The organism is Puniceicoccus vermicola, assembly GCF_014230055.1.
In the GTDB taxonomy this organism is placed as follows: Bacteria; Verrucomicrobiota; Verrucomicrobiia; order Opitutales; family Puniceicoccaceae; genus Puniceicoccus; species Puniceicoccus vermicola.
The window spans coordinates 1-49207 of sequence record NZ_JACHVA010000045.1 but is presented as its reverse complement, the minus strand read 5'-3'; the positions used below and the strand labels follow the sequence as shown (position 1 = coordinate 49207).

Below are 49207 nucleotides of genomic sequence, written 5' to 3'. Positions count from 1 at the left end.
CTTTTTTTAAGATGTCGCGCTGACGACGCAGTTGCTCGTTCTCCCGGCGCAAACGCTTTAGCTCCGAGGCTTCATCAGGATCGGAGGCTCCGGAAGGCATCTCCCCCGGCTCACGCCGGTCTCGATCCCTTCCTTCTCCTCCGATCCCAGCTGCACGATTACGCCATAATCTCAGCGTGTTCGGGGAAACTCCCAGTTCTTCAGCTACGTGCTTGAGAGGGCGAGCACTACTGATCAGAAGATCAACAGCTCCCTCGCGGAACTCACGGGAATAGGCAGGTTTGGTTGGTGGCATATCGGTTATCCTTTTCATTTGCACCGAGCTGTCCAACATATCAGGGGAAGCTCAAACGGAAGAGCCTTTCGCGACCGCTGGACCGCGCAGCTGAAGCTGAGCGGCTACTTGCTCCGAGAGAGAATGGCTACGAATTGGCATCCTCCTTGCGAACGATTGGGTTTACCGGGGCTTTCCTTTGACACCTTGATAAAAGCCCCCCTAGCCTTCTGAAGAACCAACTGGCACTCGATAGAAGAACAACAATATGTGTGGAATTTGCGGAGAAATGGTATTCGGCGACCGAATGGTCGAAACCTCGGCCTTGGACCGGATGTGCACGGAAATGTGCCTACGCGGGCCCGATGGCAGCGGCGTATGGGCCGCCAACCGAATTGCGTTCGGACATCGACGCCTGAAAATCATCGACCTTTCGGAAGCTTCCCGGCAGCCGATGGTCGATTCGGAGCTCGGTCTCTCGATCGTCTATAACGGGGCCATTTATAACTACAAGGAGCTCCGCTCGGAGCTCGAGGGCAAGGGATACCGGTTTTTCAGTCATGGCGACACCGAGGTCATCCTCAAAGCCTACCACGCTTTCGGCGAAAGTTTTGTCGAAAAGCTCAACGGGATGTTCGCCTTTGCCATCACCGAGCGCGAAACGGGTCGATTGATCCTCGGACGCGACCGCCTCGGAATTAAGCCTTTCTATTACTCCCTCACCGGTGAGCGTCTTCGCTTTTCCTCCAGCCTCCCTGGAATCATTGCGGCGGGTGGAATCGACACCTCCATTGATCCGGTCGCTCTTCAATATTATCTGACCTATCACTCGGTCGTCCCGGCCCCGCACACGATCGTCAACGGCATCCACAAACTGCCGCCGGCCACTATCGCGTTCGTCGAGCCCGACGGCAAGATGACCACCAAGCAGTATTGGGCGGTCAATTACGGCACCGACGACAGCCGCAAGGACTATTCCAAGGAGGACTGGATCGACGAGACGCTCGAAGTCATGCGCACCGCGGTCAAGCGTCGCCTCGTGGCCGACGTCCCGGTGGGGGTCCTCCTCTCGGGCGGACTCGACAGTAGCCTCATCGTCGGCCTTCTCTGCGAGCACGATCCCTCGGCTGTGGAGACGTTCTCGATCGGCTTCGAATCGGTGAACGATGAAGAAGGGGACGAGTTCAAATATTCGGACATCATCGTCGACCGCTTTAAGACGAGCCACCACAAGCTTTTCATCGACTCCTCGAAAACCATTCCGGCCCTGCGCGACTGCATCCGCCAGATGAGCGAGCCGATGGTCAGCCACGACAATGTCGGATTCTACCTCCTCTCGAAGGAAGTCAGCAAATTTGTGAAAGTCGTCCAGAGCGGGCAAGGCGCTGACGAAGTTTTCGCCGGATACTTCTGGTACAAGAAGATGATGGAGAGCACCAACGGCGTCGCCGACTACGCTTCGGTCTTCTTCGACCGGGACTACGCCGAATACAGCCAAGTGGTCACCGACCGCTACCGCTGCGCCGAGGACAACCCGCTGAACTTCGTGCAGAACCACTTCGACTCCCCGGGCGCTACCCGTCCTGTGGACCAAGCCCTGCGGATCGATTCGAACATCATGCTCGTTGACGATCCGGTGAAGCGGGTCGACAACAACACGATGGCCGCCAGCCTCGAAGCCCGCGTGCCCTTCCTCGACCACGAGGTGGTCGAATTTGCCGCGAAGATGCCGGCAGAGATGAAGGTCCCCGGCGACGGCAAGTATGCCCTCAAAGAAGCCGCTCGCAAAGTAATCCCGGCCGGCGTGATCGATCGCCCGAAAGGCTATTTCCCGGTACCCGCCCTCAAATACCTGAAGGGGGAATTCCTCGAAATGACCCGCGATGCGTTGATCAACGACACCGCGCGCGAGCGTGGCCTCTTCAACTCGAACTATGTGGAGAAACTCCTCAAAGCTCCCGAAGACCACATCACCTCCCTCGGCGGTTCGAAACTCTACCAACTGGCTCTCCTGGAGATGTGGCTCCAGACTCACGGAATTCGATAACCGAACCCAAATCCCATGCCCGAAGAATCAACCTTCGAAGGCGTCACCCTCCAATGCGGTTGGGGGCGACTAATATTTGCGCACACCTTCCCCTCGCCGGAGGAGGTGGCCCGCACCGTCCTTGAGGAGAGAGAGGGGCAGCGAGACATTGCCTTCTACCTAAACGATCCGCACCTCGTCCTGAACCAGGCACCGCAGGAGCTTTTCCTCGATCCATCGATCACCTTCCGCCTCCGATTCGCCGACTATCAACGCTCGGATCGCGAATTCGCCGGTTTCGAGGTGACGCCCATTCAGTCGAAGAAGGAGATCCGCGAGATCAACCGAATCTACATCTCCCACAAGATGGTGCCGGTCGATGAGGATTTTGTCTGGCACGAACGCCACAATCCACGGTTTCAATACTTGGTCGCCCGCCGTTTAGAGGATGGCCACATCCTCGGCGTCGTTCTCGGTGTCGATCACGCTGAGAATTTTGACGACATCCAGAACGGTTCGAGCCTCTGGGCCTTGGCTGTCGACAAACAGGGAGACCTCCCCGGCGTCGGCGAAGCCCTCCTTCGCGCAACCATCGAGACCATGCTGGAGCGAGGACGTTCCGAGCTCGACCTCTCGGTCATGCACGACAACGAGGGCGCGATCGGCCTCTACAACAAGATCGGTTTCCACAAGGTGGCTGTCTTTGCCGTCAAATGCCGCAACTCGATCAACGAGCGACTGTTTGTCGGGGATCCACCCGACCCCAAGTTCAATCCCTATGCGGAGATCATCATCAACGAAGCTCTTCGGCGCGGGATTCGCATGAGCGATCCGGATCCGACGCGCGGATTTTTCACTCTGAGCCTCGGCGGACGCTCGGTGACCTGCCGCGAATCGCTGACCGAGATGACCTCAGCCGTGGCGGTCATGCGGTGCGATGACAAATCGCTGACCCGCGAACTTCTCGACCGCAAGGGACTGAAAGTTCCGGCCCAGCAATCGGCGGGCGAGTCCGCCCAGAACTCGGAGTTTCTCGCCGAGCACAAGCGGATCGTGGTCAAACCCGCGAGCGGCGAGCAAGGATTCGGCGTCGCCGTCGACATCACCGACGATGCCGACATGGAGGCCGCCATCCAAGAAGCGCGCAAGTTCTGCGACAACGTCATCCTCGAGTCCTACGCCGTCGGGCAGGATCTTCGCATCATCGTGATTAACGGAGAAGTCGTAGCCGCAGCCATCCGGCGACCCGCCGAAATCATGGGCACCGGCAAACACTCCGCCGAGGACCTCATCGACCGCCTCTCCCGCCGCCGCTCGGCAGCGACCGGAGGCGAGAGCAAAATTCCCAAGGATGAGGAGACCGAACGTTGCCTGCGGGAGTCGGGCCTCACCTTTCAATCCGTCCTCGAGAAAGGACAGATCGTGACCGTCCGCAAGGCGGCCAACCTCCACACTGGCGGAACCATTCATGACGTCACCGACACCCTGAACCCGGTCTTGGGCGAAGCGGCCACCCGAGCCGCGGCCGCCCTTTCGATTCCCGTCGTTGGGCTGGACTTCATTGTCCCCGACGAGCAATCTGAGGACTACGTGATCATCGAAGCGAACGAACGGCCCGGCCTCGCCAACCACGAGCCCCAGCCGACCGCGCAAAAGTTGATCGACTTCCTCTTTCCACATTCCATCAAACCCACCGAAAACCGGTAATTCATGGATTCTTCCGTTGATATCGACCAAGACTACCTGAAGGAGATGCTCCTTCATCTCCTTCGCATCCACAGCCCGACCGGATACACCGATCCGATCGTGCGTGAAGTTTGCTCGGAGCTGACCGATCTCGGCATCGACTTCGAATTGACCCGTCGCGGAGCCATCCGCTCCACCCTACCGGGAAAGAAAGGCAGCCCGGACCGGGCCATCATCGCCCACCTCGACACCTTGGGAGCCATGGTCGCCGGATTGAAGGAAAACGGGAGACTGCGGATCGTACCCGTGGGCACTTGGTCCGCCCGTTTTGCGGAAGGCGCCCGCGTCTCCATCTTCACCGACAATACGATCATCCGCGGCACGGTTCTCCCGCTCAAAGCTTCGGGCCACATTTTTAACACCGAGGTCGATACCCAGCCCTGCTCTTGGGACAATCTCGAGATCCGCGTCGACGCCCACATCGAGGGTATCGAGGATCTTCGCAAAATGGGAATCAACGTCGGTGATTTCGTCGGAGTCGACTCCATGGCCGAGTGCATGCCAAACGGCTACATCAACGCCCGTCACCTCGACGACAAAGCCGGGGTGGCCGCCCTGCTCGCCGCGGTTCGCTACCTGAAGCAGAATGACATCGAGCTGCCCGTCGACCTACACATCCTCTTTACGATCTCGGAAGAAGTTGGTTCCGGAGCCTCGGCAGTGCTTCACGGCGATGTCGCCGAAATGGTTTCGATCGACAACGGCACCTGCGGACCGGGGCAGAACTCCAGCGAATTCGGCGTCACCGTCGCCGTCGGTGATTCGACCGGCCCGTTCGACTACCATCTCACGCACCACCTCCTCCATCTTTGCCAAAACGGAAAGATCCCGCACCAACGCGACATTTTCCGCTACTACCGCTGCGACAGCGCCTCGGCCCTCGACGCCGGCAACGACATCCGCACGGCCCTGATCACCTTTGGCGTCGATGCCTCCCACGGCTACGAACGGACGAACCTCCACTCCCTCGAGTGCATCGCCCGCCTCATCGTCAGCTACGCCCGCAGCGAAATGATCTTCGAGCGGCAAAAGGACTCTCTCGGCGGCCTCCAAGCCTTCCCCGAAACCCGCCGCGTCGGGGTCGATTCGGTGGTTCAGGAAGAGAGCGAACGCATCGTTCAGGAAACGCCGGAAGCCGTCATCCCCGAAGAAGACGAGGAGTAAGGGCGGAAGACGGCCGGTTGGGCTCTGGGGAGATGGGGACGCGCCGATCAGACGAGTCGGCAGCTGAAGCAGCCGGTCCTTGGTGAGTAGTCGGAAAAAGTAGCCGCTCAGCTTCAGCTGCGCGGTCTTGCGGTTGCGGAAGGTTTTTCTGAGGTGCCGTCCGGAACAGACGCGATGGGGGCAGCTGAAGCTACGGCCCTACTTGGATCCCCGCTCAGCTTTAGCTGCGCGGTCTTGCGGTTGCGGAAGGTTTTTCTGAGGTGCCGTCCGGAACAGACGCGATGGGGGCAGCTGAAGCTACGGCCCTACTGAAATACCCGCTCAGACGAGGCGGCAGTTGAAACAGCCGGTCCTTGGATAAGTCGCCGAAAAAAGTAGCCGCTCAGCTTTAGCTGCGCGGTCCTGCGGTTGCGGAAGGTCTTTCCCGAGGTGCCGTCCGGAACAAACGCGATGGGGGCAGCTGAAGCTGCGCCCCTACTGAAATACCCGCTCAGAAGATGCGGCAGCATAAACCGCCGGTCCTTGGCTGAGTCGTCGAAAAAAGTAGCCGCTCAGCTTCAGCTGCGCGGTCTTGCGGTTGCGGAAGGTCTTTCCCGAGGTGCCGCCCGGAACGGACGCAATAGGGGCAGCTGAAGCTGCGCCCCTACTAGGATCCCGACTCAAACGCGGCGGCAGCTTAAGCAGCCGGTCCTTGGGTGATTAGCCAAAAAAGTAGCCGCTCAGCTTTAGCTGCGCGGTCTTGCGGTTGCGGAAGGTTTTTCCCGAGGTGCCGCCCGGAACGGACGCAATGGGGGCAGCTGAAACTGCGCCCCTACTAGGATCCCCACTAAAACGCGGCGGCAGCATAAACAGCCGGTCCTTGGGGTGAGTCGTCGAAAAAAGTAGCCGCTCAGCTTTAGCTGCGCGGTCCTGTGGTTGCGGAAGGTTTTTCTGAGGTGCCGTCCGGAACAGACGCAATCGGGGCAGCTGAAGCTACTCCCCTACTGAAATACCCGCTCAGACGAGGCGGCAGTTGAAACAGCCGGTCCTTGGCTGAGTCGCCGAAAAAAGTAGCCGCTCAGCTTTAGCTGCGCGGTCCTGTGGTTGCGGAAGGTCTTTCTGAGGTGCCGTCCGGAACAGACGCAATCGGGGCAGCTGAAGCTGCTCCCCTACTGAAATACCCGCTCAGACGAGGCGGCAGCTGAAGCAGCCGGTCCTTGGCTGAGTCGCCGAAAAAAGTAGCCGCTCAGCTTTAGCTGCGCGGTCCTGTGGTTGCGGAAGGTCTTTCGAGGTGCCGTCCGGAACAGACGCGATGGGGGCAGCTGAAGCTGCGCCCCTACTAGGATCCCCGCTCAGACGAGGCGGCAGTTGAAACAGCCGGTCCTTGAGTGAGTCGCTGAAAAAAGTAGCCGCTCAGCTTCAGCTGCGCGGTCTTGCGGTTTCGGAAGGTTTTCCCCGAGGTGCCGCCCGGAACAGACGCAATGGGGGCAGCTGAAGCTGCGCCCCTACTGGAAGCCGGTCCTTCGGCCCGGTATGCGGTTTCGACTCCCTCTTGCCATCCTCATCGAATCCCTATGGAATTCGGGGCGCGCCATGAAAGATAACGAAACTCGCCTCCTCGAAATTAAAGAACGTGTTCTGGCCTTCGCCCGGGAGCGCGACTGGGAACAATTTCATTCGCCCAAGAACCTTTCCATGGCGATCGCGGCCGAATCGGGGGAGTTGCTTGAGCACTTTCTCTGGATGGAATCGGCGGATTCCCGGAAGATCGCCAACGACCCTGAGAAGATTGCCAAGATCCGCGAGGAGCTCGCCGACATCGTCATCTATGCCATCGAGTTCGCCAATATGACCGACACCGATCTGGCGGAGACGATTGAAAAGAAAATGTCACACAACGCTGCCAAATATCCGGTGGACAAGGCGCGCGGGAGATCGGACAAATATACCGAACTCTGAAAGACATGATTCCCTCGAAGATTCTTATTCTTTGCACCGGCAACTCCTGCCGCAGTCATATGGCCGAAGGCTTTCTCCGCGAAGCGGCGGGAGACTCCATGGAAGTCTACAGCGCGGGCGCCAATCCCTCTGGATACGTACACCCGAAGGCCATCGCTGCCATGAAGGAAATCGGAATCGATATCTCCGGGCACACCTCCAAGCATCTCGAAGAGTTTCTCGATACCGGTATCAACATCGTCATTACGGTGTGCGACAATGCCGCCGAGGCCTGCCCCGTCTTTCCCGGCAAGGTCACCCGTCACCACTGGTCTTTTCCCGACCCGGCAGAGGCCACAGGGAGCGAAGAGGAGATTCTCGCTGCATTCCGGGAGATCCGCGACCGCATTCAGATGGTCTTTACGGCCTACGCTGACGGATTCAAAGACGGCCAATCAGCCTAATCGTTCAGGCCACGTTTTCTCTCCAACTGGCCGCGACCGACAGCCTTCTCAGGAGCGGGAGCCGCGGAGGCCTCGCTTGATGGCTTCCGTGAAGGTCGAAAGCCCAATCGGCTTTGGCACGAAGTCGTCCATTCCCTCGAAGAGCGGGCGATCCCGATCCTTGTTTGCGACACCAGCGGTCTGCGCAATGATGTAGACTTTTTCTCCGTCCGCCTTTTCGCGAATTTTTCTGGCCGCCTCATCGCCATTGTAACCGGGGAGATAAATATCCATGAGGACAACTCGGTGAACGCCCGGGCAGAACTTCTCGACGGCCTCTTCCCCGCTCTCGCAAGAATCGAAGGGAAGACCGATGGAACGCACCACGGCCTCAATGAATGCACGATTGGGCTCGTTGTCTTCCACCACCAAGATCCGGGCATTCTTATCATAGGCACCCGGCGACGGACTGTAGGGAACGAATTTCCGCGGGGGCTGCGACTCGCTTTCTTTGGAGAGTTTCCCAACTGGCATTCGGAAGATGAAGGTGCTCCCATGCCCCTCCACGCTTTCCACTTCCAGAGACCCGCCGACCAGATCCGCCAATCGGCGGCATATCGCCAGACCGAGGCCAGTGCCTTCGACGCGGCCATCGTCGCCATCCTGGACACGATGGAACTGATGGAAAATCTTCTTTTTTTCGACCTCGCTGATTCCCGGCCCCTGGTCCTTAACCGCAAGGACAAGCTCCTCCTCATCCGAACGGACAGAAACACTCACCCGGCCTCCGCCACAATACTTGATCGCATTGCCGACAAGGTTGTAGAGGACCTGGCGAACCACCACTGGATCGATCACGATTTCGTCTTCACAGTTGAACTCAAGCGCCAGCGAAATCCCTTTGCGCATGGCACTGCTCGACAGTGGCTTTAGAAAATCTCTCAGGAACGGGCGAATGGAAACACGGCGATCCTCCCGCTCCAGTTCGTTCGATTCGATGCGGGCCAGATCGAGGACCCGGTTGATCAAATCCAAAAGGTGGCGTCCCGACTCCATCGACAATTCCAGGAATCTTCGGATTTCCGGATCTTCAGCAATCTGCAGCGCGAGCTCGCAGGGGCCGATAATCGTGCTCAGCGGCGTACGCAGTTCGTGATTCATCATCGCGAGGAACTCCGACTTCGCACGATTCGCCCGATCGGCTCTTTCCTTGGCCTGAACCAAATCCTCCTTCGCTTTTTGGCGCTCGGTGATATCGATGGCCATCCCGACTAAGCGCCAAACTCCGCCGGGAGACTCCACGATTTCGGCCCGAACAAAGACCCATCGGACCACACCATCGATTCCGATGATCCGATGCTCCATAGTGAACTGATCCCCTACGTTCTTCAGCGAGCCGATCGCCTCCTCGAATCGCTCAAGATCGTCTTCGTGGACTTTCGATCGAATCTTCTGGATCGGGAGACGCATCTCATCCGCATCGATCCCATTGATCAGGCAACAACCCCGATCCCAATGAACTTCATCGGTCCGGAGATTCCACTCAAAAATTCCAGTCTGGGCGAAGGATAAGGCGCGTTTCAAGCGGTCATCTTTTTCCTTGGCCTTCTGCTCCGCGACCTTCTCCTTGGTCACGTCCTGGCAGACGCCCCGCATACCGACACAGATGCCTTTCTCCACAATCGGCTTCCCGATCGAACGCAGCCACCGAATCTTCCCGTCCTTCGTCTGAATTCGGGCGACGAAATCATAGCTTTGAAGTTTCTTCCTGGCGTCCGAAACGAGATCGAAGAATTGCGCCCGATCCTCTTCAATCATGAACTCAGTCGCTTCGAGATACGTCGGGGAAAAGTCAATCGGAACCCCATGAATCTTCTTCACCTGTTCAGACCAAAATACCCGATTGGTGGTAAAGTCGTTTTCCCACCAGCCAACTCGGGCGATCTCCCCGATTTCCGTAATAATTTCCGTGCAATCCAAGGTCCCGACCTTGGGATCTCCATCGCAAAGATCCGTCGGGTCAAACGCGGACAAAGTTCCCGCCATCTCCACCGCTTTGCCATCGGCGTCGCGCACAGCCTCCCCTTGCGAAATCGCCTTGATGTAATTGCCGGAACCCGTGAGCAGCCGCATATGAATCTGGTAAGGGCGCCCCTCTTCGAAGTGAGCTCGGAGGTTTTCCCGATAGCGATCAATATCCTCCTCATGGATCAATTTCTCAGCCTCAGCCATCGACTGAACCGCTCTCTCCGGTCCGTAGCCAAAAATCTTCAGACAGGTCGGAGAACATCGGATATGGTCATTGACCAGATCCCATGACCAATAGCCCTTCAACCGAGAGGGAGTCTTACTGGTTTCCGCTCTATCTGTTGTCATGAGTCACTTCAAATAAGAGGATGCTTTTGTCACGGAGCAAGTCAACGAATTCCCCGAAGGCCCCGAATACTAACATTTTAAAAACTATTAGCATGTCTTTTTGACATCAATCGTTATCGTTATAGTGGGAGGCGGAGCAAATCATCTTCGAGACCGGATTCCCGCCCCTCTCAGCCAATCCTGATGATGATCTTCTTGAGATAAAAGTGCCCAATCGCGCCCAAAACCGCACTCTAGAGATCTGCTCCGAGTGCATGAGCCATCGCGAGGAGCTTGAACTCGGTCTCTTTCAACTCTTGATCCGGATCCGACCCTTCGACAATTCCTCCTCCTGCATAAAGTCGGGCGGTTTTGCCTTCCATTCTCGCGGTTCTGAGGGCGACCACTGCCTCCCCCTCGCCTCCCGGCTTTTGCCAGCCGAGGAATCCGGTATAGAGGCCACGACTAAAGGGTTCGAGTTCTTGGATCAGTTCCACGGCCGCATTCCGCGGGACTCCGCCGACAGCGGGAGTGGGATGGAGGCGCTCCGTGAAATCCAGAAGCGCCCGTTCCGGCTGAAGAACTCCCGAGATGGGTGTGCGAAGGTGCTGCACGTTGGAAAGCCGCAAGAGATGAGGATGCTGCCCAACCTCCGGCGAGAGCCCCAGCTCCTCCAAACCTTTGCGGATGGTCTGGACCACATAGGCGTGCTCTCGAAGATCCTTATCACTGGAGAGGAGTTCGTGCCCCCGAACCGTATCCTCGGCGAGACTCTGCCCCCGGGGAGCCGAGCCAGCCAAGGCTTCGGTCTCAAACCGCCCACCACTCAGTTGAATCAGACGCTCCGGCGTGGCGCCGATCCAACTCGCGCCCTCACCCCGGGAGTAGGAGAAGGCAAAACAATCCGGATAAGCCTCACGCAATCCCCTCAAGGTCTCCAAGGGGCGAAAATCCTTCTCGGCGATGAGCTCCATCCAGCGGGAGAGGACGACCTTCGCAACTCGACCCTCGCCAATGGAGTGCAGGGCTTCGCTGACCCGAGCCCGATAGAGCTCCGGATCCTCCCGGCGAATCTTCACCGAACCGAGATGCGGGGCCTCCACTGAGGCGAATCCTGACGGATTGGAAAAGGCTCCATGGGCTCGAAGAACCCGATCGGCTTCCGGCTCAAGGACAGTCTCCGGCTCGATCAACAAATTCGCCACGGCAATGCACTCCCGTTCAGTCCGGCAAATTTGCCACTTGGGGAGGAAAACCGTGGCGGAGGGCTCATTCCCCGCGGCAAAGGCAAAGGCCTGAAAAAACAGCGGCCCCGAGAACCACCCATCGAGATCCCCGGTCGCAATGATCCGCGACGACCAGCTCTCGGTAAACTCGCGCACGGCCTGAAAACGTTCCGGCCCCGTCGCATTCAGAAAGGCCACAGACTCTGCCCCCGAAACGGAAACCGCCCTTCTTTCCAAATAGAGATGAGGCTCTCCGACCTCCCGGATCGATTGGAGAACCGCCAGAGGGTCGAGGTCCCTCACCTGCAGCGCAATACTCCCGATCCGCGGCTTTCCATCCGATTGGGCCTGGTGCTGGCAATATTGTAGGAAGGCCAAGAGGCCCTTACGGTCCCTTGAACCGAAATGATGCGAGGATAACGTCTCCATATACCGTAGACATTCTAGCACGCAGGGATTCCGGCACAAAGTCAACGAACCTGCATCGTCAAAGGTCAGACACCGAAATCAAGTGGCAACAGTGACCGTCTCCGTATTGCGGATTGCAACGCAGCCCAACTTTCTTCAGAAAGGAACTTTTGAGCAACTGAATGAGCGAGACGCCTGTAAGATACCGAAAAACGCCGAAAGCCCCCTTCATCGCGGGAAACATTCTCCTCGCCGGATTGGCGGCCGCCCTGGTCTTCTTCGGCCCGAATCCCTGGTCGATCGCAACGGTCCTCCTCGTCGTTCTTTGCTTGGCCATCGGTGGAGTCCTCACCCTTCTCCCCTTTCTTCTCGATCAATTCGCACTCTTAAACCTGAACCGATCCCGGTCGACCCAGGCGAGCGTGAACCTGAAAGCGGCCATCGCGAAGGCCGATGAAATCGTCGAAGAACTCCGCGAACGCAAGATTGAGGACAATCCCCTGCGCGTCGTTTCGGAGCGCCTGCCCGATCTCGTCGAAGAAAAGCTCGGTGAGGCGATGGAGAAAAGTCTCTCGATGAGGGACGACCGCCCCAGCGAAATTCTGAAACGCCTGGAAGACCTGAACCCACTCAACAACGACATCGAGCGGCTTCACGACGATCTTCGCATTCTCTCCGCCCATGCCGTCACCCAGGAATATGTCGATACGGGCCTGAGCAATCTTTCGGGCGAGATCCAGCGATTGGAAACCAAACTGGACGAACTCCGACGCTTCCAAATCTACGGTGCCCAAGAATCCAGCCCTTCTCAAACGACGCCCGAGCCGGAAGAAGTCGAAGAAGCAGTGGCAGAAGAAGAGCCTGATCCATCCGCCGAATCCGTTGAGATCGAGGATGATCCGGCCGCGACTGAAGAGATTATCGTCGAAAATGAGCACTCCGACGAACCGGAACTCGAGAGCGAGGTGCCGGAAGAAGAAGTTTCCCTGCAAGAAGAGTTTCCCACCCAAGAAGAACCGGTTGACGAAGTGATGGCTGAACCCGCGTCTCCTCAGGAGGACCCTCCCGGCGAGCCGAGCGAACCCGATTCCATTGCCGAAGACGAAATCCAAGGACCGGAAGACGAACACTCCGACGAACCGGAGTCCGAGGGCGAGGAACCGGCAGAAGAAGTTTCCCAACAAGAAGAATTTCCCACCCAAGAAGAACCGATTGACGAAGTGATGGCCGAACCCGCTTCTCCCCAGGAGGACCCTCCCGGCGAGCCAAGCGAGCCCGATGCAGTCGCCGAAGACGAAATCCCGGAACCGGAAGAACCTTCCTTGGAAGAAACCGAGGAGGCCCCCGTGGAAGTTCCCGCCACGATTACGGAGACTGAAGAACCCCCAAAGGAAGAGCCCAAAGCCACCGGAAAACCGGCGAAGATCATCGCCTCCGCATTCGTCGGAATCCAAAATGGGATCTACCTCCGTGGCGAAGGCCCGGGTCTCTCCCTCGAAAAAGGCGTCCGTCTCGAAATGACCGGTATCGGCGAGTGGGTCTGGACCAACGAAACTCAAGAATCCATTTCCGCCGAGCTATTGCTCAACGACGAAATTCCCTCGGACATCGGAGTCTTCCAAATCAACCCCGGCGATGTCCTCAAACTCAATCCCTCATTTCCCCCAAGAGACTAAGGCTTAAAGGATCAATCGGGTGCACATAATCAGACGAACGGGACAACTACTTCGGTCAACCGGGCTTCATCCATTCCCCCTCGGCAAGACGATTCGCAATTACAGCTGGGCGAAAGCCAAGGCCGACGGGAAATCGGCGATCAACGTGGTTTTCCTCGATTTCCCCCAAGGCATGGCCTACGCCCTCATCGCCGGACTCCCCGTCCAAATGGGGGTTTTTTGTTCCGCCTTGGCGTCGATTACCGGCCCTTTCCTCGCCAGCTCCCGCTTCATCATGCTGGGGCCGACGAACGCGACTGCGGTCATGCTCCTCAGTACGTTCCTCACCCTCGGCTACTCGCAGGCACAAGCGGTGGTGGCCATGCCCCTGCTGCTGATCATGGTCAGCCTTTTTATGATCTGCGGAGCCCTCCTACGCATCTCTGCGATCACCCAATTTGTCTCTCGAGCGGTCATCGTCGGGTATATCACCGCGGCAGCGTTCCTGATCATCGTCAATCAACTCAAGACCGTACTGGGCCTCCACGTCCCCCGGGCGGGAACCTTCGCCGAGTCCCTGTGGAATCTTCTCAAGGGCATTGGAGGCACCCAATGGGAATCGGCCCTCATCGCCGGCATTACTCTGGCCATTTACCTTCCCCTGAAAAAATTTGCCCGGGGCATCCCGACCGTTGCCCTCTGCTTGGTTCTCACCGCTCTGGTCGTCGTTCTGATGCGTCCGCTCGGCATCGAGTTTGAAATGCTCTCGCCGATCAACGCCGCCGCTTGGCCCCTTTCAATCCCCTCGCTACACTGGGCGGAGATCAACCAGCTCGTCGGACCGGCTCTCGCCGTGGCCTTTCTCTCTCTCCTTGAGAGCTCTTCCATCTCCAAAGCCCTGGCCGCCCAAGCTGGCGACCGGGTCGATGTCAACCAGCAGATGATGAGTATTGGCGTCGCCAATATGGTCTCGGCCTTCGGCTCGGGAATGGCGGTATCTGGCTCGCTGACCCGATCGGCCCTCAACTTCCGCAGTGGGGCAGCCACCCCTATCGCCAGTATTCTCAGCGGAACCCTTCTCGTCATCATCCTCTTCCTCGTAGGGGGATTGATCGGCTACATCCCCAAAGCCAGTCTGGCTACGGTCGTCATCATCGTCGGATTCACCCTCATCAATCGCGCTGAGATCAGCGTCATCGCCCGGACCACAAAGAGTGATTTCGCCGTCTTCCTCGCCACTTTTCTGGGAGGCCTCGCCCTCCCACTCGACACCGCCATCGCCTTAGGGGCCATCACCTCGATTGTCCTCTTCGTCCGCAAGGCCGCCCGCCCCAATATGAAGGAGATTACCTTCGACGATCGCGGCAACTTGACCCCTGAAGGTCTGGAGGAAAAGCGACCGGAGATCGCCATTGTCCACGTCGAAGGCGACCTCTTCTTCGCCTCGAGCGACCTGTTCCTTGAGCAGATGCGGCGCATGGTCAGCCACGCCAATCAGCGGGCCATCATCCTGCGCCTTCGCAACGCCCGTCATCTCGACGCAACGGCCGCCCTGACGATCATGGATCTCATTCGTTTCGCGCGAAAAAACAACTGCGCTTTCCTCGTCAGCGGTGCTCACGAAGAAATCGACAAGATCTTCCAGCGCTCCGGCCTCATGGCCGAACTCGGCGAAGAGAACTTCTTCCGCTACAGCGAAGGAAACCCCAACGTCTCCACCCGCGATGCCCTGAAACGCGCTCAGCAGATCACTGGCCTCACCTCCGCCGACATCACCATCTTTGCCGCCGAGAAGAAGGAAGATGCGGAGGAGAACCATTGAGGGCGGCTGGGGGGGACGCGCCGATCAGACGTGTCGGCAGCTGAAGCAGCCGATCCTTGGATGAGTCGCCGAAAAAGTAGCCGCTCAGCTTTAGCTGCGCGGTCCTGCGGGCGCGGAAGGACTTACTCGGAGGCCGTCCGGAACAAACGCGATGGGGGCAGCTGAAGCTGCTCCCCTACTAAAATACCCGCTCAGACGCGGCGGCAGCTGAAGCAGACGATCCTTGGGTGAGTCGCCGAAAAAGTAGTCGCTCAGCTTTAGCTGCGCGGTCCTGCGGTCGCGGAAGATCTTCCTCGGGTGGCCGTTCCGAAAAAAAAACGCGATGGGGGCAGCTGAAGCTGCGCCCCTACTAGAATAGCCGCTCAGACGCGACGGCAGCTGAAGCAGCCGGTCCTTGGTGAACGACATCCCCGGAGTTCTTCGCAAAAATCTTCAGCTCGCCGGATCTTCCTGATTTTCTTGTTGCCGGGCCCAGCTCAGGAAATAGCGACTGAGGGCGAAGGCTCCGATCAATGCGAGCAAGCCCAAGAGCAGGTAGGCATGATTCTGCTCCAAAAGGCCACTCACGCTCAGGACCATGGCCGTGAGAAAGGTTCCCTGGATCGTGACGGAGAGGGCTAGATAGGGGAGAAATGGCAACTTCGCGGCGCCTAGACCCACATTTTGGATCCAAAAGGGAACTCCGGGAACCGAGCGGATGAGGATAACGGCCCGAATCCCGTTGAGACGGCTTGGCGAGAAAATCTTCGGCCAGCGCTTCAGCAACTGGGTGCGGGTCATCTCCCCCAAGGCCCATCGACCGATTCCATACCCCAAAGTGGTGTTGCCCAATAAGGCGATCAGGCCGATCAGGATTGCCGGAAGCGGAGGAAAGAGCCCCCCCGCCGCTAGGTAAAAGAGAGAAATCGGAGCGCCAACAGTCGGCAGGACGATCATCGCGATCAAAAAATAGCCGGGACTCAGATGCTCGACCCAATCCAGCCCATGCTTTGCAATGAGGAACAGGGAAGCTCCGAAAAACGCTCCAAAAATGACGATTCGGATAAGCATCGCATAACGGTTCGACTCCGCTCCAGAATCCTCTAACATCCATCGACGATAGAGCCCCCCCGACCTCGGTCAAAGAGCAAAAGCAATGCTTCCGAGTCGGATCGGAACTCGCAAAATCCTCGGTTTGCTCCTTCCCCATTTGCTCCGTCTCTTCCCTCAGGTCTCTTTGGCGCTGAAATCCGCTGGAAAAACGGCAAATTTTCGTCCGTAATATCGCCTTCTTTTCATTTTCACGCCAATTTGGCTTTTTCTTCTCCGATTGCACGGATCCGAACACAACATGCCCCCGAACACGCCATCCGAACACCAGCTGCGAATTCTCTTCGACGGGACTCACGCTGAAATTCTTCGGCAACCCGAACTGACCTCGATCATTCTCCCCCTCCCGTTTCTGGGAGGGCAGGTTCCCTTTTCCTCAAAAGCCGTCCCCGTCAAAACCGATGACGAGCAAGGCTGGAACGTTTACCTTCTACCGCATCTGGGAATTCATCTGGTAATCGGGATCCAGCCCATAGGAGATTCACTCGAATCGATCGTCGAAGAGCGCTACCGGGATCTGCTCACCTTCATTGAAGACAACCGCTTGTATCGTGTCTGGAATTACATTCCCAAAATCAATGAGGAGCGAGGAGGCATGGAAAACTATCGCGCCTTTTGCTCGGGACGCAGCAAGGCTTTTCACGCGATCGCTGGAGACGACTCCGTCGCACTAATGCCGTCGGCCTCCGGGCTCGGATGCCATGGAGAGGATTTCATCGTCCTCGCTCTCTTCGGCCCCGATAAAGTCGACCATATCGAGAACCCTCTGCAGGTTCCCGCCTACCGCTATCCGAAAGATTATGGCCCGAGGCCTCCCAGTTTCTCGCGGGGAACCATTATTCATCGGGGCGTCCCCATCAGCCTCATCTCGGGAACGGCCGCCGTGCGTGGACACGAGAGCGTTGGAGGAGACGACATTCGCAGCCAGACCGAAGAGACCATTCGCAACCTGCAAAGCATCTTGGCCGAACGGGAGAAAGTCGTTCCCGGTCTCGTCGACGAACAACTTCATCGGCATTTCACCGTCTACCTCCGAGATCGTCACGACCGCGCTGTCGTCGAAGAATTACTCGGGGCCCATCTTCTTCGGGATCGAGACGAAGTCCTATGGCTCGAGGCCGATATCTGCCGAGCCGAACTCAAAGTAGAGATCGAGGTCGCCCTCTACCCGCTCTTTGGAAAATAGGAGTCCATGAAACCGGAGACGATCATCCTCGGTGGCGGCCCTGCCGGGAGCAGCGCTGCGATCCTTCTCGCGCAGGCGGGCTATCCGGTCACGGTCATCGAGAAAGAAACGTTTCCTCGCTTCCATATTGGAGAATCTCTCTTGCCCTCGGCCAACCGCTCCTTCTGTCGACTAGGAGTCCTCGAAGACATTCAGGCAGGCGGTTTTCTGGAAAAACGAGGAGCCGAGTTCACCACTCCGACCCGGGACAAGGAGGTGATCAACCAGTTCTCCGACGGCATGCGGAAGGATCTGACCAGCGCTTTTCAGGTCGAGAGGGCAAAATTTGACCACCTGCTTCTCGAAAGGGCCCGCGGAGCCGGAGCGGCCATCGAACAACCCGCCCGGATCCATCAAGTCCAATCCAATGAAGGCGGAGGATGGACCGTGTCTTACGAAAAAAATGGGCAATCCCCCCAGAAGACGGCCCGTTACCTGATCGATGCCAGCGGCCGCAACCGGATCCTCGGGAAACACTTAAAACTTCCCGACGAGTCATTGCCGTATCCCAAGCGCGTCGCGGTTTTTGCCCATTTTCGCGGATTTCCCCGACGTCCGGGCGAGCGCGCCGGCAACATTGAGATCACCCGCCTGGCCGATGGTTGGATCTGGATGATTCCGATGGCGGGAGACCGCACTTCCATTGGCTGGGTCAGCGGCCTGCAGAGCTGGAAAGAAGGAAGCGGATCGCCAGAGGAGCGTTTTGAGCAAACGCTCGCCGAGACCCCTTGGCTCCAAGAGCGCCTCGCCAATGCCTCGCGGATCGGCCCGGTGCACATGGAGAGCGACTACTCCTACAGTTACCAGAACTTCGCCGGAGCCGATTATTTCCTCACGGGCGATGCTGCCTGCTTCATCGACCCGATCTTTTCCTCGGGAGTCGCCTTTGCCCTCGAAAGCGGCATCGCGGCTGCGGACTCGATCATGAATCATAGCCCTCAAGAGAAAGGCATCCCTCTCGCCGCGCAAAAGGCCTACACCCGTCGCTTTCAGAAGGGTTTGCAGACGATGCGCAAGCTGACCGACTTATTCTATAGCGACGCGGGATACGCCATTCTCATGAATCCGAAAAATCCCTTCGGCATCGTCCCCGCCTTCAACAGTGTCGTCGCCGGTGAGGTCCGCCCGCCTTTTCGAATCCGTTGGCGCTTATGGATCATTCTCAGCCTCTATCGCCTCAATGAGCGCTACCATTTCGTGCCTACACCTCCCCTGTCCCCTTCTCCCCAATGACCGAGATTCCTCCCCAGGATTTGAATTTTGATGTCGTCGTCATCGGCGGATCTCTCTCCGGGAGCAGCACGGCCCTGCAGATTCTTCGGCGAAAGCCAAAGTGCCGCCTCTGCATCCTCGAAAAGTCGACGGATTTCGGTCGACGCGTCGGCGAATCAACGGTCGAGGTCAGCGCTTACTTTCTGGGGAAGCACCTCAATCTTTCGGACCATTTGAACCGGAAGCATTTGATCAAGCAGGGGCTCCGTTTTCATTTCGGGAACCATCGCTCCCAACGTCTCGCCGACTGCGGAGAGGTGGGCCCCCACTACAATGTCCGCATGCCTTCCTATCAGGTGGACCGCACGATTCTCGACGCAGAGCTTCTTCAGCAATGCCAGGATTCCGGAGCCACCCTGTTTCGCCCCTGCACCGTCCGCGAGATCGAACTGAACGAGGGCGGGGACCAAGTCGTCCACTGCGAACTACCCGGCGCGGAATCACTCACTCTGCGGGCTCGCTGGATCGTCGACGCCAGCGGACGTTCTACCTTGATCGGGCGCAAGCTCGGCCTCATTCACCCCAATACCGAACATCCCATTTCCTCCATCTGGGCGCGATTTACGGGCATTCCCAACTGGGAAGAGCTCGGACGCAAGCCGGGTAACATCCAATGGGGCTCACGGGTGCACGGGCTCCGGGACACCGGCACCAATCACCTGATGGGAGACGGCTACTGGATCTGGCTCATCCCCCTTTCTAATGGGGAAACCAGCATCGGCGCGGTCTATGACGAGCGGCTCATCTCCTTCCCCAAAGGCGTCTCCCTTGCGGACCGACTCCTCGACCTGATCCAGCGTCATCCGGGAGGGAACGAGCTCATGGCCGAGGCGAAAATGTGTGAGGGAGATCTTCACTTCCGCCGCAAGATTTCCTATTTCAGCGAAAAATATGCGGGAAATGGTTGGGTCACCGTCGGCGATGCCGCTGCCTTCCTCGATCCCTTTTACAGCCCGGGGATGGACTGGATCGCATTCACCTCCAATGCCGCCTCGCGCCTCGTTCTCGCGGGCTTGAAAGAATCGTTCATCGATCAACGGATCGACCGCCACAACGAGAACTTCTCTGCGAGCTACGAACGGTGGTTTCGGGCGATTTACAAGGACAAGTACTTCTACCTCGGCGATCTCCAAATCATGGACATCGCGTTTCGCACCGATTTGGGGATGTATTACCTCGGGGTGGTCAGGCCCTTGATGAAGGCTCGCTCCAAAAATTGGAATCGGCCGCCATTCTCCCATGCCAAGGCCAAGCGAGCGGTTTGGTTTCTGGCCCGCAGAAATGCAAGATTTGTAAAAATCGCCAATCGGCGCCGGGCTTCCGGCCGCTTTGGGCAGCTAAACCACCAGACCTATCGCCCGTTTGACAGCTACGGCTTCAACTGGACTCTCAAAATGCGTCTGGCCTACCTCGCACTCCGCAGCTTCGGTCTCGAGATCAAGGAAGCCTTCAAACGCTCCCCCAAAGGCTCTTCCCCGACTCCCAAATCCCCGCAAAACGAGCAAGGGTATGAGTTGCAAAAAACGAGCGAAAACCGATAATTCATCCCCTTACAGATACATGAGCGACGAACTGAGACAGCATCTAAAAGAACTAACCATCGAGACCCTCAATCTGGAGGACTACGAGCCATCGGACCTCGCGGACGATGAGCCCCTCTTCGGCTCCGGTCTGGACCTCGATTCCATCGATGCCCTGGAGCTGGTCCTCGAGCTCGAAAAAGAGTACGGGATCAAGATCAAGTCGAGCGAGGAGTCCCGCAAAGCCCTGAAATCCATTTCAACACTCGCCGCCTACATTGAGGAGCACCGGAAGCGTTGACCTCGATCGGGACCACTCCATTGCAGACCCGATCCCGCTCGTTTATCGAATGGATCGATTGCGTCACTCCTCTCGGGGATTCCACCGAGAACGCGGCCAAACTTTGCGCCGACACGGTGAGCCTGCGCCCCTCCCCGGTTCTCGGTGAACGCTGGGAAAGCGACCTCGTCCCTCTCTCACTCTTCGGGAGCCTGGAGCCGACCATCCCGACTTCCTGGGGCCCGATTCTCGACCGCCTCTTGGATCGGGTTCCCGACGCGCCTTGGGGAACCCTCCGCTGCCCCGTCATTTTTTGCAGCAGTAACTTTGGGGTGGGCCACGTTCTCACCCTGCGAAAGACCGGAGACCGACGTCACGAAACTTTCGGCACGCCGCAACGGTCGATTCGATGGATCTGTGATCGATACGGTTGGGGACCCCACCAGCAGATTCTCTCTCATGCCTGCGTCTCGGCCCAGCTCGGGCTAAATCTGGCCCACGAGTGGATCGCTTCCGGAAAGGCTGAGCGGGTCCTCGTCCTCAGCTTCGATTTTCTTTCGGCCTTTGTGACCGGAGGCTTTCACGCGCTTCGCATTCTCAACGGCGTCCTGCCTCAGCCCTTCACCGAGCGCGAGATCGGGTCGATCGGCCTGGGTGAAGGCGCCGCGGCCGCTGTCATCCGTCGCGATTCCGGGGACTGGACCCTCTCTCACCCGGCCCTCTACAACGAGATGTTTCACATGACCGCCAATGCCCCGGATGGAAGCGGATTTATCGAACTGTTTTCCCGGCTTGCCGATGCGATCCAAGGGAAAAAGCTCTGGGTCAAGGGTCACGGGACCGGCACTCTGGATGCTGGCCGAATGGAGGCGACCCAGATTGCCCAGCGGATGCCCGATAGCCCGCTGATTTCCTGGAAGGGATCACTCGGCCACACCCTCGGATCCTGTGCCCTCGTCGAACTGGCCATTGCCCTGCGCGCGATGGAGAGCGGAACCATACCGGGGACCGTAGGCGCAGGCGAAACTCCCATGAGCGATTCCATCGCCCGGCAATCGTTTTCCAGCCAATCCTTCGACGGATTCCTCTCCCTCAGTAACGCTTTCGGAGGCGCCCACGCCGGCTGCCTGATCCAACATGCCTGAAGAGCTCTTCATCCACCAATCCGGAGCCTGCCTTCTCGGAGAAAAGGGGCAGACCCTCGCTGAACTCAAAGAGGGAGTTTCCCGATCGGCCCGCCGGCGTATGACCGCCAATGCCCTGATGATCCACTACGCTCTCAAGGATATGGATCTGTCCTCCTTCCGGACCGTCGTTTATCAAACCGAGTATTCTGAGCTGAGGACGCTGGAACAATACGTCGACGGTTTCCCCGAGCCCAGTCCTCTCAAATTTCAGGCGTCGATCCATCCCAGTGGAGTCGAGCAGGTCTTCATCGCGGCTCAGTGCCCTATCGAAAGATTCTTCCCGTTGGCCGATTCCAGTGCCCCCCTTGCCGGAATTCAATGCCTCGACATCGCTGGAGGTGAAGGTCTCGTCATCTTTGCCGAAGAAAGCGGCACCTGGCTGCTGGAGATTGGACTCGCCTCCTCCGTGAGCTTTGCCGCCGCCCTCTCACTCTCCCGTTCCGAAGAGAACGCCATCGGCCGCCTCGAGTGGGAGAAGGACTCCATCGCCCTCCCCGGCGAGGACCTCGGCTCTTTCACCCGAGCCGTGCAAGAGCGGCGCCCGTGGCATTCCCAGCAATCCGAGGCCAGGCTTTCTCTCGAATGGCGGTAAAAAGCACGACAACCCAGGATCGTAATCCCGGTCCAGCCGGTGGGTTTCGCTTGATTCTCTTCTTCCGCCGGTGGCTTCCCTATCCGATTTTCCGACTGATCGTACTCATCGGCACATGGATCGCCGTCGCCACGCTTGAAAATCAACGGAAAGGCTCCCGTGCCTATCTTGCGATGGTCCTCGACCGACCCCCGACCCTGCGGGATGTCTACCGCCATTTTCTCAATTTCGCCGACACACTCATCGCAGTCCTCCGCACCGGCCAAGGATACCCACACAAGATTCGCTGGGCCGAGGGGCATGGAGAGGAATTTGAATCCATATTGCGGAAGCAGCCCTCTGTCCTCTTCGGCACTTTCCACCTCGGTCACTCCGACCTCCTCGGGTATCATTTGGGAAATTTTGGCATCCGCGTATCCATGGTTCGAATTCGCGTCGAGAATTCTACCGACACCGAGCTCGCAGCGAAGCAGTTCGGTCAATCTCTCGACTTCATCTGGGTCGACGATCCCCAGAACGTTTCCTTCGCCGTGAAATCAGCACTCGAAGAAGGAGGTTCACTGGCAATCAAGTGCGATCGCATTGAGGGGGCTCGCAAGGTCGAAAAATTCCAATTTCTCGGAAAGGAAACCACCTTCCCGTTCACCATCTACTATTTTTCCCGCCTCTTCGAACGCCCCGTGCTCTTCGCCTTCGGTGTTCCTGATGGGAGCGGGGGCTCCCTGAGTTACTGCGCTCCCCCATTTTATCCGAACGCCGAGGACAGCAAGAGTCAGCACCTCGCCCGGAGCCGAGAGCATTTCCAGGATGTTCTTCTCGCCGCAGAGGAGCTCATTCGCGAACAGCCTTTCATATGGCACAACTTCCACCCGGACGAAGGGGCCTACGCCCATGTATAGGCTCTACCAGTTCGTGGCCTACTGGATCGCATTGTCCGTCTTCGCGGGTGGCCTCGTCATCATCAATATTGCGGGTCCCATCCTCAGGCTCTTTTGGAAATCGAAGGGAACTCTTATCTCTCAGAAACTGATCAACAGACTGAGCCGATTTTTCGTCTGGCTCCTGAAGCTTCTGGGGATCCTCAGGGTCCATTTCGTCAACTGGCCGAAGGACCTGAACGAGTCTTCTGCCATCATTGTATCCAACCATCCGAGCAAATTTGACGCCATCGCCTATCTAACTCGCCTCCCCCGAGGATTCTGCATTTTCAAGGACGCCCTGCGCTCCTCCATGCTGTTCGGACCCACCGCACTCTCCATCGGCTACCTCAGCAACAAAGAGGGCCCACAAGGGCTCCGTGAGGCCATCAAGCAACTGAAGGAGGGCGGGCAGTTCCTCGTTTTCCCCGAAGGAACCCGCTCGACCCGTAAAACCCTGCAGAAGCTCTACGGGTTCTATTCGGTCGTATCCAAATACTCCGGACGCGATATTCACGCCTGCTATATCGAGGCGAGCTCCAATCTCCTCACCAAAAGTCACTCCTTCTGGCAGACTCCCGTTCTCCCCGCCATCTTCACCATTCACTATCTCGGCAAACGCTCACCGGCTGACTTCGTCACCGCACAAGAGCTTCACGCCTCCACCTCACAACTTCTCCGGGAAGGAATTTCCACCGATGTCTGAATCGACTTCTCAACGCCACGACCCTCTGCACCTCGTCTTCGAACGCGGAAGCCAGGAAACCACCATCCATATTCCCGAGGACGGCAAGCTTTTCGCTGGCCACTTTGATGACTACCCGATCGCGCCCGGAGCGCTCATGCTCGACTGGATGTTCCGCCAAGCAGAAGCCGCCGGCGTCCATCAACCACAGCGAAATCTTCTCCGCTCTCGGTTTATGCGAGAGGTCAAGCCGGGCGACACCGTCATTATCCGATGCCGGCCTGCCCAACGGGGCCTGTTGGTAGAAGTGGCTCGCGGTGAGGAGATCTCCGCCAAGGCTTGGTTCCAGATGAACTCATGAGTGCGAATCGCCCGATCGTCATCATCCCCTCCTATAACACCGGGGGAACCCTTCTCCGGAAAACCGTGGAAGGAGTCCTTGCGCACACCGAGATCCCCCTGCTCCTCGTCATTGATGGAAGCACCGACGGCAGTGGAGAATCCGTCGCTCCCCTCGCTGCGGAGACAGAAAGATTTTCGATCCTGACTCTTCCCCAAAACCGGGGAAAAGGGGCCGCGGTTCTCGTCGCGGCCGAGGCGGCACTGAAAGAAGGCGCGACCCACGCGGTCATCGTCGACGCCGATGGACAGCACCCGCCCGACGAGATCGACCCCATGATCCGGCTTCTCCCCGAGGAGGAACCTGCAATGATCATGGGACTTCCACAATTCGGATCCGACGCACCTCTCGCCCGCCTCTGGGGCCGTAAACTGAGCATTTTCTGGACGGATGTCGTGACCCTCTGGGGTGGCCTCGGGGATACTCTTTTCGGCATGCGGGTCTATCCACTGCAGTCCTTCTGCACCGTTCTCCGAAAAACCCGCTTCGCTCGCGGATTCGACTTCGATCCGGAAATCGCCGTTCGTCTCTACTGGGAAGGAGTTCGTCCAATCCAGCATCCGGTCCCCTGCCGCTATCTCTCCAAGGACGAGGGCGGGGTCTCACATTTCCACTACCTGCGGGACAATGTGAAGCTGACATTCCTCGTCATACGCCTCCTTTCTCAGTTTGTATTCTTCTACCTCTGGAAACTATTGTTTCGCAAACGGTAGAAAGCCTCTTTCTCCACACTCATGAACTTCCGACGATCCTCGACCATTTGGGCCACCCTCCTCTTTCTTTGCACAGGGATGGCGACCGCACTGCTAGCATCCGATGAAGATGCATTCTGGGAGCAGATCGAAACCGAAATCCAGAACACCCAAGCCGTTCGCTGCTCGTTCACCGAGACACGTGCTCATCCTCTCCGCAAACGCCCCGGTTATCACACCGGCACCCTCCGCTATGATTCAGATCTCGGCCTCAGCCTCGACTATAGCGGCCTCTTTTCAACAGTCCAAATCATCGACGACCAAGGCCTCATCCGGCGCACGAGTGAGGACTCGCAACGGACCATCCCGATGCGGGAGGAGATGCTCCCCTTCCAACAAGCTCTTGTCGCCGCCCTCTCCTTCGACACCGAAGCCCTCGAGGAACAGTTCGAGGTATCCCGAATCCGAAACGATGATGGAGAGGATTGGAGACTGAACCTCATACCCAGAGAAGACCTATCCGATGAGCGCTTGGACCGCATCACTTTGGATGGGACTGGCAAGAAGATCACCAAAATCGTTTTCGACCTGGGCCCTCAAAGAGAAGTGACTTTCGAACTGAGCAATCATCAGTTCCTCGAAGAATTCCCACCCGACGAGAAAAAGGCCTATTTCCGGTGAACGTGCGCTGGCGATATCTTGCGCTGGCCGCTTTAGGCGTTCTGATCCTCGCCCGCCTCCTCACGATCTCGTGGAGCGATTTTCTGAGTCTCGATGTTAGCGCGGGCTTCCTCGGAGAAACCCAAGAGAGCCCAGTCGATTCCATCCGCGAGCAACTGATTCTCGATCAATCACGGCTCGTATTTTATTCGGTGGATGGAGAGGACCCCTCGGAGAAAATGGCTCAGCTCGCTGAACAACCCGGCATCCGAGCCGTGGGCATGGGGATTGGCGACACCTCCAAGATCGAAGAGATCCTTTTTTCGAATCGTCTCGTCCTCTTCTTTCCACACTGGCTCAAGGTACACAGTGCCTCACTCGAAAGTCCGAAGGAGCCGGAGGATCTTGGGGCTCAGGCCGCCGCCGATTTTGACGTATTTCTGCAATCCCCCGAATCCTTGGGAATGGAGGACTATGCCCTAAAGGATCCGCTCCTACTCCTCCCATCGGTAATGGAATCAGCAAGCTCCACGCTCTCGTCGAGCGCAACCCCCTCGATTTGGTGGGCAGAACTAGAGGGCAACACGTTCCGGCCCGATGTCCAGGAGTCGATGCTTCCTCTGCTCTCGGAGAGCGCCTCTGGGAATCCCTGGATCGGGGCGATTCGATTTGCCGAAGCCAGCCGAGCCGAGATCAAATCCGAGGTCACCCGGCTCAACCTGATCTCCCTTTTGGCTGTCGGTGCGATTGTCATCATTTTCCTCAGACGGCCGATCAGCTTGGCTCATGTTGCCGTCCCCGTCCTTTTTGCGATGAGCGGCTCGGTCGCAGTATTTTCTCTTTTGGAGGGGGAACTCCACATCGTTTCTCTGGTGTTCGCAAGTGTCCTGACTGGAATCTCCGTAGACTACGGGATCCACCTCCTGCTCCATGCTACCGAGGGAAACCAGCGAATTCTCGTTCGTTCTCTTCTCCTCGCCGGGGTCAGTTCGGTCATTGGCTTCGCCATGATAATTTTTACCGACAATCCGGTCATTCGCGATACGGGATTAATCGTCACTCTCGGGCTTTCGATCGCACTGATATGCGCATTCCTCTACCCCCCTTTCTTCCGCAAGCATCCGGGAGTGCGCTTCCAACGCATTTTTCATCAGCCCCTCCGCCTCCCCCGCTTATCCACGAAGATCGCTTTCAGTCTTCTTACCCTCGTCGCTCTGGGTGGTCTTCTCAGCGTTTCCTGGAAAGATGAAGTGGGGATTATGAATATCCCGCTCCCCGAGCTCGAAGCCGAGGCGAGCACTCTCCTATCGGATTCCGCCACCGCCCCTTCCACTACCGTCGCAGTCGGTTCGAGCTATCTTCAAGCAATCTCCCGACTCCAGGAGGCAGCCCCCGGAGGACTTGCCGAGGCCCTTCCCACTGAAAGCACCCTCGATGCGGTCGAAAAATTTGCGCCCCGCGGACAAGCCTTCATCCAAGCCTTTCAAACCGAATTGGAAAATCGCGGAATCGATTCCACCCTCCTCGCCCCTTTCTTTCAGGAGCTGAAAGCCTACTTCGATCGGGTCTCCGGCGGAAAAGAAGAGCAGAGAGCCAATGCAGTCCTCGCGACAATTGCCAGCCAACTGCGCGGGCCTCTCCAGATCATTCTTGGGTCCCATGGCGAAGAGTATTGGGCTGGCTCCATGCAACCTCGACAGACACCGACTCCTTTCACCTTCTCCACAAGTCAGAGCAACAGCTTCTCGAAAAAAATGGCAGGGTTCCGTCGGGATCTAACCCAGGCCCTCCTCATTGGGATCACGGCCATTGCAGCCGGACTCTTGATCTTTCTGGGGTGGCGGGATGGTCTCGCGACCCTCCTTCCTCTTTTGGCCTGTGGTGCCATCACTCTGGGAGGCGTCGCCTGGTTTCACTCTCTCAACCTTTTCCACCTCACCGGAGTGCTTCTCGGGTCCTGCATCGGTCTCGATTACCTCGTCTTCTATCGACTGTTCCGACGCTCGAGAGGACATTTCCCGATCTCCATAAGGTTCTCCCTTTTCACCACCGCGGCCGGGTTCACCGTCCTTCTCTTCAGCCATATCACCGCCGTGCAATCGGTAGGCATCACTGTCCTCTCCTTGATGGTGCTCGTTCACCTATGGATCGAATCCGACCGGTCCCCCTCCCGATCCTAACAAATTCTCAAACTCATCGCTTCCATGACTGATTCAGTAGCCTCACTCTTGCCTCACACACCTCCCGCAATCCTTTTGCAGGAGATGATCCGAAAAGAACCGGGCAGTCTCACCGCGACGACTATCCTCGGGGAACTCGGATCGCCTTGGATGGAAGCCCAAGGCATGCCCATTGCTTTTGGGATGGAGATCATCGCCCAGACCGCCGCACTGGTGATCACGTCCCAAGCCAAGGAAGATCCCAACTCCCGCAAACTGATCGGCGGCCGCCTCGTCTCCTCCAACATTTTCCGAACGGAACATGAGTATTTGCCAAAAAACGACAAACTTTCCGTCACCGCACAGCTAGCCGACTCTAGCGCGATCGGGTATTTCCGATTCAATGGGCGCATCGAGCGAGGAGACGAGGAACTCCTCTTTGTTGAATTTACGGTTCTTGCCTTATATTCCGAATGACCCCACTGGAACTAGTCACCCACTTCCACCAACTCGCGGCGAGGCAGCCACAGGCCTCTGCCATATGGAATCCAGTCCGGGAAAGTTGGATTTCCTTTCAGGAGGTCACCGAACTCGCTTCGGAGTGGGAGGAGCGTCTGGCCTCACACGATCTTCGGAATCGACTGGTGCTCATCCGGATCAGTGAAGGGACTTCTCTCCTCCCCCTTCTTCTCGCCACTTGGAAATGTGGTGCCGTCACCCTAATCCTCGATTCCTCCCTCTCTCCTGAGCTCGAGGATCGAATTGCCCTCACAGAGCGAGCCGCGTTGCGGATATCGGCAGAACAAATCGTTTCACTGGAGCATCCGCGAAGCTTTCGCACTCCCAACCTCCTACTGGCCAAGCTCACGAGCGGCACCACCGGAGTCCCGAAAGTCCTCTTCTTCACGGCCCAGGAGATGTGCGCCGATGGCTCACAACTGATGGAGGCCATGGGCATCCACAGCGAGGATCGAAATTTTGCAACGATCCCACTGGGTCATTCCTACGCCCTCGGGAACATCGTCTTCCCCTTCATGCTTGCCGGTTGTCCTATTGCCCAAGGAAGCACTTATCTTCCCCATGGCATCGCGACCCAGATCGAGCAGACTCAATCGACGGTTTTCCCCGGAACGCCTCCCCTTTTCCGCGCCCTTAGTCGAACTCACGATCCCCTCGAGCTCTCATCTCTCCGTCTTTGCATTTCGGCCGGCGCCCGCCTGGATCCCCATATCGCCCGAGATTTCTTTCAGAAATTTGGCCGCAGAATCCACAATTTCTACGGCTCTTCCGAAACGGGGGGCATCGCCTACGACGCGACCGGAGAAGCTGCTCTCGACGGGAGTTTCATCGGAACTCCCATCCCAGGAGTCACTCTGGAGCGCACTGCATCCGGACACCTTTCGGTCAGCAGTCCCGCGGTGTTTACCTACGGGAATCGACATCGCAAAAAAGGCGTCGGGAGATTCCGGCTTTCGGACAAAGGAACCTTCGGCCCGAATCAAGAGATCCAATTGGCTGAGCGACATCCCGGCCTCCTGAAAATTGGTGGAAGAAGAATCATTACCGATGAGCTCATCCGTAAGCTCCGGGCTCATCCACACATTTCGGATTTCTACATCACGACCATTTCCCTCGACGGCAAGGACCGCTTGGCGGCGGCGATGGAGACCTCGGAAAATTTGAGCGCGAAGGATATACGACAGCAACTCGCCAATGACCTACCCTCCCCTCAGTTGCCTCGAAAGATTATCCTTCTTCCTCAGTTTCCGCGAACCTCCAGAGGGAAGGTTGACCGCCAGAAACTGCAGCAGCGCTTGGAGTCCTAAGCAAACTGCCGCTATTCGTCACCGAAGAGCAACGACACGCAAGTCCCCCCGAAACCGCTACTATTCGAAAGCACTTTCCGTACCGCGGTCCGTCTCGGAGAATCTACCAGATCCAGGGATTTCGCTCCCTCAATCGGATCGTGCAAACCCGGATTCCCTGGGATGATTCCCTCTCGAATACTCAGGCAGGCGATCGCCGCCTGAAGGGCGCCTGACATTGAGAGAGTGTGTCCCGTAAGCGACTTTGTCGCGGCAATCGGGATCGATTGCTCTGCGAAATTTTGTTCGGCGAGGATCGAAAGCAAGGCCTTTGCTTCGGCGAGGTCCCCATTCCGGGTAGATGTCGCGTGACTTGAGATGTAATCAACGCCATCCAACGAACTGCCAGCGTCCTCCAAAGCGATCCTCATCGAGCGCACCAAACCTTCGCCTTCCGGATGCGGCGCCATCGTGCTGAACGCATCCGAGGTCTGCCCCCAGCCGAGCACCTGCGTGTACGGCTTCGCCGACCGCTGTTCCATGAGCTCACTCGATTCAAGAATGAGGCACACGCCTCCACCGCTCCCGACAAATCCCGAAGCGCTCTTGTCAAAAGGACAACTGGCTTTGGACGGATCGGACTCCGGACTCAACGCGCGCATCGCCCAAAAGGGCAGCAAAGTTTCTTTCTGCAGGTCTTCTCCCGCAATGACGATCATCCGGTCCTGTCGTCCCAACCGAATCTCATCGAGCGCATAACCAATCCCGTGTGCGGAGGATGAACAGGCAGAAACGAATCCACAATTTGCCCCGCGAATCCCCAGATAGTTGCCGAAATTAAAATTGAGAGTCCCCGACACGGTGCTCACAACCCCCATGGGGTTTCCCCGAACTCCGCCATGCCTCCCAATTTCCGACATTCCTTCTCGAATGAGAAAGGGAGAGCCCGCACTCGAAGCGCACAGCCCGGTCCGTCCGTCCCCGAGCTCTTCCTTTTCCAGCCCAGCATCCTGCAGAGCCTCTTGAATCGCCGAGAAAACGAACATTCCGTGCGGAGGTAACCCGCGGGCGAGAGACCGAGGGGCTTTGCAGGAGTCGGGAGTTTTCCAAGCCAGATAATTGGCACTGGGAAACGAATATCCATCGACAGTCCCCACCACCGAAACTGGGCAATTCTCAATCCCGTCGAACTCTACGTTCGCAAACCCATGATGGTTCGATTCGAGAGACTCCACCACCTCACGGGCGGTGCCTCCAATCGACGAAACAATTCCCAATCCGGTAATAAAAACCGGACGGTGGTTCATTCCGAGGGAGTTCCTTTCTGGTTGTTCAAATCGTCGGCGATCGCCTTCAAATCGCCGACCGTCTCCATCTCGCGCATTTTTTCATCGTCGATGGAGAATTCGAAAAGGTCTTCGAGAAGAAACATCAATTCCGCGACCGCAAGAGAGTCGATCACGGACTGCTCGATCAACTTGGTGTCATCCGGAGCAGACGAGAGAGCCTCCACTCCGTCGCTGTCCTCACTGAGAAATCCTAAGGCAGACAAAACGAATGTACTCAAATCTCCCGAGTCTTTCGTCTCCATGTATCGCTTGTAGTCGTCCTGCACCTTTTGCGGAAAACCAACTAGACGAGGGTGAGTATCTGCGGGGGTATCTGACATAATTGAACACCTGCTATGATTGATAGAATTGCGACGCCGTCAAGGAGACCTTATAGCGGGAATAAACAGGTTTCAGTCGAACCTTTCCGGGAGACATCGATCCTCGCCCCTTTCCTATCGCCAACCTAAAGCAATCCCTCCAACGTTAAGAGTGCCGATGTTTAAGACCGTAAATCCGCTGGTATTTTCATTTGATGTCGAGTGGGTCCCTGACCCGCTCGCCGCAGCACGCCTCTTCGACTGTCCCATTGAAACCCCGGCCGAACGGGAGCAGGCAATGATACGGCTCTGGCAACACGGCGGCGCAACGGAGGAAAAACCGCAGCCCTATCTGAAGACCATTCTCTGCCGGGTAGTGACCTTGGTCGGAGTTCTTCGCGAGAAGAAACCAGACTCCAAGATCCCCCACCTCCGCCTGATCTCCCTTCCTCTCAAGCTCGACACTCCTTGGATGGACCAAGAGAGAGCGATTCTGCAGGGATTTTTCGAAGCGGTCGGGAGTAAAAAGCCCCAGCTCGTTGGTTACAATTCCGCGCAAGCTGATGTTCCCATTCTAGTTCAGCGGGCGATCGTCAACGGACTCTCTTGTCCCGGATTCGCCCGACGCCCGGAAAAACCTTGGGAGGGTGTCGATTACTTCAGTGGACACGGAGACCACAGTATCGACCTGGCCCCGGTCCTCGGCCGCTACAACCAGATGCCCTCGCTCAACGAAGTGGCCCGACTCTCCGGCATCCCCGGAAAGATCGACACCAGTGGCGGCGGCGTAGCCGAACTATGGCTCGAGGGCCGTCTGGACGAGATCCTCGCCTACAATGAGTGCGACGCGCTCACGACCCATCTGGTCTGGGCCCGGTTCGCTCACTTCGGGGGATTCCTCAACGCCGAGGAATACGAGGCCGAGCAGAAAGCGGTCCGCGACTTAATCGTCTCGCTGATCGAAAACGGAAAGCCCACCCTCAAACGCTTTCTTGACGAATGGGACCGACTCCAAGCGATCCAGCCCCCGGAGTCTTCCTAAAAGAATTAGCGACCCGCTCCCAGCGCTGCCGAAATTCGTGGACTAGTCCTCAAATTTCTCGTCGAAAAGCAGCTCCATGTATTCGAAGGCCCGTTCCGAGGAGAGTGGATTAAACTCAGCCTTGCCGTCCATGGAAGCACCGGGATCCGTAAAGGAGTGGACCGTTCCGGAAAACTGAACCAACTGCCAATCCACCTTCGTCTTCTTCATGACCGACATCCATTCCTCAACATCGGCCTGGGGAACAAACGGATCATCTGCGCCGTGGAGAACCAGGACACTGCCTTCGATCTCCTCGCTATCCTCAGCCAAAGTCGGGGAGCTGAGGTCTCCATGGAAAGAAACCACCGCATCAAGATCCGCCCCTGTCCGAGCAAACTCGAGCACAGCCCCGCCCCCGAAACAAAATCCGATCGCAGCAACCTGCCCGTCCTTCAAAGGCAGGCCCTTTTCACTCAGAAAAACTTTCAACGCCTTCTTCATCCGCTCCCGCATCATTTTGCGGTCGCCTCGTAAAACCCCAGCTGCTTCAGACGCTTCTTCCATGTTCTGTGGGCGTACGTCTACTCCGTAAAGATCGACCATCATCACCACATAATCATCTCCCGCGACCCGCATCGCTTTTTCCAACGAAGCCCGAGTCGGCCCCATCCAGTTGGGAACCATCAAAATCGCCGGCCGGTCATCGCCCTCATCCTGGTCCCACACAATCGTGCTCTCAAACTGCTTGTCCCCGATCTCATACTGAATCCGGCGAAGGGCCAACTGCCCGAGACTGCCGGTGTCGTCCGCAAATGCAGGAGTAGACGCGAGAAGAAGTGACAACGAAAGGAGGAGTTTTTGTTTCATAGAGAGTGATTTGTGAAAAGTCTACGGCGTTCGGAAACCCCCACGCCTAGAAGCAACCAGCTATACAGAGACGAGCCCGCAAGTCGAGTGTGGGAGTCATTTAGATTATAAATCTCCCCGAAGTCCCAACTCCCCATCCGAACCAAGCCACGCACCACGTCAACTATTTTAGAACGGAGATGTTATAATGGCTGCAAATGGAGAATTCAGGAAAAAAAAACTTCATCAATGCACTCGTAATCAGATGGTTATAGATCCAACAAAACGCTACACTTGCTCGGATTCGCTTAGAAACTCACCGTAACGCTTCATCCAGCTTTTGATTCGTGACTGGTAATATCCGGGATCGTAGGGAGCCGTAATCGGATCATATTCCTCAAGACTGCGGGCTTTTTGCCATTCTGGAGTGCTTTTCTTGTCAGCCATCCCCACATAGTAATTCACGCGCTCCCCCATTTTCGGCATCGGATCCATTCGGAGAGCGACTTCGAGAGAGGCCCGCCGCGATTTCCCCTTCTCCGCCACCGCTTTCTCGTAGGACGTCGGGGATTGGCTCAAATATTCGCCCTTTGCCAGCTCCTCGACCGGGATCGAATGTTCCTCCAAGCGGGAACCGAGTTCCCGGACTTCCTCGAGGGGATCCTCCTCGCGGACACCGAGGAGCCAGTCGATCAAGTGATTCGTCAACTTGCGCAGAAAGGGCTCCGTCCCTCGTGAGCGCAGTGCCGAGCCTTTCACGACCACGCTCTCTCCGTCGAGCAACGCATAGTTTTTCGCTTTATAGCAGAACATCGCTTCGTAAGTGCCGTCGAACTCAAGGTCCACTCCATCGGGAAGATCCCCGTTCACGGCAGCCAACAAACGCTCCGGTGTCTCGAACCAATCGTGCGCCTCCACGTAAATACCATCAGTATCGGCTTCGAGGACCCGGCAACCTTTGGATTGGAAATTCACGATCAGCTGCTCCAAAATCTCCCGTCCTCCCTTGGTCACCTCAGCCGCCAGCTCACTGTCTCCGAAGCGGGCCCCGCCGAATCCCAAGTAGCCGTAGAATGAGTTGATTAGAATTTTAAAACTGTTTTGCCGGGCGGAAAACTCACGGCGGAGCGCAGGATCCGACTCCTCAAGCGAACGTTTCTTATATTCCAATCGCTCGGCCCGAAGTCGCTCCAAAGCGGGAATCAAAACACCCAGATCGTCATTTTTCGGATTGCGACCGATGTGGAGGAGAAGACTCGGATAGAGCGAAGCCACGTCGAAATGAAGGACCTTGTGGAAGACTCCCGTCTCGAAACTCTTCGATACGGCTCCTTCAAAGCTCTTGGACTGTTGGGGCTCGGGCAGGGCCCTCTCGGCTCGGAAATACTCCTCGAGAAACACCATCTCCACCCGCGAACCAGTCCCTCGGAGGAGGATCTCTTGCAAAGTCATCGGGAAGATCGCCGCCTGCGCTACGTAAGTGGGCAGCAGAATCGTGGCAATCCCTTCGGTCTCCCGCAGATCATCCTCCAGATAGGCCCGGAAAGTCTCACGATTTTCTCGAAAAGACTCCGCAATTTTATTTCCAGGGAGATAGGTGCGCTTGTCTTTTCCACTCAGCCCAAAATGAAGAGCCAGATCCTTCAACCCAAAGGCTGGCAGACTACGCTGAGTTAAATCGTAAAATTGCGCAGCGATCAGAGTATCGAAGACCGTCCTCCCCGGAATATCACAGCGGGAAAGATCGAACCATCGCTCCGCAATGCGCACCCGACTGTTACGAAATCGAGCTTCAGCCCCAAATCGCCCCCACTCCATCGGCAACTTGAAACGGCGACAGCGGAATCGCAGATAGTTCAGATCAAAATTGAAAAAATTATGCCCCTCGAGGATATCTGGATCGATCGCCCGGAGTCTTTCTCCAAACCTCTTCAACAGAGACCGCTCGGCAGCATCCGTTTCTTCCTCCAACTCCAGAATCTCCGCATTTCCACCAGAGCGTAGGCCGATGGCGAGAACTCGATCCCCTTTACGCTTCGGGTCACTGAATCCATTTGGATCCTCACAACCCGTCTCAATATCGATCTGACAACGAACCACATCGCCCAAGAATCCTGGAGCGATCATTCGCATCCCGTGCCGGAGAAGGTGCTGATGTTCAAGAGGTCGCACTGACTCTGCTTTCACCGGATTTCTGGGCAACTGAGCCAGAATCCGAGCCCCCTCCGAATCATCCCCTTCAATGAGATGAGAAAGAGAACCGGCACCCGCTAGAGATTTTCGAGGAAGAGATCCGATCTCCCGATCATCGCATAGACCGCCTTCGATCCAGGCAAATCCATGGAACGGCTCAGATTCCGTTTCGATCTGCCCTCCAACGCGCCAAGCCGTCCAGACTTTCCCCTCCTCGGAATCGACCCAGATTCCTACGAGAAGACGAGATTCATCCAAATCAGAAAGCGGCGAAGGGACTACCATAATAGACATCGGGTAATGAATCCAGTTTCAGAACGCAAACTTCATCCCAATTTTGGCAGAACCATGCATGAAGGACTCAATGGCTCGCAAAATGAAAGGGAGCATCTCTGCTCCCTTTCAAATTCGAACCTGCAGGCCGAAATCGACCCACAAAAAGCAACCGGGTACTATCCCAGTTCGGCCATAATGGCCTCAACCATCTTATGGGTCCCGACCGCGTCGGCGCCAAAAGCGATGTCTCCCGTACGGACACCTGATTTCACGACCTTCTTGACCGCATTCTCAATGCGATCGGCAGCCGCAGTTTCACCAAAGCTGTAGCGCAACATCATCGCCGCACTCAGAATCTGAGCACAAGGATTGGCCTTATCCTGACCGACAATATCGGGAGCGCTTCCCCCTGCCGGTTCATACAGGCCAAAAGGCAACCCATGAGAATTCTCTCCCTTTCCGAGGCTGGCTGAAGCCAACATCCCAATGGATCCGCAAACGACCGCCAACTCATCGGACAAAATATCACCAAACATATTCTCGGTGAACAAAACATCGAACTGGTTGGGGTTCGAAACCAACTGCATCGCTGCATTGTCGACATACAAATGGCTCAGCTCGAGATCTGGATATTCTTTGGCAAAAAATTCAGTCACCGTCTTCCGCCAGAGGACGGAAGTCTCCAGAACGTTCGCCTTATCCACGGAGCAAACCCTTCCACCCCGCTCGCGAGCTGCGACAGCGGCCACTTCAGCGATGCGGCGGATTTCCGAGGCACGATAAACCATCGTGTCGATAGCTTCGACATCGCCATCTTCGAGCTCGGTCGTGCTCTTCGGCTGACCGAAATAAATGCCGCCCGTCAACTCACGGATACAAACAATGTCGATCCCCTGCGGAATACGCTCTTCTTTCAATGGCGAAGCCTGAACGAGTTCAGGATATAGAAGGCCTGGTCGAATGTTCGCAAAGAGCGAAAACTCTTTTCGCAAAGGCAGCAGAGCCGCACGTTCCGGCTGCTCCTTAGGCGGAAGACTCTCCCACTTCGGTCCGCCAACCGACCCAAAGAGGATCGCTTCTGCGGCGCGGCAGCCTTCCTTCGTCGCATCTGGGAGGGCGACTCCATGGTTGTCGATGGCAGCACCGCCAACATCCCAAGTCGAGCAATCCAGCCCGAATCCTTCTTGTCCAGCGACCTTTTCCAAGACCGCCAGGGCACCTTGCATGACTTCGGGACCAATCCCGTCACCGGGGAGAACCGCGATTTTCAACGTCTTCATAAAATGGGTTGTAGGGAGCCGAAATCCCGAGAGCGAGGGATTTTTCCTGAATCTTCAAGAATTGGGGGCCATCTAATTTACACCCATGCTCACAAGAACCCTCCATTGAAACAGGACCAGACCAGTTTACCCAAACAACCCCTTGCGCAACCCAGTCCCCACAGACAGCCCCTGCCAATCGCTCCCCCTCAGAGGATGAGGCCTTCGCGCCCGCTTCCCTTCCGGTTCATCCTCCAGGAACTTCCGCACAAACGACTCCGATCCCAGCACCATCCCGTCCGAAAAATAGCGAACCCGGCACCGCAAAACCACCGAAAGGGGCAACTTCCCCTTTTCCTCCCGCAAAACCCGCACCGCTTCTTCGTGGGAAATGGACTCTTTCCCCTCTTTCTCTCCATCGCCAGCCCCATACAAAGTCTGCCGATACCCCGCCAAGTCCTTATCCACAACAGAAAGCCCGGCTCGAGCCAGTCGGCCACCGCCGAGAGCCTCGGCATAACCGCAAAACCGATAATCCTTAGGATCCGCAACCAACCCCGCCCGAACTGCATTCAGGTCAATATAGGCCGCCACGGTCCGCAAAGCCCACCGATCCCCTTCGACCAAAACACTCTTAAAGCGAGCCGACCAAAGCGGCCCAAACCGATCACGTGAGCGGTTAAACCAAAGCGTAAAACGAAGCTTCAGAGTCCGCATAAACTCCGAAACATCATGCATCCTGCGGGTAAGCTCCTTGCGCAACTCCCTCCCATCAAGAAAGTTATCCTTCAAATGCCCCTCCAAAACCTCAGCAGGCATTGGATTCCAGGGAGTAGGCTTAGGATAAAGCTTCCGATACCGACGAACCAACTCCCCATCCGAGACTTCAGTCCCCGCCGGTGGCACCTCCACCAAAATATGAAAATGGTTCTTCATCACCGCATAAGTAACCACCCGAACCCCAGAAAACTCAGCCACCTGCCAGATCATCTTCCGCAAAACCTCCCTCTCCCGATCACCGAAGAGAGCCTCTCCGTTTACCGTCCGGCTCATTAGATGATAATACGCGAATTGATCCGAAATACGATGCCTACGCTTGCCCATGCTTCCTATCCTCTACCAGCAATCGATGTGAGTCAAATATAATAAAACGGTTATATAATATACTCCATTTAACTTCAAAGCGTTCCGTTACATCTTGCAAACCAGAAATGAGTAACCCGTTTATTAAAAAATTGACTCCCAACCCTCTCTATCTGTTCTTTCCGACTGCGATTAGGGAGTTTTCATCTAGGTGCCGATGGCCCCAAGAGTCTTTGATCCCGGTGAGCGGACGGTTGGCGGGCCGACTCGTTTCCGTTGCATTCTTTTTCATCACCCGTCTTCTGATCGATTCTAAACATGACCCGCAAATCTCTCCTTCTTTTCTCTGGAGTATTCGGCCTCGCTTGCAGTCCCCTGCTCGATGCCGAAGACAAATCCGACGCTCCGCAGTCGGATTCTCGCCAGGAATTTGAGAGCTATACCGTCGCGGCGTCCTCGATTCAGGTTTCGCCGCAGGAAACGGATTCGAGTATCTCAGTCTTCACCGGGCAGGAGCTTTTGGATCCGAATAGTTCCCATCTTGAGGATCTTGTCCTCGATACGCCTAATTTGACTTTCGCTGGGGGGACTTCCCGGGCGCGATTTTTTCAGATTCGCGGGATTGGGGAATATGATAATTATGAGGAGCCTGTGACTCCCTCTGTCGGTCTGGTAATTGACGGTATCGATTTCAGTGGATTCGGGAATATTGTTTCGCTCTTCGATGTCGAACGAGTCGAAGTCCTTCGCGGACCACAGAGTGGCCTCTACGGGACTCAGGCTTTGGCGGGCCTCATCTATATCGAGTCAACCAATCCGACCGACTACTGGACTGGACAGGTCGAGGGAACGGTTGCGGAATATGATACCTACCGAGGCGGAGTTGCTGTGGGCGGACCACTTGATTTTCTTTCTGACAATCTGACTATGCGCCTTTCGGTCTATCAGAACAACACCGACGGCGGGACCTACAACGAATTTCTCGGGCGGCACGCTGGATCCGACCAGGATGAATTCACCAGTCGGCTCAAGGTCCAGTGGGAACCTTCCGACAATTTCCGCCTGAAGGTCACTGGACTCTACAGCGATTTTCAAAACGGGTACGACAACTTCACTCTTACGGCGAACGAGGGCTCCCATACCGTCTACAGCGATATGCCCGGCGAAGATAACCAACGCTCAAGCGCGATCGCCGTCGAGGCTGGGATCGGACCCCTTGAAAGTGAATGGGTTTCGCGGACGACTTTCCAGAAGACCAAAACCAAGTACAGTTTCGACGCGGACTGGATCAACACCTCCGACGATCCCAGGAACCTTCAATTCTGGCAGGAAATTTGGGGCGAACCTGGTCCCCAATCCTGGTCCGAGGATTATAACCGGGAAACCCGCCGTGTGCGCCAAGAGTTTCTCTATCGCTTCAACGAAGGTCCAGAGACAACACGCTACACGGTCGGAGTTGGGGGCACCTATATCGATCAGGATTCCGAGGCTTTTGAAAACTACCCAACAGACGCCTTTGGTCCCTACTCCAATACGGCCGAGAACACCTACGATGAGGGACAACTCTACACCTTTGGGGAGATCCTTTACCCTCTCGGCGACAAGCATCAAGTGGGAGGAACCCTTCGCCTCGAGGGGCGCAATCTCGAGCTCAAGGATTCCGGCTCTCCCCAATTTGTTGGCAGTGCCGATGACCAGGAGTTTCTCTGGGGAGGCGATATTTCTTATAACTATCTGATGACGGAGGCTCAGGCGTTCTACATCAAGCTGGCCCGCGGATACAAAGGCGGAGGCATCAATGCCGACCGCAACGCCAATCAGCTCTACTACGACCCAGAAGCACTCTACGAGGTTGAGGGGGGCTGGAATTTCGCCCGGCCGGACGGGCGCCTTGAGTCACGGGTTTCGGTCTTTGCCTTCACCCGCGATGACCCACAGGTCCGCCGCTGGGAAATTGACCCGGGCTTCAATTATGTCCTCACCCAAACGAACGCCGAAAGTTCTTATGGCTACGGTCTGGAGGGATCGGCCTCTTGGATGGCCTTGGACTGGCTCGAAGTGGGTGGCTCCCTCGGTCTCCTGCAATCCAAAATCGAGGCCGATAATATTCCGACGCTCGCCGATGGTCGCGACCAAGCTATGGCTCCGGGATACACATTCTCCGCCTATGGTGAGGTTCGTCCTATTCCCGAGGCCTTCCTTCGCCTCAAGGTCCGGGGACAAGACTCCGTCTACTACGATTCCTTCTATAACGGAAAATCCGATGCCTACCAGCTCTTCGATCTGTGGGCCGGCTATATGATCGGAGGGTTCGAGATCAACTTTTGGATCACCAACCTATTCGACACCGACTACGGCACGCGTTCAGTCTACTTTGGCGATTACAACGATCCCGCCTTCGTGCCAGACCTTCACTTCGAATCACTGGGAGACCCTCGGCAGATCGGGGTGACGGTGCGATACTTCTTCTAAGAAACCGTTGCGCGATTGAGGTGAGCCCTGCTTTCAGCGGTCGCTCGGTTTCGACTACGAGCCCAACAACTCCTCGGCGTGCGAGCGTGCGGTCTTTGACTTCCGGTCTCCGAGCATACGAGCGATCTCGTCGATGCGCTCCCCCCGATCCTCACTGAGTGGACGCAGCGAAACCGCAGCGCTGTCGTCAGATTGGTCTTTCGTCACCACGAAGTGACTACTCGCCATGGCGGCAACCTGCGGAAGGTGAGTAATGGTGAAGACCTGATTATCTTCCGCAAGACGGGAGAGTTCACGGCCAATCTCCCGACCGACCTCACCCCCCACGTTGGCGTCGATCTCGTCGAACACCAATACCGCAGTATGGTCGACCGCCGCCAGAACGGTTTTCAAGGCGAGAGTGACCCGGGCAATTTCTCCACTGGAAGCCACCTTGCCCAGAGGCATCGCGGCCTGACCCGCCGTTCCCGAAAAGAGATACTCGCACGAGGAGGTTCCTCGCTCCGTCCAAGTCGAAACAGGCTCAACCTCGATGCGGAAGGCCGGTTTTTTAAATCCCAAACGGGTGAGTAATTCCGTAACCTTCTTTGCCAACGGCCCTGAGATCTTCTCTCGTTTCTCAGTCAATTGCGCTCCAACCGATTCGAGCTGATCGCGCAACGCTTTCTCTTCTTTTCCCAGCTTGGCCAGGGTCCCCTCAATGTTGCCTTGAGAAGCCAACCGCTCCTCCATCTCCTCACATTTTTCGAGAACCGCCTCGACAGACCCACCATGGCGTCGACGAACTCCCATCCACAACTTCATGTTGTTCTCGACTTCTTCGATCTCGTATCCGTCGACCTCGAGAACCGAGCGCAGCGCTTCCAGCTCACCGAACAAATCATTCAGATCCACCATCAGCGCATCCAGCCGATCCATATGCGGCCCCACCTCATCGGGTACCAGTTCTCGCAACTTATTCCCGCAACGATAGACATCGGCCAGACGACCCGGCGCCCCTTTCGGCCCAGACAGCGCATCCTCCAAGCCACTGAGCCTCTGATCGATCTCACGGGCATTGCTCACTCGATGAAAATCGCTTTCCAACTTCTCCAACCATTCCTGAGAAATGTTGAGCATACGGATCTCCTCAATCTGGGATTGAAGGTAGGTCTGTTCATCTTCGGACAAACTCCCCTCATTCTCGATCCTCTCGATTTTGGCCTTAAGCTGAGACCACTGATGGAAAATATCAGAAAAAGTTTCGCGCAGAGCCCCATTCCCAGCAAACGCGTCGAGAAGATCCACCTGAGCCGCCCGATGAAAGAGGGCCAAAGGAGCCTCCGGTCCGTGCAATTCCAGCCAGACATCACCCAATGCCGCCAGTTGCCCCAAGGCGGCAACCTGGCCATTCACCAAAATCCTCTGCCCTCCAGCAGCCTGGATCTTCCGATGAAGAACCAACTCGCCGTCTTCCATCGGCTGCAGCCCGGCCTCCTGCATTGCCGCGTTGACCCGGGAAGGCTCCCGAAAAAACAAACTCGCCTGAACTTCGCAAAACTCCGCTCCCTTGCGAATCATCGACCGGTCGGCCCTCCTCCCTGAGAGCAGGGATAATGCCCCCATAATCACGCTCTTCCCGGCACCGGTCTCCCCCGTCACCGCGGTAAATCCCGGATGACACTCCATTTCCACCGAATCGATGAGAGCGAGATTCTCGACTTTTAGGAACTGCAACATGAATGACTTGGGTAGCTCTCCTTGGCAAAATGCGCAAATCTCAAAAGCGAAATCAGTCGGTCTCGATTCGACCGCCCCCGTTCCAGCGAAATCGCTGAGAGCACTTCGAAGCCTGCACCAATCGACTTAAAACCATTGCTCCAGAAACAGCAAAACGTTTTTTTTGAGCTGTAGACTTGGTCTTCCGAGATCGCTTCGGTAGAAGTTTGCCATGAACTACTCACTCGCTCGACTTTCCTTTTCAATAGCCCTCCCCTTTATCGGATTATTCTCTGCCTCCCTGCCTTGTTCAGCCGCAGAATCTACCCTACCGCCCGATCTTGACAGCTACATCGAATCGGGAATGTCGGAATGGCAGCTTCCGGGTCTTTCGATCGCTGTGGTTAAAGACGGCGAGTCGATCTTGGTCAAAGGCTATGGAGTTCGCGAAGCCGGAGGTTCCGAGCCCGTCGACGAAAATACGGTTTTTGCCATCGGGTCAGCATCCAAGGCTTTCACCGCCACTGCCCTGGGGATGCTCGTCGACCAAGATGAAGTCCAATGGAATACCAAGATCCACGAAATTGATCCGGACTTTAAACTTTCCGACCCTTGGGTCACCCAAGAGATTCGCCTCAGCGACCTCCCCTCGAACCACAGTGGGCTCAGCGCGGTCTCGGAAGCACTCTGGTATGGCTCCGGGCTGACGAAAGAAGAGATCATCGATCGACTGCAATATGTCCCCATCAGCGAAGGATTTCGCTACCAGTTTCAATACCGCAACACCATGTTTCTCCTCGCAGGGGAGATGATCCCTCACTTGGTCGACCAAACTTGGGCGGAGTTTTTAGAGGCTGAGATTTTCGCGCCTCTGGGCATGGACCGTTCTCTTCCCACCAATGTTGGGGTCGAGGACATGGACAATGTGGCCTCTCCGCATCTCTTGGGATACGACAATCAGCTAATCCCCGTGCCCTACCGCGACATGACGAACATCGGACCCGCTGGCTCAATCATGTCCACCGCCAGCAACCTTGTCCCCTGGTTGAAGCTCCATTTGGGGCAAAGCGAAGTTCCCCTCCTGACCGAGGGAACCCTTCGCTATCTGCATACCTCCCAAACTCCGATGTGGTCGATCTCTCCCGACGGAGCCGTACGCAACTCCCCCTTCCAACTTCATTCGTACTGCCTCGGTTGGACGACTGAGAGCTACAAAGGGCTGCGACTCGTCTGGCACAACGGCAACATCGACGGAATGAGCGCTTGGGTGGGACTCGTTCCCGAACTGGGATTGGGTGTGGCCATGCTGACGAACCTCGATGACTGCGAATTTCGCACAGCCGTCTTCTATCAGATCGTCGACCATGTCGCCGGAATCGATGGAGATGATCAGGAATCTCAGCCTCTCACCCGCTACGAAAACAAGATCACCCAACGAGATGAAGCCGAAGAGGAGTGGCAGCAACTGGCAGCATCGGACATCCAACCCGCTCTGGATCTCGCCAATTATGCTGGCCAATATCACAGCGATCTGCTCGGCACCGCTACGATCGAGGTCACCGGCAATCGGCTCACCTTCGTCCGCACCCCCGAACAGACCTTGGAGCTGGTTCCAACCGCAGCTGGCTCCAACGACTTCATCGGACGCCACACCAATCCGAATGAAGACCTCCGCACGGGAAAAGTAGACGTAACGTTTGCGGTCGAGGATGGGAAAGTCCTGACGCTGGTCGACCATTCCGAAGGGGCGCCGATTCCCTTTACCAAGGTTGAGAAGTAAAAGCAGGGGACTGCTGGCGTAGCGTCGTGCTTCCTTACCCGCAGTAATACCGAATTTAGGAAGTTTTGATAGTTATGGCGGGATGGGAAATGAGTCTGAGCGAGGCGGCCCAATTGGGGGCGGGTCTGCGACCCGTGCCATTTGGGCTAACGCTGCTCAGGCTCATTTCCCGCCCGTCCCAGGGGGATGCGCCCAGAATCGAAGGTCGCGGCGTTGCAGGGATCGGAGCGTATCTCGATACGAATCCAATCCCTGCGCCTTGCGCTGCTTCGATTCTGCGCTGCACCATAACGGTCAAAACTAACTAAATTCGGTATAAGAAGCTCCGCGAAAGCCGGGAGGCCGCGCTTCTGAAATCCTATTGGGACTCCGCCCGCAAGCTAAAGCACTGCGCTCCCTTGAAACCGGCAGGATAGACCTAACGATCAAACACCCTCCCCTTCTGGATTGAATCCACCGATTTGTTCCTTCTTATTGAAGGGATGCTCTCATCCGAGATTCGCCAGTCATTTCTTGATCATTTCCGTTCGAAGGGGCACGAGATCGTGCCTTCGGCCTCGTTGATGCCCACTTCGCCGAACCTGCTGTTCACCAACGCGGGGATGAACCAGTTCGTGCCCTACTTCCTCGAGGAAGAGAAAGCTCCCTTCAACCGTGCGGCGGATACCCAAAAATGCATTCGCGCTGGTGGTAAACACAATGACTTGGAGGACGTTGGTTTCGACACCTATCACCACACCTTTTTCGAGATGCTCGGGAATTGGTCGTTTGGGGACTACTTCAAGGAAGAAGCCATCGAGTATGCCTGGGAGCTGCTGACCGCAGTCTGGGGATTCCCCAAAGAGCGCCTCTACGCCACCGTCTATCAACCTGGCCCCAGAGACCCAGCCAGTTTCGACGAAGAAGCCAGCGCCATCTGGTCCCGTATCTTTGAAAAAGCCGGACTCGACCCCAAGAAGCACGTCCTCACCGGAAATAAGAAAGACAATTTTTGGATGATGGGCGACACGGGTCCCTGCGGCCCCTGCTCCGAAGTTCACATCGACCTAACCCCCGAGGGCGATACCAATGGGGACCTCGTGAACCAGGATTCACCCTGGTGTATCGAGATTTGGAATCTTGTCTTCATCCAGTTCAATGCGAATCCGGACGGCAGTTTTGTCGATCTTCCCGCCCGCCACGTCGATACTGGGATGGGGTTTGAACGTGTGGCGGGAATTCTCGCGACCACCAAAAACTTCACAGATTTCTCGCAGCCTCCGAGCAACTACAACAGCGATCTGTTCACAGACCTGTTCAGTCACCTTGAGTCGCAATGCGACGCCCGGTACACCTATACGATGCCCGAGGGCGATGAAAAGCTAACGAAAGAAGAGATCAAAGACTGCGTATTCCGGGTCATCGCCGACCATATCCGCACCCTCTCCTTCTCGATTGCAGACGGAATCCTACCGGGAAATGAAGGCCGCAACTACGTCCTCCGACGCATCCTCCGACGCGCGGTCATGTTCGGCAAACGGTTGAATCTACCCAACGGATTTTTCGCCAACCTCGCGCCTGTTCTTATCGAGAAAATGTCCGAGGCCTTTCCCGAATTAAAGAAACAGGAAGTGGTGATTCGCAAGGTTCTTGAATCCGAGGAGTCTGCATTCGAGAAAACGATCGACCGAGGTCTCCAACTCTTTGAAAAACAATGCGAAGATGAGGTCATCAGCGGCGAAGAAGCTTTTACACTGTATGACACGTACGGGTTTCCCCTCGACCTCACGGAGATCCTCGCCCGCGAACGCGGTATCAAAGTCGATACCGAAGGATTCGAACGCGAAATGGAAAAGCAGCGGGCTAAAGGCCGCGCCGCTCAAGTCAAAGAAACCATATCGGTCAAAACTCCCTCCAATATCGACCCGACTCATTTCCGCGGTTACCATGCCGATCAACTGCAAGGCACCGAAGCTACCGTTACCGCCGTCCTGGATGCCCCCGACGGCGCGAAAGCAATTCTCCTCGACGAAAGTCCCTTCTACGCCGAAATGGGGGGGCAGGTAGGCGACTCCGGAACGATCGTTTTCAATGGCACGGAGATTCCAATCGCCCGCACACAGAAAGGGCCCGGCGGCGAGTTCCTCCACCTCGTCACCGATCCCTCCCCTGAACTTACCAATCTTGTTGGCAAAACGGTCGAGCCTCGGGTAGACGCATATCGTCGCCGCGCCATCCAGAGACACCACTCCGCGACTCACATTCTCAACTGGGCCTTGCGCAAACTTCTCGGCGACCATGTTCAGCAGGCGGGATCGCTCGTGACTGAGAATCAACTACGATTCGATTTCAACCACTACGAAGCCCTGACCGAAGAGCAGATCGATGAGATTGAGCGTTTGGTCAACGAGGGAATCCTCCTCAATCGGCCGGTCCATTGGTACGAGGTGCCATTCCGCGAAAAGCCCGAAGACGTCGTTGCTGTATTCGGAGAGAAATACGGATCTGAAGTTCGGATCGTGGACATTGGCGGATTCTCCAAAGAACTCTGCGGCGGAACCCACGTCCGCAACACCGGAGAGATCGGCCTATTCAAGATCGTCTCCGAGAGCGGAATTGCTGCCGGAGTGCGCCGAATTGTAGCTGTCTGCGGAAAGGCCTCGTATCGACTTGCTGAAGACAATTTCAACCAACTGCACCATATGGCCAAGCGTCTGGGATGCCAGCCACAAGAAATCGAAAAGCGACTCGACACTTTGCTGAAGCAGCGATCCGACCTCGAGAAAGAGTTGACCCGCGTGCGACAGAAAGAAGCCGCGGGGCAGGCGCAGGCTGCCCTCGAATCCGCCATTGAGATCGGACCCGGTCTCAAAGCGATTATCGCCAAAGCGGAAGCCACCAATCCAAACGAACTTCGGGGAACCGCAGCCCAAACTCTCGGAAAGCTTGGAGAAGGGTTCGTAGTTTTGGGCGCCGAGATGGGAAAGAAAATTTCGATCGTTTCACTGGCCAGCCCGAAAGCCATCGAAGTAGGCTTCCCGGCTGGGGAACAAATCCGAAAGCTTGCCGAAGCACTCGGCGGCAAAGGTGGAGGAAAGCCAGACATGGCCATGGGAGGCGCCGCCAACGACGGCCAACTTGGCGCAGCTCTGGAGAATTATCGCAGCGCACTGAGCAATGCCTCGGTTTCGTAAACTCGGATTCGCAGAGACTTTTCTCCACCATTTCTACACCGACCTGGGGGCCGGCCTCGTCACGGTCGTCGTCGCACGACTACAAAAAGCAATTCCCATTGCGACTCTTGAGCAGGCAATTTTAGCGGTTCAGGCTCGCCATCCGCTGCTTCGGTGCCGGATCGACCCCAGCCCGAACGGGCTCCAGTTTGTCGAATGCAGCGAATTCCCTACACCGGCTATCGCTGACATTACCGAAGAGCCCCTGACTGGATTTGAGACTCTGATTAACTCCTCCCTGCCCGTTGGACCCCTGTTATGGCAAATCGGGACGAAGCGAGGTAGCACTCCGCACCTCTATCTTAAGATTCACCACGCGATCGCCGATGGAACAGCCGCTCGGTCTTTACTCCTTGAGATCATCCGAATCGCCGAAGGTGCTCCCTCCGGGGATCCGCTTCCGCTTCTTCCTGCGGTCGAATCTCTAGTCGCCAAAAGCAAAGAGACCTATGACGTTCCACTCCCCACCCCTTCACAGAACGTAAGCTGGAAATTCGCTCAATCCAAACCACTGCCCGAGAGGACCTGCCGAAGTATTTTGCGCAGCACTCCAATCGGACCCGTTCAGGAAAAAAGTCACCGTCAGGGCATTACGGTGAATAGCCTTCTGATGGAATCCATTCTCCAGAACGCAAATGTGACATTACCGGGATTCCCCTCGTCTCCCTCGCTCATCCTCCCCGTAAGCGTACGCAAACGAATGGCACCTCCTATCGCGGACGAGAACATGGGATGTTTGATCGGAAATGCCTTAGTTTACGCGCCGGACTCGGATTCGATTCACTCTCCCCGTCTCGGGGCGGTTCTCGGCAGGCAACTCGACCACGCGATGACGACAGCGATTACCGGCCCCGAGAAATTCAATCCGGCGATGGTCGACTCCGCGATCGATCCTTTCCGATCCGAAGAGCAAAAGGAGTTCGGCTTTCCCATTGCGCTCTCCAATTTGGGCCCTGCCTCCGAAGTTCCGGATAGCGTGGAAGCACTATGGTTCGGCGCGTCGGTGCGCCCCGGTCATCTCGGGATCCTCGTCGCCGCGAGCACTGTGCATGAAAATCTCTGCTTGGGCTTCCACTTTGCAGAGCCTCTCGTCAAAATTGAGGATGTTGAAAACTTTGCTGAAGAAGTGGTTCGTCAGCTGGAAGACCAATAAACTGCCTCGCTTCCTAACGAAAACGCTTCTCGGATCGAGCAACATCAACGCGATCCAATAATCCCTCGACCCAAGAAACCAACTTACTCAAAGGGTTCACAGAATACTGGACTGTTTTCTTATGATCACAAATCACAGAATCCGCAAAAGATCGAATCTTCCAGGCCGCGAATTTCCAGTGACCTTGTTCCGACACTTGGATTTCGTCCCTAACCATTCGCGATACGGAAGAGAAATGGGGCAACCTCGAGAACGTTACCTCGATACGTTCTCACTATTATTGGATAGATCCTCGATCTGCCTACGAAAGGCTTGAAGAGCCTGAAGGAATTCCTCGCATCCTAATCCGCTGACTATCAGGAACTTAATCCCAATTTCTAAAAATTGGTTAGTGTCCAAAATCTTTCGCAAAAAGGTCTGAGTGCCTTCAGGCGTTGGTGATTGGTTTATGATGTTAGGTTGAAGTTGATGTCAATAGCCCCCCATGGGGGGCTGCGATTTTCAGGCAGTTTGTTGAAGTTCGGTTTCCTCCAGCTTGGTCATATCCATATATTTGCGGGTATCGGACCAGGATTTGGTGGCGATGTAGCGGAGTCTGGCGCAGGCGAGCATGAGAGCGCTTTTCCCATCCGGGAAGCTTCCGACGACTCGGGTTCTTCGCCGGATTTCCTTCATGATTCTTTCAAGCAAGTTGTTCGTCCGGATACTACGATGATGCTCTCTGGGGAACTGGTAGTAGGTGAGCGATTCGTCGATTCCGTTCAAAAGGATCCCGGCCGCCGATCCGAGTTTCATGGCTTCGAGTTTGTCGACTATGGCAACGGCTTTTTCGCGGGCGCTCTTAGCGTCTTCCTGAGCATGGATTGCCTTGAGCATGGGGATGACTTCCTCTCGCTTTTGTTTGGGCACTTTGTGCAGGATGTTTTTGTGGAAGTGGAACACGCACCGTTGCCATTTGGCTTGCGGATAAAACTCCGGTAAGACCTCGATCAACCCCGCAGCCTTATCGGAGATCGCCAGGTCGATCCGGCGCAGCCCCCGCTC

General features: G+C 56.5%; 39 protein-coding genes. 27 read left to right on the top strand and 12 right to left on the bottom strand.

Going from position 1 to position 49207, the window contains the following annotated elements:
* Positions 1–313: transposase (locus tag H5P30_RS04645; RefSeq protein ID WP_185691333.1), on the bottom strand; the 313-nt coding region annotated here is incomplete at its 3' end.
* A gap of 229 nt (positions 314–542) precedes the next feature.
* Between H5P30_RS04645 and H5P30_RS04640 the strand changes: the two genes are divergently transcribed.
* The 5 genes from H5P30_RS04640 (at position 543) to H5P30_RS04620 (ending at position 7591) form a co-directional block, all read left to right on the top strand.
* The gene (locus H5P30_RS04640; protein WP_185691789.1) at positions 543–2321 is read left to right on the top strand and encodes an N-acetylglutaminylglutamine amidotransferase; all 1779 of its coding nucleotides are present in this window, start codon (positions 543–545) and stop codon (positions 2319–2321) included.
* A gap of 15 nt (positions 2322–2336) precedes the next feature.
* On the top strand, positions 2337–4007 hold the full coding sequence (gene ngg / locus H5P30_RS04635) for an N-acetylglutaminylglutamine synthetase (RefSeq protein WP_185691788.1): 1671 nt from the start codon (positions 2337–2339) through the stop codon (positions 4005–4007).
* A gap of 3 nt (positions 4008–4010) precedes the next feature.
* The gene (locus H5P30_RS04630) at positions 4011–5210 is read left to right on the top strand and encodes an osmoprotectant NAGGN system M42 family peptidase (RefSeq protein ID WP_185691787.1); all 1200 of its coding nucleotides are present in this window, start codon (positions 4011–4013) and stop codon (positions 5208–5210) included.
* A gap of 1572 nt (positions 5211–6782) precedes the next feature.
* The gene (locus H5P30_RS04625) at positions 6783–7148 is read left to right on the top strand and encodes a nucleotide pyrophosphohydrolase (RefSeq protein ID WP_185691786.1); all 366 of its coding nucleotides are present in this window, start codon (positions 6783–6785) and stop codon (positions 7146–7148) included.
* 5 nt (positions 7149–7153) lie between these two features.
* A complete protein-coding gene (locus H5P30_RS04620) occupies positions 7154–7591 on the top strand; it encodes an arsenate reductase ArsC (protein WP_185691785.1) in 438 nt (145 codons plus the stop codon).
* Between the two features lie 48 nt (positions 7592–7639).
* Here H5P30_RS04620 and H5P30_RS04615 read toward each other — a convergent pair whose 3' ends face one another.
* Positions 7640–9946, bottom strand: a complete 2307-nt coding sequence (locus tag H5P30_RS04615) for a PAS domain-containing hybrid sensor histidine kinase/response regulator (RefSeq protein WP_185691784.1) — start codon at positions 9944–9946, stop codon at positions 7640–7642.
* A gap of 233 nt (positions 9947–10179) precedes the next feature.
* Positions 10180–11580: an isochorismate synthase gene (locus H5P30_RS04610; protein ID WP_185691783.1), complete on the bottom strand. Its 1401-nt coding sequence runs from the start codon at positions 11578–11580 to the stop codon at positions 10180–10182.
* A 161-nt stretch (positions 11581–11741) separates the two neighbouring features.
* On the opposite strand from H5P30_RS04610, the gene H5P30_RS04605 reads away from it, so the two are divergent.
* A complete protein-coding gene (locus tag H5P30_RS04605; RefSeq protein ID WP_185691782.1) occupies positions 11742–13235 on the top strand; it encodes a hypothetical protein in 1494 nt (497 codons plus the stop codon).
* A gap of 19 nt (positions 13236–13254) precedes the next feature.
* A complete protein-coding gene (locus H5P30_RS22410; protein ID WP_185691781.1) occupies positions 13255–15036 on the top strand; it encodes a SulP family inorganic anion transporter in 1782 nt (593 codons plus the stop codon).
* A gap of 432 nt (positions 15037–15468) precedes the next feature.
* On the opposite strand, the gene H5P30_RS04595 is transcribed toward H5P30_RS22410, so the two are convergent.
* Positions 15469–16125: a TVP38/TMEM64 family protein gene (locus H5P30_RS04595; protein ID WP_185691780.1), complete on the bottom strand. Its 657-nt coding sequence runs from the start codon at positions 16123–16125 to the stop codon at positions 15469–15471.
* 241 nt (positions 16126–16366) lie between these two features.
* On the opposite strand from H5P30_RS04595, the gene H5P30_RS04590 reads away from it, so the two are divergent.
* Genes H5P30_RS04590 through H5P30_RS04525 form a run of 14 tightly spaced genes read left to right on the top strand, consistent with a single transcriptional unit; the run spans position 16367 to position 29540 of the window.
* Positions 16367–17311 carry a chorismate transformation FkbO/Hyg5 family protein gene (locus tag H5P30_RS04590; RefSeq protein WP_185691779.1) on the top strand — a complete coding sequence of 315 codons (945 nt, stop codon included), beginning with the start codon at positions 16367–16369 and terminating at the stop codon, positions 17309–17311.
* 6 nt (positions 17312–17317) lie between these two features.
* On the top strand, positions 17318–18583 hold the full coding sequence (locus tag H5P30_RS04585; RefSeq protein ID WP_185691778.1) for a tryptophan 7-halogenase: 1266 nt from the start codon (positions 17318–17320) through the stop codon (positions 18581–18583).
* Positions 18580–20163 (top strand): NAD(P)/FAD-dependent oxidoreductase, encoded by a 1584-nt coding sequence (locus H5P30_RS04580; protein WP_185691777.1) that lies wholly within the window; start codon positions 18580–18582, stop codon positions 20161–20163. The genes H5P30_RS04585 and H5P30_RS04580 overlap by 4 nt, the downstream gene beginning before the upstream one ends.
* Before the next feature lie 19 nt (positions 20164–20182).
* Positions 20183–20443, top strand: coding sequence for a phosphopantetheine-binding protein (locus tag H5P30_RS04575; RefSeq protein ID WP_185691776.1), 261 nt, complete (start codon positions 20183–20185; stop codon positions 20441–20443).
* Positions 20444–20463: 20 nt separating this feature from the next.
* Complete coding sequence (locus H5P30_RS04570; RefSeq protein ID WP_185691775.1) at positions 20464–21567, top strand: beta-ketoacyl-[acyl-carrier-protein] synthase family protein; 1104 nt, start codon at positions 20464–20466, stop codon at positions 21565–21567.
* Complete coding sequence (locus H5P30_RS04565) at positions 21560–22201, top strand: hypothetical protein (protein ID WP_185691774.1); 642 nt, start codon at positions 21560–21562, stop codon at positions 22199–22201. The genes H5P30_RS04570 and H5P30_RS04565 overlap by 8 nt, the downstream gene beginning before the upstream one ends.
* Positions 22192–23100, top strand: coding sequence for a hypothetical protein (locus tag H5P30_RS04560; RefSeq protein WP_185691773.1), 909 nt, complete (start codon positions 22192–22194; stop codon positions 23098–23100). The genes H5P30_RS04565 and H5P30_RS04560 overlap by 10 nt, the downstream gene beginning before the upstream one ends.
* On the top strand, positions 23093–23824 hold the full coding sequence (locus H5P30_RS04555) for a lysophospholipid acyltransferase family protein (protein ID WP_185691772.1): 732 nt from the start codon (positions 23093–23095) through the stop codon (positions 23822–23824). Before H5P30_RS04560 ends, H5P30_RS04555 begins: the two co-directional genes overlap by 8 nt.
* Entirely contained in the window at positions 23817–24164 is a 348-nt protein-coding gene (locus H5P30_RS04550; protein ID WP_185691771.1) for an ApeI family dehydratase, read from the top strand. The genes H5P30_RS04555 and H5P30_RS04550 overlap by 8 nt, the downstream gene beginning before the upstream one ends.
* On the top strand, positions 24161–24916 hold the full coding sequence (locus H5P30_RS04545; RefSeq protein ID WP_185691770.1) for a glycosyltransferase family 2 protein: 756 nt from the start codon (positions 24161–24163) through the stop codon (positions 24914–24916). Before H5P30_RS04550 ends, H5P30_RS04545 begins: the two co-directional genes overlap by 4 nt.
* Positions 24917–24937: 21 nt before the next feature.
* Positions 24938–25576, top strand: a complete 639-nt coding sequence (locus tag H5P30_RS04540) for a LolA family protein (RefSeq protein ID WP_185691769.1) — start codon at positions 24938–24940, stop codon at positions 25574–25576.
* Positions 25573–27735, top strand: coding sequence for an MMPL family transporter (locus tag H5P30_RS04535; protein ID WP_185691768.1), 2163 nt, complete (start codon positions 25573–25575; stop codon positions 27733–27735). Before H5P30_RS04540 ends, H5P30_RS04535 begins: the two co-directional genes overlap by 4 nt.
* Positions 27736–27759: 24 nt before the next feature.
* On the top strand, positions 27760–28191 hold the full coding sequence (locus H5P30_RS04530; RefSeq protein ID WP_185691767.1) for an ApeP family dehydratase: 432 nt from the start codon (positions 27760–27762) through the stop codon (positions 28189–28191).
* Positions 28188–29540, top strand: coding sequence for a class I adenylate-forming enzyme family protein (locus H5P30_RS04525; protein ID WP_185691766.1), 1353 nt, complete (start codon positions 28188–28190; stop codon positions 29538–29540). The genes H5P30_RS04530 and H5P30_RS04525 overlap by 4 nt, the downstream gene beginning before the upstream one ends.
* A gap of 11 nt (positions 29541–29551) precedes the next feature.
* Here the strand turns inward: H5P30_RS04525 and H5P30_RS04520 are convergent, their stop codons facing one another.
* The gene (locus H5P30_RS04520; RefSeq protein WP_185691765.1) at positions 29552–30826 is read right to left on the bottom strand and encodes a beta-ketoacyl-[acyl-carrier-protein] synthase family protein; all 1275 of its coding nucleotides are present in this window, start codon (positions 30824–30826) and stop codon (positions 29552–29554) included.
* The gene (locus tag H5P30_RS04515) at positions 30823–31188 is read right to left on the bottom strand and encodes an acyl carrier protein (RefSeq protein ID WP_185691764.1); all 366 of its coding nucleotides are present in this window, start codon (positions 31186–31188) and stop codon (positions 30823–30825) included. The genes H5P30_RS04520 and H5P30_RS04515 overlap by 4 nt, the downstream gene beginning before the upstream one ends.
* Before the next feature lie 157 nt (positions 31189–31345).
* Between H5P30_RS04515 and H5P30_RS04510 the strand changes: the two genes are divergently transcribed.
* A complete protein-coding gene (locus H5P30_RS04510) occupies positions 31346–32209 on the top strand; it encodes a hypothetical protein (RefSeq protein ID WP_185691763.1) in 864 nt (287 codons plus the stop codon).
* A gap of 42 nt (positions 32210–32251) precedes the next feature.
* Here the strand turns inward: H5P30_RS04510 and H5P30_RS04505 are convergent, their stop codons facing one another.
* From H5P30_RS04505 to H5P30_RS04490, 4 genes are all read right to left on the bottom strand, one after another.
* Positions 32252–33058 (bottom strand): dienelactone hydrolase family protein, encoded by an 807-nt coding sequence (locus tag H5P30_RS04505; RefSeq protein ID WP_185691762.1) that lies wholly within the window; start codon positions 33056–33058, stop codon positions 32252–32254.
* A 267-nt stretch (positions 33059–33325) separates the two neighbouring features.
* Positions 33326–35524 (bottom strand): DNA polymerase domain-containing protein, encoded by a 2199-nt coding sequence (locus H5P30_RS04500; protein ID WP_221774280.1) that lies wholly within the window; start codon positions 35522–35524, stop codon positions 33326–33328.
* Positions 35525–35682: 158 nt separating this feature from the next.
* On the bottom strand, positions 35683–36786 hold the full coding sequence (leuB, locus tag H5P30_RS04495) for a 3-isopropylmalate dehydrogenase (RefSeq protein WP_185691761.1): 1104 nt from the start codon (positions 36784–36786) through the stop codon (positions 35683–35685).
* A 126-nt stretch (positions 36787–36912) separates the two neighbouring features.
* On the bottom strand, positions 36913–37818 hold the full coding sequence (locus H5P30_RS04490) for a transposase (RefSeq protein ID WP_246459348.1): 906 nt from the start codon (positions 37816–37818) through the stop codon (positions 36913–36915).
* A 348-nt stretch (positions 37819–38166) separates the two neighbouring features.
* On the opposite strand from H5P30_RS04490, the gene H5P30_RS04485 reads away from it, so the two are divergent.
* On the top strand, positions 38167–40320 hold the full coding sequence (locus H5P30_RS04485; protein ID WP_185691759.1) for a TonB-dependent receptor: 2154 nt from the start codon (positions 38167–38169) through the stop codon (positions 40318–40320).
* Between the two features lie 54 nt (positions 40321–40374).
* Here H5P30_RS04485 and H5P30_RS04480 read toward each other — a convergent pair whose 3' ends face one another.
* On the bottom strand, positions 40375–42039 hold the full coding sequence (locus tag H5P30_RS04480) for a DNA repair protein RecN (protein WP_185691758.1): 1665 nt from the start codon (positions 42037–42039) through the stop codon (positions 40375–40377).
* A 211-nt stretch (positions 42040–42250) separates the two neighbouring features.
* Between H5P30_RS04480 and H5P30_RS04475 the strand changes: the two genes are divergently transcribed.
* The 4 genes from H5P30_RS04475 (at position 42251) to H5P30_RS04460 (ending at position 48163) form a co-directional block, all read left to right on the top strand.
* The gene (locus tag H5P30_RS04475) at positions 42251–43798 is read left to right on the top strand and encodes a serine hydrolase (protein WP_185691757.1); all 1548 of its coding nucleotides are present in this window, start codon (positions 42251–42253) and stop codon (positions 43796–43798) included.
* A gap of 74 nt (positions 43799–43872) precedes the next feature.
* Complete coding sequence (locus H5P30_RS04470) at positions 43873–44106, top strand: hypothetical protein (RefSeq protein ID WP_185691756.1); 234 nt, start codon at positions 43873–43875, stop codon at positions 44104–44106.
* Positions 44107–44280: 174 nt separating this feature from the next.
* Positions 44281–46971, top strand: a complete 2691-nt coding sequence (alaS, locus tag H5P30_RS04465) for an alanine--tRNA ligase (protein WP_185691755.1) — start codon at positions 44281–44283, stop codon at positions 46969–46971.
* A complete protein-coding gene (locus tag H5P30_RS04460) occupies positions 46955–48163 on the top strand; it encodes a hypothetical protein (RefSeq protein ID WP_185691754.1) in 1209 nt (402 codons plus the stop codon). The genes alaS and H5P30_RS04460 overlap by 17 nt, the downstream gene beginning before the upstream one ends.
* 501 nt (positions 48164–48664) lie before the next feature.
* Here H5P30_RS04460 and H5P30_RS04455 read toward each other — a convergent pair.
* Positions 48665–49207 (bottom strand): IS256 family transposase (locus H5P30_RS04455; RefSeq protein ID WP_185691738.1); only part of this gene is annotated, 543 nt, incomplete at its 5' end.

Coding starts and splice junctions, on each gene's coding strand:
- H5P30_RS04640 (WP_185691789.1), top strand. CDS start 543: ATGTGTGGAATTTGCGGAGAAATGGTATTCGGCGACCGAATGGTCGAA.
- ngg (WP_185691788.1), top strand. CDS start 2,337: ATGCCCGAAGAATCAACCTTCGAAGGCGTCACCCTCCAATGCGGTTGG.
- H5P30_RS04630 (WP_185691787.1), top strand. CDS start 4,011: ATGGATTCTTCCGTTGATATCGACCAAGACTACCTGAAGGAGATGCTC.
- H5P30_RS04625 (WP_185691786.1), top strand. CDS start 6,783: ATGAAAGATAACGAAACTCGCCTCCTCGAAATTAAAGAACGTGTTCTG.
- H5P30_RS04620 (WP_185691785.1), top strand. CDS start 7,154: ATGATTCCCTCGAAGATTCTTATTCTTTGCACCGGCAACTCCTGCCGC.
- H5P30_RS04615 (WP_185691784.1), bottom strand. CDS start 9,946: ATGACAACAGATAGAGCGGAAACCAGTAAGACTCCCTCTCGGTTGAAG.
- H5P30_RS04610 (WP_185691783.1), bottom strand. CDS start 11,580: ATGGAGACGTTATCCTCGCATCATTTCGGTTCAAGGGACCGTAAGGGC.
- H5P30_RS04605 (WP_185691782.1), top strand. CDS start 11,742: ATGAGCGAGACGCCTGTAAGATACCGAAAAACGCCGAAAGCCCCCTTC.
- H5P30_RS04595 (WP_185691780.1), bottom strand. CDS start 16,125: ATGTTAGAGGATTCTGGAGCGGAGTCGAACCGTTATGCGATGCTTATC.
- H5P30_RS04590 (WP_185691779.1), top strand. CDS start 16,367: ATGCCCCCGAACACGCCATCCGAACACCAGCTGCGAATTCTCTTCGAC.
- H5P30_RS04585 (WP_185691778.1), top strand. CDS start 17,318: ATGAAACCGGAGACGATCATCCTCGGTGGCGGCCCTGCCGGGAGCAGC.
- H5P30_RS04580 (WP_185691777.1), top strand. CDS start 18,580: ATGACCGAGATTCCTCCCCAGGATTTGAATTTTGATGTCGTCGTCATC.
- H5P30_RS04575 (WP_185691776.1), top strand. CDS start 20,183: ATGAGCGACGAACTGAGACAGCATCTAAAAGAACTAACCATCGAGACC.
- H5P30_RS04565 (WP_185691774.1), top strand. CDS start 21,560: ATGCCTGAAGAGCTCTTCATCCACCAATCCGGAGCCTGCCTTCTCGGA.
- H5P30_RS04560 (WP_185691773.1), top strand. CDS start 22,192: ATGGCGGTAAAAAGCACGACAACCCAGGATCGTAATCCCGGTCCAGCC.
- H5P30_RS04555 (WP_185691772.1), top strand. CDS start 23,093: ATGTATAGGCTCTACCAGTTCGTGGCCTACTGGATCGCATTGTCCGTC.
- H5P30_RS04550 (WP_185691771.1), top strand. CDS start 23,817: ATGTCTGAATCGACTTCTCAACGCCACGACCCTCTGCACCTCGTCTTC.
- H5P30_RS04545 (WP_185691770.1), top strand. CDS start 24,161: ATGAGTGCGAATCGCCCGATCGTCATCATCCCCTCCTATAACACCGGG.
- H5P30_RS04540 (WP_185691769.1), top strand. CDS start 24,938: ATGAACTTCCGACGATCCTCGACCATTTGGGCCACCCTCCTCTTTCTT.
- H5P30_RS04530 (WP_185691767.1), top strand. CDS start 27,760: ATGACTGATTCAGTAGCCTCACTCTTGCCTCACACACCTCCCGCAATC.
- H5P30_RS04525 (WP_185691766.1), top strand. CDS start 28,188: ATGACCCCACTGGAACTAGTCACCCACTTCCACCAACTCGCGGCGAGG.
- H5P30_RS04520 (WP_185691765.1), bottom strand. CDS start 30,826: ATGAACCACCGTCCGGTTTTTATTACCGGATTGGGAATTGTTTCGTCG.
- H5P30_RS04515 (WP_185691764.1), bottom strand. CDS start 31,188: ATGTCAGATACCCCCGCAGATACTCACCCTCGTCTAGTTGGTTTTCCG.
- H5P30_RS04510 (WP_185691763.1), top strand. CDS start 31,346: ATGTTTAAGACCGTAAATCCGCTGGTATTTTCATTTGATGTCGAGTGG.
- H5P30_RS04505 (WP_185691762.1), bottom strand. CDS start 33,058: ATGAAACAAAAACTCCTCCTTTCGTTGTCACTTCTTCTCGCGTCTACT.
- H5P30_RS04500 (WP_221774280.1), bottom strand. CDS start 35,524: ATGTCTATTATGGTAGTCCCTTCGCCGCTTTCTGATTTGGATGAATCT.
- leuB (WP_185691761.1), bottom strand. CDS start 36,786: ATGAAGACGTTGAAAATCGCGGTTCTCCCCGGTGACGGGATTGGTCCC.
- H5P30_RS04490 (WP_246459348.1), bottom strand. CDS start 37,818: ATGAGCCGGACGGTAAACGGAGAGGCTCTCTTCGGTGATCGGGAGAGG.
- H5P30_RS04485 (WP_185691759.1), top strand. CDS start 38,167: ATGACCCGCAAATCTCTCCTTCTTTTCTCTGGAGTATTCGGCCTCGCT.
- H5P30_RS04480 (WP_185691758.1), bottom strand. CDS start 42,039: ATGTTGCAGTTCCTAAAAGTCGAGAATCTCGCTCTCATCGATTCGGTG.
- H5P30_RS04475 (WP_185691757.1), top strand. CDS start 42,251: ATGAACTACTCACTCGCTCGACTTTCCTTTTCAATAGCCCTCCCCTTT.
- H5P30_RS04470 (WP_185691756.1), top strand. CDS start 43,873: ATGGCGGGATGGGAAATGAGTCTGAGCGAGGCGGCCCAATTGGGGGCG.
- alaS (WP_185691755.1), top strand. CDS start 44,281: ATGCTCTCATCCGAGATTCGCCAGTCATTTCTTGATCATTTCCGTTCG.
- H5P30_RS04460 (WP_185691754.1), top strand. CDS start 46,955: ATGCCTCGGTTTCGTAAACTCGGATTCGCAGAGACTTTTCTCCACCAT.